46 protein-coding genes and 4 pseudogenes are annotated in these 49833 nt (G+C 68.8%); 29 read left to right on the forward strand and 21 right to left on the reverse strand.

The features are described 5' to 3' along the window. Positions 1–97: 97 nt before the first annotated feature. Positions 98–271, reverse strand: coding sequence for a hypothetical protein (locus ACWDO5_RS17560; RefSeq protein WP_450531183.1), 174 nt, complete (start codon positions 269–271; stop codon positions 98–100). Positions 272–505: 234 nt separating this feature from the next. Here ACWDO5_RS17560 and ACWDO5_RS17565 point away from each other — a divergent pair, with 234 nt between their 5' ends. Next, on the forward strand, positions 506–1180 hold the full coding sequence (locus ACWDO5_RS17565) for a GntR family transcriptional regulator (RefSeq protein ID WP_450531184.1): 675 nt from the start codon (positions 506–508) through the stop codon (positions 1178–1180). A 64-nt stretch (positions 1181–1244) separates the two neighbouring features. Here the strand turns inward: ACWDO5_RS17565 and ACWDO5_RS17570 are convergent, their stop codons facing one another. Further along, complete coding sequence (locus ACWDO5_RS17570; RefSeq protein ID WP_450531185.1) at positions 1245–3083, reverse strand: sigma-54-dependent Fis family transcriptional regulator; 1839 nt, start codon at positions 3081–3083, stop codon at positions 1245–1247. Between the two features lie 212 nt (positions 3084–3295). Here ACWDO5_RS17570 and ACWDO5_RS17575 point away from each other — a divergent pair, with 212 nt between their 5' ends. From ACWDO5_RS17575 to ACWDO5_RS17615, 9 genes are all read left to right on the forward strand, one after another. Next, a complete protein-coding gene (locus ACWDO5_RS17575) occupies positions 3296–5221 on the forward strand; it encodes a hydantoinase/oxoprolinase family protein (protein WP_450531186.1) in 1926 nt (641 codons plus the stop codon). A gap of 47 nt (positions 5222–5268) precedes the next feature. After that, the gene (locus tag ACWDO5_RS17580; protein WP_450531187.1) at positions 5269–5676 is read left to right on the forward strand and encodes an acetone carboxylase subunit gamma; all 408 of its coding nucleotides are present in this window, start codon (positions 5269–5271) and stop codon (positions 5674–5676) included. A gap of 24 nt (positions 5677–5700) precedes the next feature. Then, the gene (locus ACWDO5_RS17585) at positions 5701–7827 is read left to right on the forward strand and encodes a hydantoinase/oxoprolinase family protein (protein ID WP_450531188.1); all 2127 of its coding nucleotides are present in this window, start codon (positions 5701–5703) and stop codon (positions 7825–7827) included. A gap of 28 nt (positions 7828–7855) precedes the next feature. Next, the gene (locus ACWDO5_RS17590) at positions 7856–10159 is read left to right on the forward strand and encodes a hydantoinase B/oxoprolinase family protein (protein WP_450531190.1); all 2304 of its coding nucleotides are present in this window, start codon (positions 7856–7858) and stop codon (positions 10157–10159) included. 221 nt (positions 10160–10380) lie between these two features. Beyond that, positions 10381–11181, forward strand: coding sequence for a hypothetical protein (locus ACWDO5_RS17595; protein WP_450531192.1), 801 nt, complete (start codon positions 10381–10383; stop codon positions 11179–11181). 12 nt (positions 11182–11193) lie between these two features. Next, positions 11194–11973, forward strand: a complete 780-nt coding sequence (locus tag ACWDO5_RS17600; protein WP_450531194.1) for a CoA transferase subunit A — start codon at positions 11194–11196, stop codon at positions 11971–11973. Positions 11974–11975: 2 nt separating this feature from the next. After that, positions 11976–12602, forward strand: coding sequence for a CoA transferase subunit B (locus ACWDO5_RS17605; RefSeq protein ID WP_450531195.1), 627 nt, complete (start codon positions 11976–11978; stop codon positions 12600–12602). A gap of 11 nt (positions 12603–12613) precedes the next feature. Then, positions 12614–14215: a class I adenylate-forming enzyme family protein gene (locus ACWDO5_RS17610; RefSeq protein WP_450531197.1), complete on the forward strand. Its 1602-nt coding sequence runs from the start codon at positions 12614–12616 to the stop codon at positions 14213–14215. Between the two features lie 13 nt (positions 14216–14228). After that, the gene (locus tag ACWDO5_RS17615; RefSeq protein ID WP_450531198.1) at positions 14229–15449 is read left to right on the forward strand and encodes an acetyl-CoA acetyltransferase; all 1221 of its coding nucleotides are present in this window, start codon (positions 14229–14231) and stop codon (positions 15447–15449) included. 115 nt (positions 15450–15564) lie between these two features. On the opposite strand, the gene hypE is transcribed toward ACWDO5_RS17615, so the two are convergent. From hypE to hypA, 6 genes are read right to left on the reverse strand one after another with little or no spacing between them, the layout of a single operon-like run. After that, entirely contained in the window at positions 15565–16620 is a 1056-nt protein-coding gene (gene hypE / locus ACWDO5_RS17620; RefSeq protein WP_450531247.1) for a hydrogenase expression/formation protein HypE, read from the reverse strand. Between the two features lie 16 nt (positions 16621–16636). After that, a complete protein-coding gene (gene hypD, locus ACWDO5_RS17625) occupies positions 16637–17773 on the reverse strand; it encodes a hydrogenase formation protein HypD (RefSeq protein WP_450531200.1) in 1137 nt (378 codons plus the stop codon). Beyond that, positions 17770–18111, reverse strand: coding sequence for a HypC/HybG/HupF family hydrogenase formation chaperone (locus tag ACWDO5_RS17630; protein WP_450531201.1), 342 nt, complete (start codon positions 18109–18111; stop codon positions 17770–17772). Before ACWDO5_RS17630 ends, hypD begins: the two co-directional genes overlap by 4 nt. Before the next feature lie 34 nt (positions 18112–18145). Further along, positions 18146–20515: a carbamoyltransferase HypF gene (hypF, locus tag ACWDO5_RS17635; protein ID WP_450531203.1), complete on the reverse strand. Its 2370-nt coding sequence runs from the start codon at positions 20513–20515 to the stop codon at positions 18146–18148. Further along, positions 20512–21306, reverse strand: coding sequence for a hydrogenase nickel incorporation protein HypB (gene hypB, locus ACWDO5_RS17640; RefSeq protein ID WP_450531204.1), 795 nt, complete (start codon positions 21304–21306; stop codon positions 20512–20514). The genes hypF and hypB overlap by 4 nt, the downstream gene beginning before the upstream one ends. Next, complete coding sequence (gene hypA / locus ACWDO5_RS17645) at positions 21306–21719, reverse strand: hydrogenase maturation nickel metallochaperone HypA (protein ID WP_450531205.1); 414 nt, start codon at positions 21717–21719, stop codon at positions 21306–21308. The genes hypB and hypA overlap by 1 nt, the downstream gene beginning before the upstream one ends. A 213-nt stretch (positions 21720–21932) precedes the next feature. On the opposite strand from hypA, the gene ACWDO5_RS17650 reads away from it, so the two are divergent. From ACWDO5_RS17650 to ACWDO5_RS17695, 10 genes are read left to right on the forward strand one after another with little or no spacing between them, the layout of a single operon-like run. Further along, the gene (locus tag ACWDO5_RS17650; RefSeq protein WP_450531207.1) at positions 21933–23636 is read left to right on the forward strand and encodes a hydrogenase maturation protein; all 1704 of its coding nucleotides are present in this window, start codon (positions 21933–21935) and stop codon (positions 23634–23636) included. 37 nt (positions 23637–23673) lie between these two features. Further along, positions 23674–24729 (forward strand): NADH-quinone oxidoreductase subunit B family protein, encoded by a 1056-nt coding sequence (locus ACWDO5_RS17655; protein WP_450531208.1) that lies wholly within the window; start codon positions 23674–23676, stop codon positions 24727–24729. Between the two features lie 30 nt (positions 24730–24759). Beyond that, positions 24760–26544 (forward strand): nickel-dependent hydrogenase large subunit, encoded by a 1785-nt coding sequence (locus tag ACWDO5_RS17660; RefSeq protein ID WP_450531210.1) that lies wholly within the window; start codon positions 24760–24762, stop codon positions 26542–26544. Positions 26545–26557: 13 nt separating this feature from the next. Further along, positions 26558–27115: a NifU family protein gene (locus ACWDO5_RS17665; protein ID WP_450531211.1), complete on the forward strand. Its 558-nt coding sequence runs from the start codon at positions 26558–26560 to the stop codon at positions 27113–27115. Continuing rightward, a complete protein-coding gene (locus ACWDO5_RS17670; RefSeq protein WP_450531213.1) occupies positions 27112–27792 on the forward strand; it encodes a DUF5947 family protein in 681 nt (226 codons plus the stop codon). The genes ACWDO5_RS17665 and ACWDO5_RS17670 overlap by 4 nt, the downstream gene beginning before the upstream one ends. Continuing rightward, entirely contained in the window at positions 27777–27983 is a 207-nt protein-coding gene (locus tag ACWDO5_RS17675; protein WP_450531214.1) for a hypothetical protein, read from the forward strand. Before ACWDO5_RS17670 ends, ACWDO5_RS17675 begins: the two co-directional genes overlap by 16 nt. Then, positions 27980–28669 carry a DUF6084 family protein gene (locus ACWDO5_RS17680; protein WP_450531215.1) on the forward strand — a complete coding sequence of 230 codons (690 nt, stop codon included), beginning with the start codon at positions 27980–27982 and terminating at the stop codon, positions 28667–28669. Before ACWDO5_RS17675 ends, ACWDO5_RS17680 begins: the two co-directional genes overlap by 4 nt. Beyond that, complete coding sequence (locus ACWDO5_RS17685) at positions 28666–29760, forward strand: hypothetical protein (RefSeq protein ID WP_450531216.1); 1095 nt, start codon at positions 28666–28668, stop codon at positions 29758–29760. The genes ACWDO5_RS17680 and ACWDO5_RS17685 overlap by 4 nt, the downstream gene beginning before the upstream one ends. After that, positions 29757–30641, forward strand: a complete 885-nt coding sequence (locus ACWDO5_RS17690) for a hydrogenase maturation protease (protein ID WP_450531217.1) — start codon at positions 29757–29759, stop codon at positions 30639–30641. The genes ACWDO5_RS17685 and ACWDO5_RS17690 overlap by 4 nt, the downstream gene beginning before the upstream one ends. After that, entirely contained in the window at positions 30638–30769 is a 132-nt protein-coding gene (locus tag ACWDO5_RS17695; protein WP_450531218.1) for a hypothetical protein, read from the forward strand. Before ACWDO5_RS17690 ends, ACWDO5_RS17695 begins: the two co-directional genes overlap by 4 nt. A 119-nt stretch (positions 30770–30888) precedes the next feature. Here ACWDO5_RS17695 and ACWDO5_RS17700 read toward each other — a convergent pair whose 3' ends face one another. From ACWDO5_RS17700 to ACWDO5_RS17715, 4 genes and pseudogenes are all read right to left on the reverse strand, one after another. Further along, positions 30889–31968: a mechanosensitive ion channel family protein gene (locus ACWDO5_RS17700; RefSeq protein WP_450531219.1), complete on the reverse strand. Its 1080-nt coding sequence runs from the start codon at positions 31966–31968 to the stop codon at positions 30889–30891. A 269-nt stretch (positions 31969–32237) separates the two neighbouring features. Next, positions 32238–32446 (reverse strand): annotated as a pseudogene (locus ACWDO5_RS17705) (Trm112 family protein). A gap of 38 nt (positions 32447–32484) precedes the next feature. Then, positions 32485–32721: pseudogene (locus ACWDO5_RS17710) on the reverse strand (hypothetical protein); the annotation flags it as partial. Positions 32722–32820: 99 nt separating this feature from the next. Next, positions 32821–33216: pseudogene (locus tag ACWDO5_RS17715) on the reverse strand (asparaginase domain-containing protein); the annotation flags it as partial. Positions 33217–33342: 126 nt separating this feature from the next. Here ACWDO5_RS17715 and ACWDO5_RS17720 point away from each other — a divergent pair. The 4 genes and pseudogenes from ACWDO5_RS17720 to ACWDO5_RS17735 all read left to right on the forward strand — a co-directional run. Next, positions 33343–34395, forward strand: coding sequence for a LacI family DNA-binding transcriptional regulator (locus ACWDO5_RS17720; protein ID WP_450531221.1), 1053 nt, complete (start codon positions 33343–33345; stop codon positions 34393–34395). Positions 34396–34497: 102 nt separating this feature from the next. After that, on the forward strand, positions 34498–36138 hold the full coding sequence (pgm, locus tag ACWDO5_RS17725; RefSeq protein ID WP_450531222.1) for a phosphoglucomutase (alpha-D-glucose-1,6-bisphosphate-dependent): 1641 nt from the start codon (positions 34498–34500) through the stop codon (positions 36136–36138). Positions 36139–36269: 131 nt separating this feature from the next. Beyond that, complete coding sequence (locus tag ACWDO5_RS17730; protein WP_450531223.1) at positions 36270–36944, forward strand: GntR family transcriptional regulator; 675 nt, start codon at positions 36270–36272, stop codon at positions 36942–36944. A gap of 27 nt (positions 36945–36971) precedes the next feature. Further along, a pseudogene (locus tag ACWDO5_RS17735) lies at positions 36972–37154 on the forward strand (hypothetical protein); the annotation flags it as partial. A 237-nt stretch (positions 37155–37391) separates the two neighbouring features. On the opposite strand, the gene ACWDO5_RS17740 reads toward ACWDO5_RS17735, so the two are convergent. The 3 genes from ACWDO5_RS17740 to ACWDO5_RS17750 form a co-directional block, all read right to left on the reverse strand. Next, positions 37392–38621: a PP2C family protein-serine/threonine phosphatase gene (locus ACWDO5_RS17740; protein WP_450531225.1), complete on the reverse strand. Its 1230-nt coding sequence runs from the start codon at positions 38619–38621 to the stop codon at positions 37392–37394. A gap of 373 nt (positions 38622–38994) precedes the next feature. After that, positions 38995–39201 carry a DUF2180 family protein gene (locus ACWDO5_RS17745; RefSeq protein ID WP_450531227.1) on the reverse strand — a complete coding sequence of 69 codons (207 nt, stop codon included), beginning with the start codon at positions 39199–39201 and terminating at the stop codon, positions 38995–38997. A 311-nt stretch (positions 39202–39512) separates the two neighbouring features. Further along, complete coding sequence (locus ACWDO5_RS17750; RefSeq protein ID WP_450531228.1) at positions 39513–40373, reverse strand: aldo/keto reductase; 861 nt, start codon at positions 40371–40373, stop codon at positions 39513–39515. Between the two features lie 107 nt (positions 40374–40480). Here ACWDO5_RS17750 and ACWDO5_RS17755 point away from each other — a divergent pair, with 107 nt between their 5' ends. From ACWDO5_RS17755 to ACWDO5_RS17765, 3 genes are all read left to right on the forward strand, one after another. Beyond that, positions 40481–41380: a LysR family transcriptional regulator gene (locus tag ACWDO5_RS17755; RefSeq protein ID WP_450531229.1), complete on the forward strand. Its 900-nt coding sequence runs from the start codon at positions 40481–40483 to the stop codon at positions 41378–41380. A gap of 214 nt (positions 41381–41594) precedes the next feature. After that, positions 41595–41783 (forward strand): hypothetical protein, encoded by a 189-nt coding sequence (locus tag ACWDO5_RS17760; protein ID WP_450531230.1) that lies wholly within the window; start codon positions 41595–41597, stop codon positions 41781–41783. A gap of 155 nt (positions 41784–41938) precedes the next feature. Next, the gene (locus ACWDO5_RS17765; RefSeq protein ID WP_450531232.1) at positions 41939–42280 is read left to right on the forward strand and encodes a hypothetical protein; all 342 of its coding nucleotides are present in this window, start codon (positions 41939–41941) and stop codon (positions 42278–42280) included. A gap of 97 nt (positions 42281–42377) precedes the next feature. Here ACWDO5_RS17765 and ACWDO5_RS17770 read toward each other — a convergent pair whose 3' ends face one another. The 3 genes from ACWDO5_RS17770 to ACWDO5_RS17780 are packed head-to-tail and all read right to left on the reverse strand — an operon-like array spanning position 42378 to position 45813. Next, on the reverse strand, positions 42378–43283 hold the full coding sequence (locus ACWDO5_RS17770) for a polysaccharide deacetylase family protein (RefSeq protein WP_450531234.1): 906 nt from the start codon (positions 43281–43283) through the stop codon (positions 42378–42380). Then, positions 43280–44485 carry an aspartate racemase/maleate isomerase family protein gene (locus ACWDO5_RS17775; RefSeq protein ID WP_450531236.1) on the reverse strand — a complete coding sequence of 402 codons (1206 nt, stop codon included), beginning with the start codon at positions 44483–44485 and terminating at the stop codon, positions 43280–43282. The genes ACWDO5_RS17770 and ACWDO5_RS17775 overlap by 4 nt, the downstream gene beginning before the upstream one ends. A 2-nt stretch (positions 44486–44487) precedes the next feature. Further along, positions 44488–45813: an MFS transporter gene (locus ACWDO5_RS17780; protein ID WP_450531238.1), complete on the reverse strand. Its 1326-nt coding sequence runs from the start codon at positions 45811–45813 to the stop codon at positions 44488–44490. Positions 45814–45995: 182 nt separating this feature from the next. On the opposite strand from ACWDO5_RS17780, the gene ACWDO5_RS17785 reads away from it, so the two are divergent. Next, positions 45996–46667 (forward strand): GntR family transcriptional regulator, encoded by a 672-nt coding sequence (locus ACWDO5_RS17785; RefSeq protein WP_450531240.1) that lies wholly within the window; start codon positions 45996–45998, stop codon positions 46665–46667. 232 nt (positions 46668–46899) lie between these two features. Here ACWDO5_RS17785 and ACWDO5_RS17790 read toward each other — a convergent pair whose 3' ends face one another. The 3 genes from ACWDO5_RS17790 to ACWDO5_RS17800 all read right to left on the reverse strand — a co-directional run bounded on the left by ACWDO5_RS17790 (position 46900) and on the right by ACWDO5_RS17800 (position 49231). Beyond that, a complete protein-coding gene (locus tag ACWDO5_RS17790) occupies positions 46900–47358 on the reverse strand; it encodes a CBS domain-containing protein (RefSeq protein ID WP_450531241.1) in 459 nt (152 codons plus the stop codon). Positions 47359–47519: 161 nt separating this feature from the next. Continuing rightward, positions 47520–47819, reverse strand: coding sequence for an antibiotic biosynthesis monooxygenase (locus tag ACWDO5_RS17795; protein ID WP_450531243.1), 300 nt, complete (start codon positions 47817–47819; stop codon positions 47520–47522). A 182-nt stretch (positions 47820–48001) separates the two neighbouring features. Next, complete coding sequence (locus ACWDO5_RS17800; protein WP_450531244.1) at positions 48002–49231, reverse strand: hypothetical protein; 1230 nt, start codon at positions 49229–49231, stop codon at positions 48002–48004. A gap of 257 nt (positions 49232–49488) precedes the next feature. Between ACWDO5_RS17800 and ACWDO5_RS17805 the strand changes: the two genes are divergently transcribed. Continuing rightward, positions 49489–49740, forward strand: coding sequence for a hypothetical protein (locus ACWDO5_RS17805; protein WP_450531246.1), 252 nt, complete (start codon positions 49489–49491; stop codon positions 49738–49740). Positions 49741–49833: the final 93 nt, after the last annotated feature.

Genomic DNA, 49833 nt, shown 5'->3' on the forward strand with positions numbered 1-49833 from the left:
GCTTCGGGCCCATCGCGAACTCCAGCGTGCCGCCTGCCGCGACGGCTCGACCCTTCCGACCGGCTCGGCGCCACATCGGGTGCGCCGAGCCCGGGCGTCAGTGTGTCCTGTCCGTTCGGCCAATGATCGCCCAGGCCTTCGCCGGGTCGAAGTTCTCGCCGTCGTCGGTGAGCAGGGCGTCGGCCGGCGCATCGGGCAGGCGCGGAATGAGCCGCCGCCGCAGGATCTCACCGGCGCCGTAGCGGCCGTTGGATGAACCCGTACCCGACAAGAGGTGCCCCGTCGCGGACTACGTCGCTGACCACAGCGACGATCGAGCAGTCCATCGCACTGAAGTCGATCCAGGCGTTCCTGATCGAAGAGCGATCGGGACGGTGCCCTCGTGCACGGACACGATCTTCATGACCCCTATAGTTCATATCTTATAAGATCTGTTTCCGGAGGGTACGATGCGGCAAGCGTCGGCACAAGAGGCAGATCACCAGCACGGGAAGGCGGCCGAAGAATGAACGGGCCGAACGTCTACCTCAGTAAGAGCGACGCCGCCTACGCCGAAGTCCGTCGGCAGATTCTGTCAGGCGCCCTGGCGCCGGGTTCCCGCCTGGCGCAGTACGACCTCGCCGAGTCGCTGAACATGAGCATCACGCCACTCCGTGAGGCGCTGCGCCGGCTGCGCGGCGAAGGGCTGATCGACCTCGACACGCACCGGGACGCCCGGGTGGCCCGGCTGGACGCCGTGGAGGCAAGGGAACTCTTCGAGATCCGGCTCTCCCTGGACCCGCTCGCCGTCGAACTGGCCGCCCAGCGCCGCACGGACGCCGACATCACAGCCATGCGCACGACGGTGGAGCTGATGCTGCCGGTGACCAAGCGATGGGGCGAGGAGGGGCTCCTCGCGCACCGGGACTTTCACCAGGCCCTGTACCGGGCCTCGCACAACGACACGCTGATCCGCATGCTCGACGACCTGTGGGACAAGTCCGACCGCTACCGCAGAATGGGCCTCCACCTGCCGCCGGGCGACGAGCCGCGGATGCGCGACTTCGAGGAACATCGCCAGGTGATGGACCTGGTCATCGCCGGTGACGCCGCCGGTGCCACCGCACTGATGCGCTCCCACATCCAGCACAGCCTGACTTCCTCGGCCATCGAAGTGCTCGAGGGCCCGGGCAGGGCCTAGGCGTGGGGTGTGCGGACCACGGCGCAGTTGGCGGCCGTGCCCGACGGGCAGGCTGATGTCCGTGTCAGATTGCTGTGATGCCGAAGGCCTTCAGCTTGCGGTACAGGGAGGAGCGTGCGATCCCGAGGGTTGCAGCGGCCTGGAGGCGGTTGCCGCCGGCGCTGTGGAGCGCCTTGACGATCGCGTCGCGTTCGATGCTCTCCATACCGGTGAGCTGCCGTCGGCCCGCATCGTGGCAGTATCCGGGCAGGTCCTCCGTCTGAATGTCCCCGGCCGGCCGTTTGAGCAGTGCTGAGGACAGTGCATGCTCGAGCTGTGTGATGTTGCGTGGCCACGGGTACCGGGAGATCACCCGCAGGGCGGCCGGGCTGACCCGGGTGCCCCGCCTGCCGGAGATCTTGGCGAGCACCTGGTCGACCACGGCAGGGATGTCCTCGGAGCGGTGACGCAGGGGCGGCACCGTCACGGCCTGCTGGAAGTGCACCAGGAGATCCTGGAACGGCAGGTCCGAGTCGATACTCGCATCGGACAGTGTGGCGGCGATGAAGACAACTCGGTCGCTGCCTGCCAGGGCCGTCAGGAGCGTGCCGAGTCGCTCGGCCCCGTCCGTCGACAACTGATCGATGTTCCGGAAGATGTACAGCGTGGGAAGGGTGGCCGCTTCGAGGGCGACCTCGACGTCGGTCTCATGTGACATGTCCAGCACATCGACGAGCAGACTGCGTCCGCCGGGATTGACCCGGTGATAGATCTCGGCGATGAGTGAGAACTTCCCCGTGCCGGTCTCGCCGATGACCAGCAGCGGGCGATGGAGATGCAGCGCTGACGCGATCTCTTTGCAAGCGCGGGTCCACAGGGGCGACCGGCCGCTGTCGTGCAGCGAGGCGGGAGTAAGGAGCCCCACGGCCGTATTGGCCCCGGCGCCCGGGGGCAGCGCGGGCACGGCGTGCTCCGCGGCCGGCAGGCTCGGCTGGGGGAGGTTGTCCTCCGAGACGAGGACGATCTCGACGACCGTGCCGACCACCCCGGTCCCGACCATGACGTGGTTGCCCCGGACGCGGATGACCTTGCCGGTGCTCAGCTCGAGCTGGTCCACGACACCGTCCCGCCGGCCCATGAGGTAGCGCGCGTAGTCCTGAACGGTCTGTTGCTCCGCGGGGGAGATCAGTGTCTGGGCGACGACGTTGGACATCACCACTGTGCCCCCGACAGCCATGACGGCAGCGCGGGAGCGGGCGTCGATCCGGACGAAGGTCTCGAACAGGGCCTGCTGGGAATGGCTGCGGTCGAGCAGCAGGTTGCGCGCGATGTCTTGGGCGGCCGACCGGACCAGCGAGTGGAACAGCGGACTGGAGTGCTCCGCCAGGCAACTGATGTCGAGGACCCCCTCGATGCGACCGCTGAGCGGGTCCCGAATGGGGGCTCCGGCGCAAGCGAACGGCTGAAGACGCTCGTGGAAGTGCTCCGGCCCCACGATGTGGATGGGCTGGCCGGACTCGAAGACGGTCCCGACGCCGTTGGTTCCGATACAGCCTTCGGCGTAGTCGAAGCCGGGTGCGAACGACACATTGTCGAGGAGCAGCCCGATCGTGAGCGATGTGTCGACTCGGGTCAGGACCCGGGCCTTGCCGTCTGTCACGGCGATGCTCAGCGGAATGTCCGCGGTCTCCTGGCTCAGCCGGTCGATGATCGGCCGGGCGCAGCGGACCAGCCGCGAAGAGGTGTCCAGGTCGTCGTAGTAGACCGCCCGTGAGCTCGCCGCGTCCACCCCGGCGCTGCGCGAGCGCCGCCACGAAGCTGCGACCACGTCGGTGACCGCGTCCTCCACGGCGGAGTTCGAGGTCAGAAAGCCGGCACGGGCTGCAGCGATCCTGAGGCTTCGGTCGGCGACGTCCATGTCCATTTGGCGGCCTTTCTCTGCGGCGGACCAAATCGTCTCCCCAAGACCTGCGGGCTGGCAAGACACGCGACGTGATCTAGGGGCCGCTCGCAGTGTCCGAATGTGGGACACCCGCACCCGATGAGAAGCGGCCCACAGTGGTCCCCACGAAATCCTGAAACACACGGGAAATGTGAATGACCCAAATAATCCTCGGAAAACGTTAGGGAACATTCATGGAACGTCTGATCAACATCGATAATGGTGGGACGCTCACCGATATCTGTGTCTGGGACGGGCAGGGCTTCACCTACACCAAGACCCTGACCACCCCGTTCGACCTGTCCAAGTGCCTCTTCGACGGCATGGCCAAGGCATCCGTGAGTGAGTTCGGCGAACCGAACCTGGAGGCGCTGCTTCACAGCACCAAGCACATCCGGTACTCCACCACGCAAGGAACCAACGCCCTGGTGGAGCGCAGGGGACCTCGTATCGGACTGATCACGGACGACCCGGCCGTAGCCGACGAGATGAGGGCGACAGAGGGGGAGGCCGGTCTCTTCGACGACCTCGTCGGCTCGCGCGTCGCTGTCATCGATCCGAATTCCGACCAGGAAAGCCTCGACTTCGACCTCGTGCAGCGGGTGAACAGACTGACGACTGATGGTGCGGCCCGCATCGTCGTCGCGCTGGGTGAGGAGAACGGTGACGACGAGCGCCGGATGCGCAGCATTCTGCTCCGCAAGTTCCCGCGCCACCTCCTCGGGTCGGTGCCGATCCTCTACTCGTGGGAACTCACGGCGGACCGCGTGCGGACCCGGCGGATCTGGTCCGGAGTAATCAACGCCTTCCTGCACCCGACGATGGAGCGATTCCTCTACCACACCGAGGACCGCCTGCGGTCACACAGGGTCCGCAACCCGCTGCTCATCTACCGCAATGACGGGGCCTCCTCGCGGGTGGCGAAGTCGGTCGCGCTCAAGACCTACTCCTCGGGTCCCCGCGGCGGGCTCGAGGGAACCCGGGCGCTGGCCGAGGCCTACGGCCTCAGTCATGTGCTGATGATCGACGTCGGCGGGACCACCACCGACGTCGGATCGGTCAAGGACTTCCAGATCGAGGTGCGGCGTCGCGGCTCGATCAAGGGTGCCCCGATCTCCTTCCCGATGAGCGACGTCTACTCCAGTGGCGTGGGCGGCAGCTCGATCATCGCTGTCGAGGGTGGCGAAATCGTCGTCGGCCCGGAGAGCGTCGGCGCCGCACCCGGCCCCGCCTGCTTCGGCTTCGGCGGCAAGAGCGCCACCATCACCGACGTCAACCTCCTGCTGGGCGTGCTCGACCCTGCGACCTACCTCGACGGCGGGTTCACGCTCGACGCGGAGCGGTCGAAGGCCGTCATAACGACCACGGTCGCCGAGCCGCTGGGCATCGGCCTGGAGGAGGCCCTCATCCGGATGGAGGCGGCCTACTTCGCAACGATCGCCGCCGCTTTCGCCGACAGCATCGAGGACGCCACGGACACCACGGTCGCGGCCTTCGGCGGTGCGGGTCCCATGAGCGCCTGCGGTGCGGCCCGGCTCAACGGCGTCAAGACCGTCCTCGTCCCCAAGCTCGCCGCAGTCTTCTCCGCGTTCGGGATCAGCTTCTCCGACATCGGACAGAACTACGAGGTCGCACTTCCCGATTCCTCGGCCGAGGGCGCCCGGGCGGTGTACGACGGACTCCTCGAACGTGCCGAGCGCGACATGTTCCAGGAGGGGCACGACCTGGCCTCGTGTGCTTTGACGTGGAGCGTGGCGGCGGAGGAGGACGGCACGCTGGTGTCGGAGACTGCCTACGTCCCCGGTGCCGCGCCGGTCGTGGGCCCCGGTCAGCACGGGTCGATGAGGCTCAAAGTCACTGCCGCACTGCCGCACACCGAACTCGCCGACGACGAGTGGCTCACGCCCCGGCCGGCCGTGGCCTCGGGAACACGCCGGGTGCGTTCGAGCGCGAGCCAGGTCGACGACGTCCCCGTTTACTCGCTGCTCGACCAGGCGCCGGGTGCCAAAGCTCAGGGTCCGGCGATCGTCGAGGGCCCGTTCTTCACCGCTCGTGTCCTGTCGGGCTGGCAGCTCGACGTCACGGCCGGTGGCGACCTGATGCTCACCGATCTCCACTGACCGTGGATCCCTCAGCTCACGAAAGGCCAGGCACCATGCGAATCCCGATGACGGAGTACCTGCTCATCGACCTGGACACCGAGCGGTGGGTGTGTCGGGTCTGCGAACACGACCTTGGTGACGCCAACGGTAACTACAAGGAGGGGACGCTCGTCTACGACCGCGACCCCCGGGAGATCCACCAGCCGATCATCGACCCGGAGCGGTACGAGTTCACGTTCTCCCCGGACCCGTCCTACTGCCGCATCCTCGAGTTCTACTGCCCGGGCTGCGCCACCCAGTTGGAGACCGAGTACGTGCCGCCGGGCCACCCGCCGACCGTCGACATGCTCTGGGACATCGACTCCCTTCGCGCCCAGTGGCAGGCGCGCGGCACCGACCCCATGACCGCCGTCACCTACGGCCCCGGCGAGGACGTCGAAAGGCACTTGCACTCGGCCACGGACTCCCACTGACAGCTGAGCAGGAAAGGACGTCAGATGAAGCGCATATCCGTCGACATCGGCGGCACGTTCACCGACTGTTTCTTCGTCTGGGACGAAAAGTATATCGAGGCCAAGGCCTTGACGACGCACCACAATCTGGCACTTGGCTTCAACGAGGCGCTCGACCTCGCGTGCGGCCGGGCCGGGCTGGACCGCGACCTGGTGCTGTCCGAAGTCGACTCTGTCCGCTACGCGACGACGCTGGGCACCAACGCGCTCATCGAGCGCAAGGGACCCAAGGTCGGCGCCATCGTTACCCACGGGTTCGAGGACACGATCCCGTTGTCCCGCGGCCGCGGTTACGGTGAGGGTCTCGACCCGTCGATGCAGCAGAACCTGCCGGCGGCCGAGCGACCCGTGCCGCTGGTTCCGCGGGAGCTCATCCGCTCGGTCAAGGAGCGGGTCAACTCCGCCGGCCGGATCGTCATCCCGCTGCACGAGACGGATGTGCGCACCATGGTGCGCGAACTCGTCGACGCGGGAGCCGAGGCGCTGGTCGTGTCGCTCACCAATGCCACTGAGAACCCCGAGCACGAGCTACGCATCCAGGAGATCATCCTGGATGCCTACCCGCCGCACGAACTCGGCGCCATCCCGGTCCTGCTGGGACACCAGGTGTCCGGCCGTAAGGGCGAGTACGTGCGCGCCACCTCCACCATCGTGGACGGCTTCCTGCACGAGATCATGTTCCACGCCCTGAGCCAGCTGGCGAACAACCTGCGCGACTCCGGCTACGACAAGCCCATGCTGGTCATCCACAACTCCGGCGGCATGGCGCAGATGAACTCGACGGACGCCCTGCAGACCATTCACTCCGGTCCCATCGCCGGCGTCGGCGCGGCCGAGCACCTGTCCAGTGAGACCGGGATCGGCCATGTCATCTCCACCGACATGGGCGGCACTTCCTTCGACATCGGTCTGGTCCCCGAGGGCGGTGTCAAGCACTACGACTTCCAGCCGACGATCGACCGCTGGCTGGTGTCGGTGCCGATGATCCACCTGCTGACCCTGGGAGCCGGTGGCGGCTCCATCGCCTCGTACGACCGGATCCACAAGGGCGTCAAACTCGGTCCCGAGTCGGCGGGGTCCGATCCCGGCCCGGCATGTTACGACCGCGGCGGTCTGCGGGCCACCGTTACCGACGCCGACCTGCTGCTCGGTTATCTCGACCCGGACAACTACGCCAACGGATTCATCAAGCTCAACCCCAAGCGGTCCGTCTTCGCGATCGAGGAGACGCTCTGCGACGAGCTCGACATGGACGTCATCCAGGCGGCCAAGGAGATCAAGCGCGGCGTCGACGAGCAGATGGCCATCGGCATCGCCAAGGAGCTGCGGGTACGGGGCTACCTCCCCGAGGACTTCACGATGCTCGCCTACGGCGGCAACGGTCCGCTGCACGCCTGCGGAATCGCCGACCAAGCCGGGATCAAGAAGATCCTCGCGCCGCCCTTCGCCTCGGTGTTCTCCGCCCTGGGTGCCGGCAACATGAAGCAGCTGCACATCCACGAGCGCGGCGCCCACGTGGTGATGTACAACGCCACGACACGCGCGCTGTATGACCGGTACGACGAGTTCAACACCATCGTCGAGCAGCTCGAGGCGAAAGGCCGGGAGGACCTGGTGCGCCAGGGCTTCGACCCGGCGGACGTGCGCTACCGGCTCGAGATGGACATGCGCTACGGCAACCAACTCGTCACCACCGCCGTGGTGTTCGACATCAACCGGATCCACGGAGTCGGCGACGTCCTGCAGATGATCCGGACCTTCTCCGACATCTACGGCCAGCGCTACGGCGAGGGCTCCGAGGCACCCGAGGCCGGCATCCGCGTCCAGACCATCCGCGTCGCCTCGTTCGTCGACGGCGACGTCGTGAAGTTCGACTCCCTCGAGTACGCGGGCGAACGCACGGTGCCGACCCCGGTGAGCCGCCGCGAGGTCCATTTCACCGGCACGGACGAACCGGTCAGCACGCCGATCTACGACGCCGCCGCGCTGACCCACCAGCACCTGATTCCCGGCCCGGCCATCGTCACCACCGCGAACACCACCTACCTCGTCGAGCCCGGCTGGCGCCTGGAACCCACACCCCAAGGTGCCGTGTGGTTCCTGCGCGACTGAGCCCCCCCACACTTCAAGGAGTAGCGAAATGACTGCCATTCACGAGTCTCCGGCCTCCGGGCTGACGACCCAGGAGCAGCAGTGGGTCGACCAGTTCATGGACGAGACCACCCTCTTCCTGGGCCCCGACCGGGACATCATGCGCTCCCACCACATCGCGCCCCGCTCGGTCCTGGAGGATGAGTACATAGCCAAGGGCATCGATCCGCTGCAGATCGACCGCATCCGCAAGCGGCTCGCCGGCGCCCTCGACGAGGGCTACGAGATGTGCGAGGCCATGGGTGCGGCACCCGGTGCGAAGTGGGGCGATCTCACCACTGCCGTCTACACGGCCGCCGGTGACGTCACCTACCTGTCCTGCCACGGCGTGATCGCCTTCTCGGCGATCCTGCACCACCCGATCCGGTACATCATGAAGTACTGGAAGGACGAACCGACGGTGGGCATCCACCCGGGCGACGGGTTCATCCACAACGACGCCCGTTACGGCAACGTTCACAACACCGACCAGTCGATGATCATGCCGGTCATCCGCAACGGCGAGGTCATCGCCTGGGTCGCCGCCACCATTCACGAGGGCGAGAACGGTGCCTGCGAGCCCGGGGGTATGCCCTCCGGCTCGGAGACCCCGTTCGACGACGGTCTGCGCATGAGCCCCTTCAAGATCGTCGAGCGGGGTGAGCTGCGCCGGGACCTGCTGACCTTCCTGCAGCACTCCGTGCGTGACCCCAAGCTGCAATTGGCCGACCTGAAGGTCAAGATCGGCGCCGTGCAGCGCATCATGGAGCGCATCGACCTGCTGATCGACGAGGTCGGCGTCGAGACCTTTGTGGCCGCCCTGCGCGTCACCGTCGAGGACGTCGAGGAGGAGGTCCGCCGCAGGATCAAGGAACTGCCGGACGGCACGGTCCGGTTCAACCAGTTCATGGACTCCACGCTCAAGGAGAACATCCTCATCAAGCTCGCCTGCAAGGTGACCGTCAAGGGCGACAAGATGACGGTCGACCTTCGCGGGACCGGGCCGGAGATCCTCAACCGTGCCATCAACTCCCCCCTGTGCTCGGTGAAGTCGATGTTCATGCAGGCGATCTTGGCCTTCTGGTGGCCGGATCTGCCCCGATGCACCTCGGCCATGAGCCCGATCGAGATAATCTCCGACGAGCACACGTGGGCGGACGCCGGCTACGACGCGCCGATGGGGCAGTCGCTGCAGGCATCCTTCCGGGGATTCTCCGCCCTGCAGTCGTCCTGGGCGAAGCTGCAGTTCGCCAACCCGGAGAAGTTCTCCAACGTCATCGCTCCCTGGTTCAACCAGATCAACACCTTCCTGTGGGGCGGTGTCACCCAGCACGGCGACCAGGTCGGCAACCTGTGCGCGGACCTGAACGGCATGCCGGGCGGGGCGAAGCCCTTCCTGGACGGCGAGGACGCCGTCTCGCCCCTGTTCTGCGCCATGGCCGACACGGCCGAGCAGGAGGTCATGGAGGAGGAGGTGCCCTTCATGCAACTGGTCTCCAAGCGCCTGGTCCGCGACAACATGGGCTTCGGCAAGCACACCGGCGGCATGGGCTACGAGATGATCGTCGCCAGCGAGGGCACGCCGCTGTGGGGATTCATGACCGTGACCTCCGGTGCCAAGTTCTCCTCGGTCTACGGCATGTTCGGCGGCTACGGCTGCGGCACCTACCCTCTGGCCCGGGTCAAGGGCATCAATGTCTACGACGTCCTGCGCAAGGACCCTGCCCGCTTCGACCTGTCGATCGAGAAGGTCATGAACGAACAGCCCTTCGAGGGCGGCCAGTACATGACCGACCACATGGGGCTGCAGTTCGACGTCGCCAAGGACGGCGAGCTGTACATGATGAGCCAGGGAGCCGGCGGCGGTTACGGTGACGTCCTGGAGCGCGACCCGTTTGCCGTGGTCAAGGATGTCGAACTGAAGCGGATCAGCGACAAGGTTGCCCGGGACATCTTCGCCGTGGCCTTCGACCCGGACACGTTCATCCTGGACGTCGAGGGCACGAAGGAGCTGCGGGTCCAGGCCCGTCAGGACCGGCTCCGGCGCGGCAAGCCGTACGCCGAGTTCGTCGAGGAGTTCGTCACCGACGAGCCCGCCGAGGGACTGCTGTACTACGGCTCCTGGGGCGACGACACCGAGGAGCTGACCGCCACGGTGTTCGGTATCGACGGACCCCAGCGGGTCACCGCCCCGATCGCCGAGATGCCGATCGTCATGCTTCCGGACCGCCGGGACCTCAAGGTCGCCGCTCTCGAGGCCCGGGTGCGCGAGCTTGAGGACAAGCACGGCGAGGAGGTCAACCGCAAGTCCTGACCGTCCGCGCCGGGCGGCGTTCGGTGTCGCCCCGGCAGAGCACCGGCCGGGGCGATACCCAGGGGCGACGCCCCGGAGTGTCGCCCCGGCACGGATGTCGCGCCCGTGACTGAACGCTCGCTCGTCCGATCCGGCGACTCCGTCGATGTCAGCACCGTCGGCTGTCCCAACTCCCGCTGTACTCCGCGCCCACTTCTCGACGCCGGGATCACCAAATGGCCATGGATTTCACCTCGATCGTCTCCGCACCGCCCTCGGGCCGCCGTACCGCGTTGGTCATCGACCATCACTGGTACGCGCAGGCCGTCATCCTGCAAGGACGGCCGGTTCCCTGGACGGATCCGGTTGCCTACGCGCAGTACACCGGGCAGGCCCAAGGCCTGCTCAGACCGGACACTACGCTGCTGGACCTGGGCGCGTTCTACGACTGCGTCCTCGCGGAGAACGACGCCCTCCGGTCGTCCCTGTCAGCCCGGACGCGCACCGGATATGCCCTCAAGACCTTGCTGGCCCACGAGGGGACCGCCGGCCTGGCCGTCGAACTGGCCGGTGTCGTGTCGCAGACCTCCAAGGCCCCACTGGTCGTTCAGGTCCCCTCCCCGATGCACTGGCTGGCTCGGACCCACGAGGCAAGCGGTGCCGGGGCAGTGGCCGACCTGAGTGCCGACCATGCGGAGAATGCCGCCATGTACCTCGCCGGCTGGCTGCGGCGGCTGTCGGCCCTGCCGGTTTCCATGCTGCTTCTCGACGAGCGGTGGAACGGGACGGTGCAATTGCCGCCCATCGACGAGTCGGCCAACGAGCCGGTCTCGAACACCGCCGAGCACTACCGCTGGGCGCTTGGCCGGCGTGACAACGACGGCGTCACGGTGGGGGGAACGCCGGTGACCGGTGTTGCGGTGCCGCCGGACTACTGGCGGTCGGAAGGCGCCACGGCGCCGGTCGGTGACTTCCTCATCGCGGACATCCCTGCGGACGCGGTCCCGGAAACCGTACTGGCCCAGCTCGCACAACTGACCTGAGGGGCAAAGAGGATGGACAAGATCGTAGCAAGCGCGGCCGAGGCGGTAGCGGACATCCCCTCCGGGGCCAGGATCGCATCCGGTGGGTTCGGCGTCTCGGGGATCCCCGCCGTGATCATCGATGCCCTGGTCGAGCTCGGCGTCACTGATCTGGAGATCTTCTCCAACAACTGCGGAACCGACGGAGTAGGGCTCGGAAGGCTGTTGGAGAACAAGCAGATCCGCCGCATCGTGGCGTCCTATGTCGGTGAGAACAAGGAGTTCGCGCGCCAGTTCCTCGCGGGCGAACTGGAGGTCGAGCTCACGCCGCAGGGAACGCTGGCCGAGCGGCTGCGGGCCGCGGGTGTGGGCGTGCCGGCGTTCTACACGATGACGGGCATGGGAACTCAGGTCGCCCGGGGCGGGTTGCCGTGGCGATACGCCTCGGACGGTTCCATCGCCGTCGCCTCCCCGCCGAAGCCGACAGCGGAGTTCTCGGGGCAGACGTATCTCCTTGAGCGCGCGCTGCCCGCAGACTTCGCTGTCGTGCGCGCCTGGAAGGGCGACCGTCACGGGAACCTGCAGTTCCGCATGGCCGCGCGCAACTTCAACCCCATCTGCGCGATGGCCGGCGCCGTCGCCATCGCCGAGGTGGAGCACCTCGTCGAGCCGGGCGACATCGACCCGGACGCGGTGCACCTGCCCGGTGTCTATATCGACCGGGTGGTGCCTTTGACGGCGGAACAGGCTGCCGACAAGGGAATCGAGATGCTCACCACTCGTCCGCGACAGTCCGCGAAGGACGGTATCTGACAATGGCACTGACGAGAGAGCAGATGGCCGCGCGCGCTGCGCAAGAACTGCGTGACGGCGACTATGTCAACCTCGGGATCGGCTTGCCCACGCTCGTGCCGAACTATGTCGCGGACAGTGTCGAGTTGTTGCTGCAATCCGAGAACGGCATCCTGGGCACCGGCCCCTACCCGTTCGAGGGCGACCAGGACCCCGACCTCATCAACGCCGGCAAGGAGACGGTCACGGTACGGCCCGGCGCCTCCTTCTTCGACTCCGCGACCAGTTTCGGGATGATCCGCTCCGGAAAGATCGACGCCGCCATCCTCGGAGCGATGCAGGTCTCCGCCACCGGAGACATCGCCAACTGGATGATCCCCGGCAAGATGGTCAAGGGTATGGGCGGAGCCATGGACCTCGTCCACGGCGCCAAGAAGGTCATCGTCCTCATGGAGCATGTCGCCAAGGACGGGGCATTCAAGATCCTGAACACGTGCTCCCTTCCCCTGACAGGGGAGCGCGTCGTCCAGCGCATCATCACCGACCTCGCCGTCATCGACGTCACGGATGCCGGCCTGAAGCTCGTGGAGTGTGCTCCCGGCGTCACCGAGTCCCAGGTGCGCGATGCGACCGAACCGACGCTGTTCTAGGGGCATCTGGCGTGAACATTGCCCGTCTGCTGGATCGAGCCGCTCAGGACGCGCCGGACCGTACGGCGGTCTATGTCGGCACGCGGCCAGTGAGTACCTATCTGCAGTTGCGGGACCGTGTCGCGGCACTCGCCGGGGCGTTGCGCCGACGCGGCTGCGTGCCCGGCGACCGCTTCGCGTTGTTCATGGGCAACCGGCCCGAGTACCTGGAACTGCTCTTCGCCGCCTGGTGGGCCGGCCTGGTCGTGGTGCCCGTCAACGCCAAGCTGCACCCGCAGGAGGTCGCCTACATCCTGGCGGACGCTCAGGCGCGACTCCTTGTGACGGACCGGCAGCATGTCGACGGGGTCCGCACCGTCCTCGACGGCGACATGGCGGGGATCGATCTGCTCGTCGCGGACTCACCGGACTACGACGCGCTGATCGACAACCCGCCGACACCCCTGGAGCCGTGCGCGAGCACGGCAGTGACCGACATCGCGTGGCTGTTCTATACGTCGGGGACGACCGGCCGTCCCAAGGGCGTGATGCTCGCCCATCGACAGCTGCTGGCGATGATCATGAGCTACCACGCACAGGTGGACGCGGTGGGGCCGCAGGACAAGACCCTGTACGCCGCCCCGATGTCGCACGGCGCGGGGCTCTACAGCGGAGTCTTTATGGTGAATGGGTCCGGGCATGTCTTCCCGCCCAGCGGCGGCTTCAACGCGCTCGAGGTCTGCTCCATCGCCCAGGACCTGGGGCGGGTGTCGCTCTTCGCCGCCCCCACGATCGTCAACCGTCTGGTGCGGCATGTCGAGCGGGCCGAGGTCTCGGTCAAGGAGTCCGGAGCATTCAGAACCATCACGTACGGGGGCGGACCGATGTACGTCGATGACTTCATCCGGGCACGTCGGGCGTTGGGGGACTGCTTCGTACAGATCTATGGTCAGGGCGAGTCCCCGATGACCATCACCACCCTGAGCCGTGGCGCCATCGCTGACGACGGGCACCCGCGGTGGCTGGAGCGGATCCGCAGTGCAGGCAGGGCATTTGCGATGTGCGAGGTCGCGGTCGTCGACGCGGACGGACAACCGTTTCCCCCTGGCGTGACCGGCGAGATCACCGTGCGCGGCGACAGTGTGATGCTCGGCTACTGGCGAAATCCCGAGGCCACCGCCACGGCCGTCCGCGACGGCTGGCTGTGGACGGGAGACATAGGCAGTCTCGACGAGGGCGGTTACCTCACCCTCAAGGACCGATCCAAGGACCTGATCATTTCCGGCGGCACGAACATCTACCCCCGAGAGGTGGAGGAGGTCCTGCTTCGGCACGAGGGAGTCGCTGAGGTCTCGGTGATCGGTCGACCCGACTCGGAGTGGGGCGAAGCGGTGATGGCCTGCGTCGTGCTGTGCGACCCGGCGGTCGGTGCCCAGGACCTCGACGAGTTCTGCCGCCGGCACATGGCCCGCTTCAAGCGGCCCAAGGAATACCGCTTCCTCGATGCCCTCCCGAAGAACAGCTACGGCAAGGTGCTCAAGACGCAGCTGCGGGAGGCGTATGCCCAGGACCGTGCGCAGACCTCCTACGGGGTGTCCGGCCCGGGCCCACAGACCCCACAAGCCCACCAGTGAAGGACTGACGACGATGACGGTGCCCGTGTGGATTCTCGGCGGCTACCAGAGCGACTTCGCCCGCAATTTCACCAAAGAGGGACTTGAGATCAGCGACCTCGTGAAGGAGACCACGGCAGGAACGCTCGAGGCTGCCGGCGTCGGCGCCGACCAGGTCGAGGTTGTGCACTTCGCCAATGCGATGGGTGAGTTCTACGTCAAGCAGGGACACCTGGGCTCGATGGTCGCCACCGTGGTGCCTGAGCTGACAGGGATCCCCGCCTCCCGCCACGAGGCCGCCTGCGCCTCGGGCAGTGTGGCCGTCATGGCGGCCATGGCCGACCTGGAGTCCGGGCGGTACGACGTCGCCCTCGTGGTCGGCGCCGAGATCGAGCGCAATGTGCCGGGCAAGGTCGGTGCCGGGTATCTGGCGAGCGCGTCGTGGGTCGGCCACGAGGGGGAGGGCCAGGACTTCGTGTGGCCGTTCACCTTCTCGGAGATCGCGGAGGAGTACGACCGGCGATTCGGTCTCGATGCCAACCACCTGCGGGCGATCGGGCGGCAGAACATCGCCAATGCCAAGGCCAACCCCAAGGCCCAGACGCGCGGCTGGGAGACGCCGGCGGAATGCTTCACCGAGGACGACGACGCCAACCCGCAGGTTGTGGGTCGCGTGCGACGCTACGACTGCAGCCAGGTCACCGACGGCGGCGCAGGCCTGGTGCTGGTGTCCGATCGCTGGCTGAGAGAGAAGGGCGGCGCCGTGCACGCCCCAGTCGCGCGCATCGCGGGGTGGGGGCACCGGAGCGCGTCCTTGCACCTCCAGAACAAGCTGGACTCCAGCAAGGGCAGCGACTTTGTGTTCCCGCACGTCCGGGACACCATCTCCGACGCCTTTGCGCGCGCCGGGATCGGCGATGTGTCCGATCTCGACGGCATCGAGACCCATGACTGCTTCACGGTGTCGCAGTACCTGGCCATCGACCACTTCGGCATCACTGAGCCCGGCGGCAGCGGCAACGCCGTCGTCAACGGCGACACGGCCAGGGACGGACGCATCCCGATCAATCCGAGCGGTGGACTCATCGGTGGCGGACACCCCGTGGGAGCCACCGGCGTGCGGATGTTGCTCGACGGCTACTTGCAGGTCACCGGTCAGGCGGGCGGCTACCAGGTTGTGGATGCGCGCCGGTTTGCGACGCTGAACTTCGGAGGCAGTACGGCGACCGTCGTCTGCACGGTCATCGAGCGCTGACGGCGCACGGATCCGGCCAGCCGCCCTCCTCCGCCGCGGCACGGAATCCGGCCTCGTCTCGGGACCGGACGGACGTGTCGGGCGCGGAGGGCCTGGTCAGCAAGGGCTGATGAGGTCAGCAAATCCTCGGTAGTTGTTCCCCGAGGGGCAGGTCGACGACGCGTGTACCGCCCAGCCCGGTGCGGGCCACCACCATGCCCGGATGCTCGGCCACGCACTCGCCGATCACGGTGGCGCCCGCTCCCTGGGGGTGCGCGTGCATGGCGGCGAGGACGGCGTCCGCGTCCGTGCGCGGCACGAATGCCACCAGACGGCCCTCGTTGGCGACGTACAGAGGATCCAGCCCCAGGAACCCACAGGCGTTGGCCACGGCATCCGGTACCGGGATGTCCCGCTCGGTGAGGACGACGCCGGTGTCCGAGGCGACGGCGATCTCGTTGAGCGCCGTGCCGAGACCGCCGCGGGTGGGGTCGCGCAGGACGTGCAGTTCATGGGTGACGGCCAGCATCGCCTCGACCAGGCCGCCCAGCGGCGCGGTGTCGCTCACCACCTCCACCCCGAACTCCAGGCCCTCACGCACGCTCATGATGGCGATGCCGTGCATGCCGATGGGGCCGCTGACGATAACGACGTCCCCGGGAGCCGCCCGCTGGGGGCGGATGTCCACGCCGTCCGGGACGAGACCGATCCCCGATGTGTTGAGGTAGATACCGTCGCCGTGTCCCGCCTCGACGACCTTGGTGTCGCCCGTGACGACGGAGATGCCCGCCGCCGCGGCAGCCGCCCCGATCGCGTCCGCCACCCGTCCCACGACGGGGAGGCCGACACCCTCCTCCAGGATGAAGGCGCAGGAGAGGAACGAGGCATGGGCGCCGCTCATCGCCAGGTCGTTGACCGTTCCGTTGACGGCCAGGTCGCCGATGCTGCCGCCGGGGAAGAACAGCGGCCGCACAACGTACGAGTCGGTGGAGAACGCCAGCCGGGATCCGCCCACGGGGAGCACGGCGGAATCGCCCAGGCCGGCCAGTGTCTCGTTGCCGTACGCCGGAGTGAAGAGGTGACGCGTGAGTTCGGCGGACAGGGCTCCACCGCCGCCGTGTCCCATGACGATCACCGGGTGGTCGCGCAGCGGGGCAGGGCAGGACCAGGTGGCCGGGTCGACCGGAGCCATCGTCTCTGTCGTGGTTTCAGCCAACGGTCGTCGCCTCCTGGACTTGCACGGGCCGCGCCGGGGCTTCCAGGCGGCGGTAGAGGTAGTAGGCGGCGCACGCGCCCTCGCTGGAGACCATCGTGGCGCCGAGCGGGGTACGGGGTGTGCACGTGGTTCCGAAGGCCTCGCACTCGCGGGGCTTGATCAGCCCCTGGAGCACCTCGCCGCTGCGGCAGTCCTCTGGCTCATCGGTGTGCAGGCCGCTCACGTCGAAGCGCCGCTCCGCGTCGAAGTCCCTGAACGCGTCGGTCAGCCGCCAGCCGCTGCGGGGAATGACGCCGATGCCGCGCCACGCGCGGTCGGTCACCTCGAAGACCTCTTCGATCATGTGCAGAGCCGCCGGGTTCCCGTCCGCGCGGACCGCCCGCTCGTAGGCGTTCTCGACCCGGTGCTCGCCTCGTTCGAGCTGGTGCACGGTGCGGCGGATGCCTTCGAGGATGTCCAGTGGTTCGAAACCCGTCACCACGATCGGGACCTCGAACCGTTCCGCGAGGTCCGGATACTCACCGGTGCCCATCACACTGCACACATGTCCCGCCGCCAGGAACGCCTGCACCCGGCAGTCCGGGGAGTTCATGATGGCCTCGACGGCCGGGGGGACGCGTACATGTGAGACGAGCAGACTGAAGTTGCCGATGCCGAGGCGGCGCGCTTCGTGGACGGTCATCGCATTGGCGGGTGCGGTGGTCTCGAAGCCGATGCCGAAGAACACCACCTGGCGGTCCGGGTGACGGCGCGCGATGTCGAGGGCGTCCATCGGGGAGTACACGACCCGGACGTCGCCGCCCGCGCTGCGTACGCGGAACAGGTCGCGGCCGGTGCCCGGCACACGCAGCATGTCACCGAACGAACAGAAGATCACGTCGGGGCGGGAGGCGACCTCCAGAGCTTTGTCGATCATCTCCAGAGGCGTTACGCACACGGGGCATCCGGGGCCGTGGATCAGCTCGACCGAGTCCGGCAGGAGTTGGTCGATGCCGTGCCGGATGATCGAGTGGGTCTGGCCGCCGCAGACCTCCATCAGCGCCCAAGGCCCGCCGGTGGCTGTGGCGTGGATGTCGTCCAGCAGCCTTCGGGCGAGATCCGGGTTGTTGAACTCGTCGATGTACTTCATCGTGGCTCCTTCCGTGCCTCTGTCACCGCGGGGATGCCGACCTTGGTCACGGCGGCCTCGGTCAGGCCCGCCTCGGCTGCCGCTCGGCCCCAGGGGTCGCCGAACTCCTCTTCCAACAGGCCCAGTTCCTCGAAGAGGCGCAGTGAGGCCATGGCCGACTCCTCGTCCAGGCGCTGGAGGGCGAAGCCGACATGGACGATCACGTACTCGCCGACCTCTGCCTCCGGTACATAGGCGAGGCAGACTTCCTTGACGACGCCGCCGAAGTCGACGCTGGCCATAGGCGTGCCGTCCCGATTTCCGATCCCGACCACCTTGCCGGGCACTGCCAGGCACATGGTGTTCTCCGTTCGTCGCTGGTTCGTTGGCTGACTACCGGTCGTGTTTCTGAGCGGCCACGACGAGCTGGCCGAGGGCGAGTCCGCCGTCTCCCGGGGGCACCTGCCGGTGGCGCAGCACCATGAGGCCGGCGGCCGTCAGGCGCTCGGTGCACTCCTCGTCGAGGAGCGCGTTGGCGAACACGCCTCCGGTCAGGCCGACCGTGCCGATTCCGGTTTCGCGCCGCGCGATCAGGCAGGCGTCCGTGACCGCTGCCGCGACCGCCACGTGGAACCAGGCGGCGACGACCGGAACCGGGACACCGGTCCGCAGGTCACGGACGACCGCGCGCAGGACGGGTGCCGGATCGATCCGGGTGGTCCCGTCGCCGTGTGTGTTGCGCAGCCCGAAACGGTAAGTGCTCCTGTCGCCCCGGTCCCAGGCGAGGGCGGCGGCGGCCTCCAGTTCGACGGCGGCCTGGGCCTCGTACCCCGCTCGATGGCAGATGCCCAGCAGAGAGGAGACCGCATCGAACAGCCGTCCCATGCTGGAGGTGGGCACGCAGGCGATGTTCCGTTCCAGCTGCCGGGCGAGAAGCCGGAGTTCCTCGGGCGAGCAGGCGGCCACGCACGGCAGATCCGCCGCCCAAGGCAGGCCCGCGGTGCGCAGCCGTGCCAGTGCCGTCCGGCAGGGGTTGCCGACACCCGCGTCGCCGCCGGGCAGCGGGGCGTACATGAGATGCGCGAGCCGCCGGTATCCGCGGTAGTCGGCGAGGAGCACCTCGCCGCCCCAGACCGCTCCGTCGTTGCCGTACCCGGTGCCGTCGAAGGCGACGCCGATGACGGGAGTGCTGCCGTCGAGTCCGTGCTCCGCCATGAGGGAGGCGATATGGGCGTGGTGATGCTGGACCAGCCGCAGGGGGGTGCCAGTTTCGGCCGCGCAGCGCGCTGCTCGGCGGGAGGAGTGGTAGCCCGGGTGCCGGTCGGCTGCGAGCAGCCGGGGCGTGATTCCGGTCAGTGCCGTGAGGCGCTGTGCCGCTTGTTCGGACGCCGTCACGGTGGCGAGGTCACCCATGTCGCCGATGTGCGGGGAGAACCAGGCCTCACGGCCGGCTCCCAGACACAGCGTGTTCTTCAGGTCTCCGCCGACGGCCAGCGTCGGCGGCACCCGGACCGGTAGGGGCACCGGCGCGGGGGCGTAGCCGCGAGAGCGGCGCAGCAGCAGTTCGGAGCCGTCGGGGCGCAGCCGGACCACGGAGTCGTCGCAGGGCGCGGCGATGGCCCGGTCGTGCCACAGCCAGGCATCGGCGATCCCGGCGAGCCGGGAGAGCGCTTCGTCGTCGTCGGTGACGATCGGCTCACCGGAGCGGTTGCCGCTGGTCATGACGAGGACGCGGGGGCCCGGCGGATCGCCGCGCAGACCGAACAGGAGCTGATGCAGGGGGGTGTAGGGCAGCATCACGCCCACCTGCGGATTGCCAGGGCACACGGCGTCGGCGAGTCCGCCCGCTCCGTCGCCGACGCGTCGGCGCAGCAGCACGATGGGACGCCGGTGTCCGGTCAGCATCGCCCTCTCCGCCGGGTCGACGCGGGCGATCCGCTCGGCGGCGGCGAGATCCGCGCACATCACCGCGAACGGTTTGCCGCCGCGTTCCTTGCGGTCGCGGAGCGTGGCCACCGCGCTGGGGTCGTCGGCGGCGCAGGCGAGGTGGTACCCGCCGAGGCCCTTGACCGCGAGGACCGCTCCCCGCGCGAGCAGTTCGCGGGCGCGGACAAGGGCACCCGCACCGTCTGCCGGGCCCGGCTCCGTGCCGGTTGCCGGGGTGAGACGGAGCTGCGGCCCGCACGACGGGCAGGCGACCGGCTGGGCGTGGAAACGGCGGTCCGCCGGATCGTCGTACTCCCTCGCACACAGGGGGCACAGGGGGAACACCCCCATGGTGGTGGTGGACCGGTCGTAGGGGAGACCGGTCGCGATGGTGAGGCGAGGCCCGCAGTGGGTGCAGGCGATGAGGGGGTGGCGGTAGCGGCGGTCACCGGGGTCGGCGAGCTCGCGCAGGCAGTCCGCGCAGGTCGCGGTGTCGGGCGGGATCGCCGCCGCGCCGTTGCCCTCGGTGCGCGAGCGCCGAATGCTGAAACCGCCCCCGCCGAGTGGCGTCACGGTCTCGTAGCCGATGTCGCGTACGTCGGCCAGCGGAGGCGGCTGTTCCCGCAGCCGGTGGCAGAACTCCTCAACGGCCGCCGGCGTGCCTTCCACTTCCGTGACGACTCCGTCCGTGCCGTTGAGTACGAAACCGGACAGGTCCAGTTCGGACGCCAGCCGGTGGACGAAGGGGCGAAAGCCCACGCCCTGCACCGTTCCGCGCACGGTGACCTTGCGGCGCAGGGCCCCCTGTTCCGGAGTGCCGGGGAGCGTGCTCGTCATACGGTGGAACGGGTGCCGACAGCCCCGTGGTCGTGAGCGTGACTCGCCTGGCCGATGTGCTCGTGCGGTTCCTCGCCGTGGGTGTGGCCGTGGGCGCGGACGTGTTCCGCGGCGAGCAGCGGGGTGTGCGGTACGGCGCCGTCGCACACGGCCAGCACCCGGTCCAGCAGATCGTCGACGCCCCGCGCACGGCGGGCGCTGGTGCGCAGTACCTCCACTCCTGGGTTGATCCGTTCGACGTTCGCCGTGAACTCCGCCTCGTCGAACTCGGCGGCTTCCGCCAGGTCGGTCTTGGTGAGCACCACCAGGTGCGCCGACCCGAACGCGGTGGGGTACTTGACCGGCTTGTCCTCGCCCTCGGTCACGGACATCAGCGCCACCCGGAGCGTCTCCCCGAGATCGTAGGAGGCGGGGCAGACCAGGTTGCCCACGTTCTCGACGAAGAGCGCCCGGGCGCCGTCCGGCAGCCACCCTTCGAGATGGGCGCGCAGCTGGGCGGCTTCCAGGTGGCACAGCCCGCCGGTGAGCACCTGCTTCACCGGCGCTCCCGATCTGGCGAGCCTGCGGGCGTCGTTCTCGGTCGCGAGGTCGGCGGTGAGCGCGGCCACCCGCACTCCTCGTTCGGTGGCACGGCGCAGCACGGGTTCCAGCAAGGCGGTCTTTCCGCTGCCGGGGCTGGACAGCATGTTGACGACGGTCACCCCTCTGGTCATGAGTTCGGCCCGCAAGGCAGCCGCCAGGCTGTCGTTCTTGGCCAGTACCGCCTGGCGCACAGTGACGCTCCGGCACATCAGATGTCCTCTCCTGGGCCCTGTCCGAGCCCTGCTCGGCGTGGGGCGGCGGCCGGGCAGGGCTCCGTGTCCGGCAGCCGCACTTCGGCCAGTTCCAGCTCGCGTCCGGTGAGCAATTGCGCGGCGGGGCGATCGCATCCCGGGCACCACAGGTGGGGCGGTGACCCGACGGCGAACTCCTTGCCGCAGTCGCCGCACCGGGCCCTGGCGGGCACGTCCTCGATGATCAGCTCGGCGCCGGCGACCACGGTGCCCTCGGCGACGAGCTCGAACGAGAACCGCAGGGCGTCGCCGACCACGCCCGCCAGCTCACCGACGCGCAAGCGCACCGCCTCCACCGAAGTCGCTCCATGTGCGCGGGCGGTGTGCCCGGCCTTCTCGACGACGGCCGCCGCGATCGACAGTTCGTGCATGGGGCCCCACGCTAGGCAGCCGCGGCGGGTGGCTCCCGGATGCCGGAGGCGGGGCGGTCCCCGATTCCCCCCAGTGGCCCAAGCACGGCGCGTCCGGCCGGGCTGCGGCGGCGCGGGAGCGAACATCAGGGTGGCGCGTGCCCACCGGGACCTCTGCTCCGGACCCCGGCGCAAGCGCTCCGACTCACTCACCGGCTCGGAGGAGGCGACGTCATGCGCGTGCTGCTGGTCGCGAGCGTGTTCAACAGTCTGTCGCAGCGGGTCATGTGCGAGTTGCGGGACCGGGGGCATACCGTCGCGGTCGAAGTGGGCGCCCGTGACGCCCCTGGCCCGGAGACGGTCATCCGTCACGCGCCGGATCTCGTCATCGCGCCGATGCTCACCACCGCGATCCCCAAGGAGGTGTGGTCGGCCCACACCTGTCTGATCGTGCATCCGGGTCCGCCGGGCGACCGGGGACCGTCTTCGCTCGACCGGGCCGTGCAGGAGGGCGCCGGGCGGTGGGGGGTGACGGTTCTTCAGGCTGTCGAGGAGATGGACGCCGGTCTCGTCTGGGCGTCGGAGGACTTCGACGTTCCGGCCGTCGGCAAGAGCGATCTGTATCGGGGCGAGGTGACCGATGCCGCCGTGAAAGCCGTTCTGCAGGCGGTCGAGCGCTTCGCCTCGGGCACGTTCCAACCACGGCCACAGGGCTCGGAGGGCTCGTTCCGCCCGTATCTGCGCCAGGAGGAGCGCCGGATCGACTGGTGCTCGGAGCCGACCGCCGTGGTGCTGCGGAAGCTGCGTGCCGCCGACTCCCATCCAGGCGTGCTGGACACCTTCCTGGGAGGGGAGTGGTACCTGTGCGGCGGGCACGAGGAGGACGCGCTGACGGGCGCACCGGGCGAAGTCCTGGCCACCCGGCACGGCGCCGTGTGCCGGGCCACCGTCGACGGGGCCGTGTGGATCCCCCAACTGCGTCCGCGCGGACGGGCGGGCGGCCCCCCGACGTACAAGCTCCCGGCGGTCCTGGCGCTCGGTGACCGGCTGCCCGAGGTGCCGGAGCTTCCCGCTCCGCTCCGGCCTGCGGCCGGGCGGCGCACCTGGACGGACATCCGGTACGAGGAGGCGGGGACCGTCGGCTTCCTGCGCTTCTCGTTCCCTGGGGGTGCGATGAGCACCGATCAGTGCCGCCGGCTGCTCGACGCGTACCGCTTCGCCGCCTCCCGGCCGGTCGACATGCTGGTGCTCGGCGGGGCCAGGGACTTCTTCTCGAACGGCATCCATCTCGGCGTCATCGAGGCCGCCGGCGATCCCGCCGCCGAGTCCTGGGCGTGCATCCAGGCGATGGACGACCTGGTTGAGGCCGTGCTGACGACCACGGACCGGCTGGTCGTCGCGGCGCTCGCAGGCAACGCGGCGGCGGGCGGGGCGATGCTGGCCCTGGCAGCGGACGAGGTGTGGTGCAGGTCCGGGACCGTGCTCAACCCCCACTACCGGCTGATGGGGCTTTACGGGTCGGAGTACTGGACGTACACCCTCACGCGCCGGGTCGGCGCCGAGGAGGCGGAGCGGCTGATGTCTCAGGCGGCGCCGGTGAGCGCCGCGACCGCGCTGCGTCTGGGGCTGGCCGACCGCGTGCTGGACTGCGGGCCTGAGGAGTTCGCCGGAGAAACCACCCGTTCGGCTCAGCGCCTCGCCGCCTCCGCCCGGCTCCGCGCACTGGTCGGCCGGAAGAAGGCGGAGCGGGAGCGCGACGAGGCCGTCAGGCCGCTGAGCGCCTACCGGGCCGCGGAACTGGCGCGAATGCGGGAGATCTTCTTCGAGCCGGAATCGCCGTACCACGCTCTGAGATCGGCGTTCGTGCGCAAACAGCCACGGCCTGATCCGCCCCCCTCACGGGCGTGTCCGAATTGTGAACAATATCAGCCCGTGTGAGCCTGCTCCGGAAGCCTTCGGCAGAAAGGAACGCGTCATGAGTACCGAAACCGAGGCTCCTTCGAGCGCCGTCGATGAGGTCCACATCCTCTGGACCTCGGAGGGGATGAGCTGCGACGGGGACACGATTTCGGTCACGGCCGCCTCGCTGCCGAGTCTGGAGGACGTCGTCCTGGGCGCCATTCCCGGCCTCCCCAAGGTCGTCCTGCACAACAAGGTGCTGTCCTACGAGTCCGGCGACGACTTCATGCAGGCCTTCCACCAGGGCGCCCGGGACGAACTGGGAACGTTCGTCCTCGTCGTGGAAGGGTCCGTGCCCAACGAGCGCATCAACGGGGACGGGTACTGGACCTCGATGGGCAACGACCCGGAGACCGGTGAGCCCATCACCTTCAACGAGTGGATCGACCGGCTCGCCCCCAAGGCGTTCGCCGTCATCGCGATCGGCACCTGCGCCACCTACGGCGGTATCCATGCCATGGCCGGCAACCCCACCGGCTCCATGGGCCTCGCCGACTATCTCGGCTGGGACTTCCGCTCGGCCGGCGGTATGCCGATCGTCAATGTGCCCGGCTGCCCGGTCCAGCCCGACAACTTCATGGAGACCGTGACCTGGCTGCTGTACCAGGCAGCCGGGCTCGCCCCGCCCATCCCGCTCGACGAACAGCTGCGCCCGACCTGGCTGTTCGGCAAGACGGTGCACGAGGGCTGCGACCGGGCGGCGTACTACGAACAGGGCGACTTCGCCAAGGACTACAACTCTCCCAAGTGCCAGGTGAAGATCGGCTGCTGGGGGCCCGTCGTCAACTGCAATGTCACCAAGCGCGGCTGGATGGACGGCGTCGGCGGCTGCCCCAATGTCGGAGGCATCTGCATCGGCTGCACCATGCCGGGCTTCCCCGACAAGTTCATGCCGTTCATGGACGAACCCCCTGGCGGCAGCGTTTCCTCCGCGATCCTCAGCTCCACCTACGGCCCGCTCATCCGATCCCTGCGCGCGATCACCAACAGGGCGGCGAACCGCGAACCCAAGTGGCGCCACCGCAGCGCGAAACTGACCTCCGGCTACGCCCCGCGCTGGCCCCGCTCCTGACCACCGCCGACGCCCCGAAAGGACTGTGCCTTGTCGAGCGAGACCGTTCCGCCCGAGCAGCGCGAACTCACCGATGTCGCCTTCGATCCCATCACCCGGATCGTCGGCAACCTCGGCATCTACACAAAGATCGACTTTCCTCGCCGTGAGGTGGTCGAGTGCCGCAGCACCTCCTCGATCTTCCGCGGCTACAGCGTCTTCATGAAGGGCAAGGACCCGAGGGACGCGCACTTCATCACCAGCCGGATCTGCGGCATCTGCGGTGACAACCACGCCGTGTGCTCCGTGTACGCGCAGAACATGGCGTACGGGGTCAAGCCGCCGCCGCTCGCGGACTGGATCATCAACCTCGGCGAGGCCGCCGAGTACATGTTCGACCACACGATCTTCCAGGACAACATGGTCTTCGTCGACTACTGCGAACGCATGGTCAAGGAGACCAACCCCGGAGTGTGGGAACGCGCCGAGCGCACTCCGGCCCCGAACGCCGAGCAGCACGGCCATCGCACCATCGGCGACATCATGAGCTCGTACAACCCCTTCGAGGGGGCGACGTACAAGGAAGCGCTCGTGATGAGCCGCCTCACCAGGGAGATGATCTGCCTGATGGAGGGCCGGCACGTCCACCCCTCCACCCTCTACCCGGGCGGGGTCGGTACCGTCGCCACGCCGCAGCTCTTCACCGACTACCTGGTGCGGCTCACCCGCTGTCTCGACTTCATCAAGCGGGCCGTCGCTATGAACGACGACGTGTTCGACTTCTTCTACGAGGCCCTGCCCGGCTACGAGGAGGTCGGTCGCCGCAGAACACTGCTCGGATGCTGGGGCGCCTTCCAGGACCCCGAGGTCGTCGACTACGACTACCGGACGATGAACACCTGGGGCAACGCCATGTTCGTCACCCCCGGCATCATCGTCGACAATCAACTGGTCACCACGGACCTGGTCGACATCAACCTCGGGATGCGCATCCTGCTCGGCAGCTCCTACTACGAGGACTGGACGGGCGAGGAGACCTTCGTCGACAAGGACCCGCTGGGCAACCCCGTCGACAAGCGCCATCCGTGGAATCAGACCACGCTTCCGGCGCCGCAGAAACGGGACCTCGACGGCGGCAACTACAGCTGGGTCATGAGCCCCCGCTGGTACGACAAGCGCACCGGCGACCATCTGGCCCTCGACACCGGCGGCGGCCCCATCGCCCGGCTGTGGGCGACCGCCCTCGCCAACAAGGTCCACACCCCCTACGTCCGCTCCACCGGGCACAGCGTCGAGATCGACCTGCCGAAGACGCCCAGCAGCCCCGAGGTGCGGCTGGAGTGGAAGCCGCCCCCATTCCCCAACACCATCGAGCGCAACCGCGCCCGTATGTACTTCGTCGCCTACGCCGCCGCGATGGCGCTGCACTTCGTGGACAAGGGCCTGGCGGAGGTACGGGCCGGGCGCACCAAGGTCTTCCAGGACTTCACGGTCCCCGACGAGGCGATCGGCGTCGGTTTCCACGAGGCCGTCCGCGGTGTCCTCTCCCACCATATGGTGATCCGCGACAAGAAGATCGCCAACTATCACCCGTACCCGCCCACCCCGTGGAACGCCAGCCCGCGGGACATGTACGGCACGCCCGGGCCGTACGAGGACGCTGTGCAGGGCTGCCCGATCTTCGAGGAGAACGGCCCCGAGAACTTCAAGGGCATCGACATCATGCGCACCGTGCGCAGCTTCGACCCGTGTCTGCCGTGCGGCGTACACATGTACCTGGGCGGCGGACGCACCCTGACGCAGTCCCACTCGCCGACCTTTGGCGCACTCTCCTGAGAGGAGGCGGGGCATGCCCTGGGACGACGAAGAAGCCCGCCGCCATGTGCTGAGGCTCGAAGAAATGCTCGCCGCGCTGGGCGGCCTGCCGGACCACGCGGCGGCGGCCCGCGCGAACGACGCCGTTCAAACGCTCGTGGATCTGTACGGGGAGTGCCTCCGGCGGATCATGGGCCATCTCGCGGACGAGGACGGGGCCGTGCGGCGGCTCGCCGCCGACGAACTGGTCGGCCATCTGCTCCTCGTACACGATCTCCACCCGGACCCGGTGGCGGCCCGTGTCGAGGCGGCCATCGCCGAACTGCGGCCCGTACTGCGGGGTAAGGGTGGTGACATCGAGCTACTGGCCCTGGACGGGTCCGTCGTGCGCGTACGGCTGACGGAGGGAAGCGGCGGCTGCGGCTGTTCGGCCGAGCCGCCGGACGCCGCCGTGCGGGACACGGTCATGGGTCGCGCTCCCGAGATCGAACAGGTCGACATCGAGACTGTGCCGGCATCCAAACCCCAGGCGCTGATCTCGGTGGACTCGCTCTTCCGGAGCCCCGTCACGGCCGGCCGGGAGACGGGATGACAACGCCGACGTTCGCCGCCCGCCGACTGCGCCGACTGGCTCAGGGAGGAGCCCGGCACACCGCCTCGGAGGGCGGCGAGGACGAGCGGTGCGACCTGTGCGCCGAACCGATCCTGCCGGACCACCGGCATCTGCTCGACCCGGGCACGGGCACGGTCTCCTGCGCGTGTCCTGCCTGCTCGCTGCTCTTCGATGGCGGGCAGGCAGGAGGCGCACGATATCTGCGGCTGCCGACCGCCCGGCGACGGCTCGAGGGCTGCGGCATCGACGACATGGTGTGGGCGGGGCTCGGCGTTCCCGTCGACCTCGCGTTCTTCACTCGGTCCGCGACGTCTCCGCAGGTGAACGCCGCTTACCCCAGCCCTCTGGGGTTGATGCGGTCCGTCGTCGACCTCGCCGACTGGTCCCGAGTGGAGGCCGCCGATCCCGCCCTGTCCGCCATGGCTCCCGAGGTCGAGGCGCTGCTGGTCCACCGTGCCCACGGCGGCGGCTCCCATGAACCGCAGTACTGGCTGGTGCCGCTCGACGACTGCTACCGCCTCGCCGCCCTAGTGCGCGCACACTGGAAGGGGCTGGGCGGGGGACCCGAAGTTTGGCGGCAGGTCGACGGATTCTTCCGGGCATTTTCCACCCCCCCTTCCCCCCACACCGAGGAGGCATCATGGGCATCATCGTAGGCAAGCCGGATGTCCGGCCCGACAGGGCCGCGCACGTCCCGGGGGTGCGCCGCGGCAATCACCGCGGCCTCATCAAGCGCCAGCCGGGCCACCGGCCCGACGACACATCGACCGCGCGGCGCTCCACCGGCATCAACCCCAGGCAACACGACCCGATCATGCCGGATATGCCGAATCTCTCCCCGGCATGACCGCATCGCAGCAGGATGCCGTGGTCACCCGGGCCTGTCCCGACCTGACCTTCGCGGTCACCGCCGCGGAGGCGGAACCCTTCGCGGCGGTACCGACCCTCCGGTTCACGCTGGAGATCGTCCGGGAGGGTGGCGGACCGGTCCGGGGCATGGCTCTCACGACCACGGTCCGGATCGACGTGACCCGGCGGGCGTACGAGCCGGACGCGCACCGGGGGTTGACCGAGGTCTTCGGACTTCCCGGGGAGTGGAGCCGCACCATGCGGCCACTTCAGTGGGCCCGGACCACCGTGCAGGTGCCGCCCTTCGACGACCGCACGTCCCTGCCGCTGCTCGTGCCGTGCGGCACGGAGACCGAGTTGGCTGTGACGAAGTATCTGCGCGCAGTCAAGGACGGTGACGTGCCTCTCGGGTTCCTGTTCAACGGCATGATCTTCTACCAGGCTGCCGGTCCGTCGCCGGGCGGCATGTTGCGGACCGCCCCCGTTCCCTCGACCGCGGAGGCCTTCTGCCGTCTGCCCGCCGGCCTCTGGCACGAGCTCATCGAGCGCTACCACGGCACCACCCCGTGGTTACGGCTGCCCCAGGAGATCTACGACCGGCTCGACCACTACCGCGCACGGCACACACTGGGCAGCGTCGGCGACGCCGTACGCGCTCTGCTCGACCGCTCAGGAGCACCATGAACACCACCGCCACCGCTGTCTCCGCCGCCACCGCCGCTCCGACAGCCGTCGACACGATCGCCCGCACCTGCCTGTACGAGGGTTATCTGCTGTGGCCCTATCGCAGATCCGCGCTCAAGAACACCAAACGCTGGACCTTCGGCGGAGTCTTTCCCGGGGGCGAGTGCGCCGAGGTGCTCGCTGAGCCCGCGTCCATCACGACCGAGGTGCTGCTGGAGCACGGCGGCACGCCGCGAGAGGTGGCCGTGCGACTGCGGTTCCTCCAGGTCGTGGACCGGCAGGTGGTGCGCGAAGGCCCGCACGGGCCGGAACCCGTGGACGAACTCACCGTCGACGGTGAACGGCATCTCGCCTGGCAGGAGGCCACCGAACGGGAAGTCCTGATCACGGTCACCGTCCCCGGCGGGCCGCGGCACACCGCCGTCGACATCCCCGAGGGCTCGGGGACCGAGCACTTGACCGATTCCTCCGGGCGCCTTGTCGGCAGCATCATCCGGAGCTGGCGGCGGCTGACCGGGGTCCTGACCTTTGAGTCGCAGCCGACGGCGCACGGCGTGGACAGGCTCACCGTGCGAGTGGAGAACACCACCGCCTGCCCGGTGCCCGAGCCCGCCGACCGGCACGCCCGCGAGCGGGCCGCCTCATACGCCTTCGCGTCCACCCATGTGATCCTGCACAGCGACGAAGGCCGGTTCGTCTCGCTCCTGGACCCGCCGGAGGGGCTGCGCGAGGCCGCCGCGAGCTGCGCCAACCGGGGCGTGTGGCCGGTCCTCGCCGGGGAGGGGAACGGGCACACCGCGCACACCGTGCTGGCTTCCCCCATCACCCTGTACGACTTCCCCACGGTGGCTCCGGAAAGCCCCGGCGATCTCTTCGACGGTACGGAGATCGACCAGCTCCTCGTCCTCAGCGTGCTCAGCTTGACCGAGGAGGAGCAGGCCGAGGCCAGAGCTTGCGATCCCCGAGCCCGGGAGATTCTGGACCGCTGCGCCGGGCTCGACCCCGACGCGATGGCGGCGCTGCACGGCGCGATTCGCGAATTCCGCCCGTCAGCCGCACCGCCGGCCTTTCCCTCCCTGGAGGACGCATGAATCAACGACCTCAGCCGGTCTCGGCTGATGAGGCCGTGCCGGCGACCGTCCTGGTGGACGGTGTGACGGTGGGGCGCGGGACCCGGGTGCGACTCAAGCCCTCTCGCAAGGCCGACATCCTCGACCTGGCGCTCGTCGGCCGTGAGGCCGAAGTCGACGCCGTCGAGGAGGACTTCGAAGGCCGGCTCCACCTCGCCGTGCTGGTGCAGGACGACCCCGGGCGGGATCTGGGAGCGAGCGGGAAGATCGGCCATCGCTTCTTCTTCACTCCCGAGGAGGTGGAACCTCTGAGTCCCGACCACGAGAGCGCGTCGCATCGCTCCCGAGTGCTGGTCGCCGGCATCGGCAACATGTTCCTCGCCGACGACGGGTTCGGCCCCGAGGTGATCGCCGCCCTGCGGGAGTGGCCGGTTCCGGTGGGCGTACACGTCGTCGATTTCGGCATCCGGGGCATGGATCTGGCCTATCGGCTGCTCGACGGCTACGACGCCGCCCTGCTGGTCGACGCGGCGCCCCGGGGCGAAGCACCGGGCACCCTCACCATCATCGAACCGGACCTCCCCCCGGAGGCAGGTCTGCCCGAGGCACACGCCATGGATCCCGTAAAGGTGCTCGCTCTGGCACGGTGGCTGGGCGACGGGCGCCTCCCGCGGGTTCTCGTCCTGGGCTGCGAGCCACAAGTACGCATGACGGGCGAAGAACCGGATGTCGTGGTGGGACTCAGCGAGCCGGTGAGGGAGGCCGTCGCGCGTGCTGTGCCGCTTGTCGCGTCCGTCGTCGACACCCTGCTGAAAGAGCCCGTCCTAGGGTTCGGCGGCCCACCTCCTGAAGGAGCGACGGTCCGAACCAAGAACGAGTCGAGAAAAGGTGAGTCGCTGTGAAGAACGGTATTTTCATTCCGGCCGGCGTGGTTCGCGTCGCCGTGGGCGCTCTGGCCGTCGCGGTGACCGCGATTGTCCTTTCTGAACTGCCCGAGGCATGGCGCTACTACAAGATCAAGACCATGTGAGCCGATGAAAAAGCGCTGCCGGGCGGTCCGGCCGACCAGGGTCGGCCGGACCGAGCACCTGGGCCTGCCCTGACGTCACTCCTACTGCCACCGGGTACCGGGTCGCCGCCCGGCCGGCGCTACGGCACAAACTCCGTCGCCTCGCGTTGATGCGGGAACGCAACAGGCGCATCGCTCTGCTGCAGCGTCACGGTTCGCTTCGGAGCGGGAACCGTGATGCCCTCGTCCCGATATCGCCGGTGCAGCCGCTTGATGAACTCGTGCTTGATCCGGTACTGGTCGCTGAATTCGCCGACGCCGAGGATTACCGTGAAGTTGATCCTGGAATCCCCGAACGTGTGGAAACGGACGGCGGGTTCATGGTCGGGAACGGCACCGGTGATATCGGCCATCACGTTCTCGACGACTTCGGTCGTCACCCGCTCGACGTGCTCGAGGTCGCTGTCGTAGCCCACTCCCACCTGAACCATGATCGACAGCTGCTGCTCCGGCCTGCTGTAGTTGGTCATGTTGGTGCTGGCGAGCTCGGCGTTCGGGATGATCACCAGATTGTTCGACAGCTGACGCACCACGGTGTTGCGCCAGTTGATGTCGACGACATAGCCCTCCTCGCCGCTGCTGAGCCGGATGTAGTCGCCGGGCTGCACCGTCTTCGAGGCGAGGATGTGCACGCCTGCGAACAGATTGGCCAGGGTGTCCTGCAATGCCAGAGCGACCGCCAGACCGCCCACTCCCAACGCGGTGAGCAGCGGCGCGATGGAGATGCCCAGGGTCTGCAGAACGACGAGGAAGCCCATCGCCAGAATCACGACGCGCGTGATGTTGACGAATATGGTGGCCGATCCGGCCACCCCCGACCTGGACTGTGCCAGGGACCGCACCAGACCGGCGATCACCCGGGCCGCCGTGAGAGTTGCGGCCAGGATGAGCAGCGCCGTCAGCGTCATATTGACGTTGTGTCCGACTCTGGCGGTCAGCGGGAGCGCCGTGGCCGCCATCGCCGCGCCCCCGGTTATCGCCGCGCAGGGGACCAGGGTCCGCAAGGCGTCGACGACGAAGTCGTCTCCGCTCCATCGCGTTCTGCGCGCCCGTTCTCCCAGCCATCGCAGGGTCGCGCGCAGCAGCAGGCCTGCCGCGATGCCGACGGCCAACGCGATCCCGGCGACGAGCAGGTCGTGCAGCGTGAGGGCCCGATTCATCGGCTCGCTCCCGTTGTACGGGGGAGAGGGCCGACGGTGGCATTCGGCGCAGAGCGCCGGATGTGATGTTTCGTCACCTTGTTATCTGCTCGATTCTCGGGTGTGCGGTCACGTCGAGATATGCGGACTGGTCCGACGATCGCCCATCCTGCCGTATGTGGTCACCCGCGCCGCGGCTGACCCCACCTCGGCTCACCTCCGAGACGCGGCAGCCGTCCCGGATCAGCCGCCATGGCATCTGCCGACCTTGTAGTGATCGACGGCGAGTGTCACGAACCGATCCGCCTGAGGATCCGCTCGTGCTCATCGTCGGGTACCCGCGCCCCGGAGCAGGGAGCAGTTGTGGGATCCCGTCGATGATCGGATAGCGGCGGTGCAGCCGCGGGTTGTAGAGGAACTCCTCCGGCAGGAGCAGCGTGAGGTGCCCCTTGTCGATCGGGCAAGCGATGATCCGGAGCAGGGGGTCGTCGTGCTTCATGGGCCAATTCCTTTGCCGGGGCGGGGGGTTCGTCATAAAATGCCCTGCGCGGCTGCGACGGGAAGGGTGCGGTAGACGGCGAGCTGTGCCGCGAAGCCGGCGGCGAGCGCGAGCGAACCGCCGAGCCACAACGGGCTGCCGATGAGCAACCGTACGACTTGGGCCGGTTGTCCCGAGCTCAGTGGCGGCAGGCTGGACAGCGCCCGCTTCTCGAGTACGAAGCCGGTGCTGTAGAAGACGTTGGCCAGCAGGGCCGGTGCCACCCCCCACCACACGGCGCTACACCCGCCTGGTGCACCAGGAGGACGATCATCAGGCAGGTGGCGACGAGGAGTTGGTCGTTGACGGTGTAGCCGGCCCCTGCCGGTCAGCACGATCGGCCGGTCGTCCGCGTGAACGAGGGCGAGTGCGAAGGCGGTCTCCTCCATCGAATCCGTACCGTGCGTGACGACCACGGCGTCCGCCCCGTCGCGCAGGCTCTCGCCCACGGCCGCGGCGAGTCGGGCGAGGTCCCGCAGGCCGAGCGCGAAGCTGCCTTGCAGGCCCATTTCACGGCAGGTGACCTCGGCCGACTCCGGTACCGGGAAGGCCCGAGCCGTATCCAGGAGCTCTTTCACCCCGACGGAGGCGACCCGCCCGGCGGGCGTCGAGCGGCTGGCTATGGTGCCACCCGGTACCGATGAGACACAGCTGCATGCAATGCTCCACAATCGATTGCGAGAACGATTGCGGAAACTGTGCTCCACGCTGCCCGCTGAGGGCAACCCCACGTAATCGGATCTTCATGGAAGATGATGGTTCTGGAAAATCGGCCCAGTGGACCCCTGGACCCCGCTGGGCCTGCCCGCTTCCACAGGACCAGTGCCGAAGCAGGATCAGGAAGGAGGACGACGGCCGTGAGACGACCGACCGAGGGCTCCCGCCGCTCCGGTGAGGAGCGCTCCCGCGACTCCGGTGAGAACGGGGTGACCCTGGCCGATGTGGCGGCCGACGCAGGTGTTCACCAGTCCACCGCCTCCCGGGCGCTGCGCGACGACGCCGGGGTGGGCGCAGCCACCGCCGACCGGGTGCGGGAGTCGGCCAGGCGTCTGGGCTATGTCGTGAACCCCGCCGCCTCCAGCCTGCGCACAGGCCGCTCCCGGCTGCTGGGGGTGCTGGTCCCCCGGCTGACGGACATCGTGCTGGCCACGGTCTACGAGGGCATCGAGGCCAGCGCCGCGGCGGCCGGCTATCAGGCCGTGGTCTCCAACACCGGCGACGACCCGGCGGTCCAGCGCGCCAAGGTCGAGCGATTGCTGGCGCTAAGGGTCGACGGACTGCTCCTGGGTGACGCGCGTAGCGATACCACGCTCGCCTCCGAACTGGTCGCCCGCGGGGTCCAGGTCGTGCTGGTCTCCCGGCGGCTGCGCGGAGTCACCTCCTTCACCTGCGACGACATCGTCGGCGGGCGTCTGGTGGCGGAGCATCTGCTGGCCCTGGGGCACCGCCGGGTGGGCGTCGTCGCCGGTGAACCGTACGCCTCCACCGGCGTCGAGCGGACCAAGGGCTTCATCGATGCCTTTGCGAAGGCCGGCAAACCAGTGGACCCCGCGTTGATCGTCGACGCGCCGTTCGACGTGCACGGCGGGGAGCGGGCCGCGCACCGGCTGCTGGCCGCCGAGCCCCGTCCCACGGCGGTCTTCGCGGTCAACGACTTCGCGGCGATCGGTGTGATGGGCGCGCTACGCGCCTCCGGCCTGGTGCCGGGCCGGGACGTCGCCGTGGCGGGCTTCAACGACGTACCGCTCTCCGCCCAACTGCCCATCCCGCTCACCTCCGTTCGCTCACCGATGCGTGACATGGGTGAGCGGGCGGCGACCGCGCTGGTGGGCATGATCGAGGGCCGCGCGGCCCGCTCCCGCCGGTTCGCCCCGGAGCTCAAGATCCGCGCATCCACGACCGACCAGTGACCTGAAGTGCACCGTGCGGCGGGGCATCCGCCGACCGCGCCGACGACCCGGGAAGATGAACCGACGAGCCGATCGCACCAACCGATGTGGAGGAGTGGGCAGATGCCGCACGAACGAGCGGGACAGCCGGCGGGGCCGCAGGACCTCATCGATGTCGCCCGGCTGGTGACCGCGTACTACGCCCTGCACCCCGACCCGAAAGAGCCGGGCCAGCGCGTGGCGTTCGGGACTTCCGGGCACCGCGGGTCGTCTCTCGCCACCGCGTTCAACGAGGACCATATCGCCGCGACCAGCCAGGCGATCTGTGAGTACCGGACCCGGCAGGGCACCGACGGGCCGCTCTTCCTCGGCGCCGACACCCATGCGCTGTCCGAACCCGCCCGGGTGACAGCCATCGAGGTGTTCGCCGCGAACGACGTGACGGTGCTCATCGACACCGCCGACGGCTACACCCCCACGCCCGCCGTGTCGCACGCCATCCTCACCCACAACCGCGGCCGCACCTCGGGCCTGGCCGACGGTGTGGTCGTCACCCCGTCCCACAACCCGCCCGCCGACGGCGGGTTCAAGTACAACCCGCCCAGCGGCGGTCCGGCCGGCTCCGACGCGACCAACTGGATCCAGGACCGGGCCAACGAGATCATCGCGGGCGGTCTGAAGGACGTACGACGGCTGCCCTACACCCGTGCGCTGGCCGCGCCGGCCACCGGGCGGTACGACTTCCTCGGCACGTACGTGGCGGATCTGCCGGCCGTGCTCGACCTGGAGGCGGTGCGCACCGCCGGTGTACGCATCGGCGCCGACCCCCTGGGCGGCGCGTCGGTCGCGTACTGGGGCCGCATCGCCGAGCAGCACCGGCTCGATCTGACGGTGGTCAATCCGCTGACCGACCCCACCTGGCGGTTCATGACGCTTGACTGGGACGGCAAGATCCGGATGGACTGCTCCTCGCCGTATGCCATGGCCTCGCTGATCGACCGGCGTGACGAGTACCAGATCGCCACCGGCAATGACGCCGACGCCGACCGGCACGGCATCGTCACCCCGGACGCCGGGCTGATGAACCCCAACCACTATCTGGCCACCGCCATCGCCTATCTGTACACCCACCGCGAGCGGTGGCCCGCCGGCGTCGGCGTCGGCAAGACGCTGGTCTCGTCCGGGATGATCGACCGGGTCGCCGCCGATCTCGGCCGTGAGCTGGTCGAGGTGCCCGTCGGCTTCAAGTGGTTCGTGGACGGGCTGGCCGGCGGCTCGCTCGGCTTCGGCGGGGAGGAGTCGGCCGGGGCGTCCTTCCTGCGCCACGACGGATCGGTGTGGACCACCGACAAGGACGGCATCATCCTGGCCCTCCTCGCCTCCGAGATCCTCGCGGTCACCGGCAAGACCCCCTCCGAGCAGTACGCGACGCTCACCGCCCGCTTTGGCGAGCCCGCCTATGCCCGTATCGACGCCCCTGCCTCGCCGGCCGAGAAGGCGATCCTGGCCCGGCTCTCGCCCGAGCAGATCACCGCCGACACCCTCGCCGGGGAGCGGGTCACCGCGGTGCTCACCGAGGCACCGGGCAACGGCGCGCCCATCGGCGGCATCAAGGTAACCACCGAGAACGCCTGGTTCGCCGCCCGCCCCTCGGGCACCGAGGACGTCTACAAGATCTACGCGGAGTCCTTCCTGGGACCCGACCACCTCGGCCGCGTCCAGGACGAGGCCAAGACCGTCGTCGCCGCGGCCCTGGGCGGCTGACGCCCCGTCGGACAGAGGCTGCGCAACGAACCGGGCCGCAGGCCGCCGGTCCGGCCTCCGGTCTGACCGCAATTGGTCGGCGGGAGCGTACGCCGACCAAGGGAGTCCCGTATATGAGATATGTTTCTGTCATGTCAATCATCGAACTTCAGCCGATTATGGCAAAGTCGGAGAGCATCACCGAGATGGTGTTCGAGGCCATCAGGGACGGCATCGTTTCGAAGGTGCTGGCACCCGGAAGCCGGATCAGCGAAGCTCGCCTGGCCACCCAGCTCAAGGTGAGCAAGACGCCGGTGCGCGAGGCTCTGCTCCAGATGCGCCAACTCGGGCTGGTGGAGCCCATCGGACGGAGTCTGCGGGTCATCCGCCCATCGGCCGGCGCCATCAGGGACGCCTACGAGATGCGTGCCGGTCTGGAGCGCACCGCTGCCGAGTGCGCGGCCGCCCGGGCGACCGCGGTCGAGCGGGACGACATCGTGGTGGCGGCGGAAGCGTCGCTGAACAGCGCGCTGAGCGGCGACAGCCTGGGATTTCGCAGGTACGACCGCGACTTTCACACGGCGATCGCCACAGCGAGCCAGAACCTTTCGCTCTCACGCGCCGTCAGCGACTCCCTGGTACTCGCCTCGGCCCTGCGTCAACGGGATGTCTCGTCCTCCGGCGATTCGGTGGTCTGCGCCGAGGAGCACGTCCAGGTGGCACGGGCGCTGCGGACCGGCAACGTCAAGGAAGCCGGCGCCGCCCTCCACGCGCACATCCACCACGTCATGACGCTGGTCCTGAGGGAACTGCCGGAGTCGTCGTGATCCGGCCAAGTTCAGCGACGGACATCGCCGGGCCGGGCCCGAACCAGGCGCCCCGCCCGGCACTCGGCGTCCGAGCATGTGCGGATCGCTGAAGCGCTGGAGCGCAGCGACACCGAAGAGGCCGCGCAGCAGATGGCAGCGCATATCCGTCATGTGATGTCCATCGTGCTGACCGCCGCCGCGGGGCGGCAGCCGTCCCCGGTCGACTGAGCCAACCTTTCTCGAGGTCGAGGACCTCGGCGACCTGTCGGAGAGCGTGCCCACCGAGCCCGCCCGGCGGCCGCACCGGGACCGGGCTGCCCCGGCAGGCAGCTATCCCTGCATGCGCGGGGAGCAGCCGAAGGCCAGGCACGCCGAGCGGCTGTTCTGGGGACCATCCCCGCATGCGCGGGGATGGTCCCTGCCCTCACCCGGAAGGGCCCGGCCTCTTGCTACGACGGGGCCAGGTCACAGGCGGATGATGACCAGGGCGGTGTCGTCGGTGTTGCCGCCCGCGGGGATCAGTTCGGCCAGCAGGGTATCGGCGAGTGTGTCGGCGTCGGCCGACTTGTGGCGGGCGAGGCAGTCGGCGAGCCGATGAAGGCCGGTGTCGATGTCTTCGTGGCGGCGTTCGATCAGTCCGTCGGTGTAGAGGACGAGGGTGGCTCCTTCGGTGAAGGCGGTTTCGGCCTGGGGTCTGGGGGTGTGTTCGGGGCGGGCACCGAGTGGGGGGTCGGTGGCCTGGTCGAAGAACTCGACGGTGCCGTCGGCATGAAGCAGGGCGGGCGGGGGGTGGCCGGCGCTGCTGTACGTGAGGGTGTGGCTCTTGCAGTCGACGACTACCTGTACCGCGGTGGTGGACTCGGCGCCGTCGACGGACCGGGCGTACAGGCCGAGCGCGTCGAGGGCGGCCGCGGGCCCCTCAGCCACCCGTACGGCGGCGCTGAGTGCGCTGCGCAGCTGTCCCATGACTCCGGCCGCGTGAAGGCCGTGGCCGACGACGTCGCCTACGGCCACCGCGAGGCGGTCCTCGGGCAGTTCGGCCAGGTCGTACCAGTCGCCGCACACGTTCAGGGCACCGACGGCAGGCCGGTAGCGCACGGCTGCCCGGTGGTGGGCGACCGGACTGGGGGCGGGCAGCATCGCGGCCTGCAAGGTCAGTGCGACTTCACGTTCGCGGGCGTGGGCCTGCCGCAGCCGCTCGTTGACCTCCTGCAGTTCCCGGGCCCGGGTGTACAGCTCGGCCTCGAGCACCCTGGCCCGGTCCCCGCCATTTCGGCCGCCGCGGGCGCGGATCAGCTCGGTGACCTCCTCCACCCGGTGCAGCAGCAGCACCACGCGCCCGTCCGGGCCGAAGACCGGTGCGTTGACCGGGCTCCAGTACCGTTCTTCCCACTCGCCGGGCCGGTCGGGGTACTCGACGTCGTAACGCTGCAACGCCATGGCGTCGCGCTCTCCGGTAGCCGCCACCCGCCGCAGCGACACCTCCAGGTTGCGCATGCCGGTCGCGGTGGGGTCGTTGGGGTTATCGGGGAAGACATCGAACAGGTATCGGCCGACCACCTGCTCACGGGTGCGCCCCGACATCTGCAGAAACGCCTCATTGACATCCGCGTACGCCAGGTCAGTGGTGAGCAGTGCCACCGCCCCCGGCAGAGCCTGGAACACCGCCTCGTGGTCGATCCCGGAGTGCCTCACGACGCGTCCCGCCTCCGTGTGTGTGCCTCTCGAACGCGGCGAAGGGCGCCGTGGGGGCCGTCCCGCGTCCACAGCCTGGGGTCGGCGAAGAGCTTGTCCCATTCTGCGAATGGGGAGTCGGTGGCCCCCGCGGTCGCCCTGTAACAGACGACCACAGGGTGACCCAGTCAAACAGTCCAAACGTTCCATTACGCCATGAGCGGCATGTCACAGGTCGTCAGACCGGGTGGCTCTCCATCTCGTTGCTGGAAGGGGGGCTGGTGGGGGTCGCTGTCGCAAGAGGCCGGCCCTGGCAGGCGCCGCGGGTGGGGCGAGCGGGTCTGCGCCCCCGCGGGGACCCGGTCCAGGACCCCGCTAACACCGACCCGCCTCGCTAGTTCTGCGCTTCGGCTCTGGCGCAGGTGAAGCAGGTGATGCGACGGGCCGCACGGGGCAGCGTGGCCACGCCCATCCCGTTGACCCGGTGGACGGTCTGCGGTGTGCTGCGCGCATGGTCGGCGCACAGGGCAGCCCCACAGCTTCCGCAGATCGCGACAGCGGTCACGCTACGGTCAGCCGCATGGCAGTCATAGCAGTTCATGGAGCGGTTCCTCTCTCCCGTCAGCCGCATGCGGCGGCGGACGGCGTGGACCATGCACAGGGTTGGGAATTTGGCCGGAGAAGCGAGAGCGGCAACATCGCCAAGGGGGTTCGGGCCTGCTCCGGCCCGGGCGGCTGCGTTACCTGAAGCAGCGTTCCGAACCGGTCAACGAACACGCGGGCAGACGCTGTTCTCAAGGGCACCCGAACTGCAGGGACTGGTCGTGCCGGGCCAGGGTGGCTCGCCCGGTATCGGCCAATTCGAATCGGACGATGTCTGAGGGAATGCCGCCCCCGTTCCTCGTCAGCTCATCACGCGGCGTCGAGGCGGGCCAGCTCCTCGGCGGACAGTTTCAGCTCCACCGCGGCAACCGAATCGCGGATGGTCTCGGGGCGCGAGGAGCCCGGAATCGGGATCGTCACTGGTGCCTTGGCGAGAATCCACGCCAGGCACACCTGCTGCGGGCTCACCCCGTGCGCCTGCGCCACGTCCGCGAAAACGGCGAACCGCGAGCCCAGCTCGCCGGCGCGCGCAATCCCGCCCAGCGGGCTCCACGTCAGGAACGCAATGCCCAGTTCCGCGCACAGCTCCAGCTCCGGCTCGCTGGAGCGGAATGCGGGCGAGAACTGATTCTGCACGCTCACCAGTCGGCCGCCGAGGATCTCGTTGGCCTGCCGGATCTGATCGGGATCGGCGTTGGAGATGCCGGCGAAACGGATCTTGCCCGCGTCCAGCAGATCGCGGATCGCCCCGACCGACTCCGCGTAGGGGACGGTCGGGTCCGGCCGGTGAAACTGGTAGAGCCCGATGGCCTCGACGCCGAGCCGCTTGAGCGATGCATCGCAGGCGGCCTTCAGGTACTCCGGCGAGCCGTTCTTGGTCCACGAGCCGTCGCCCGGACGCAGGTGACCGCCCTTCGTCGCGATCAGCACGTCCGATGTGTCGCCACCGTAGCTCGCCACTGCGCGAGCGATCAGGGATTCATTGTGGCCGACCTCGTTGGCGTCCCGGTGATAGGCGTCCGCGGTGTCGATCAGAGTCACGCCCGCCTCCAGCGCGGCGTGGATCGTCGCGACCGAACGCTGTTCGTCGGGGCGCCCCTCGATGGACATCGGCATACCGCCCAGGCCGATCGAGCTGACCTGGACGTCTCCGATGGTGCGTGTCTGCATGGAGGTTCCTCCTGGATTTTTATTCGGTATGCCTCAGCCTCCACCCGTGACGTTTAAGCTGTCCAACATAAGAATCTGATCCCTTTGAGCGGTACTGGTGATGAATCATGGAACTCCGGCAACTTGAGTACTTCGTCGCCGTCGCGGAGGAATGCCACTTCACACGGGCGGCCAAGCGTCTGCATGTCGCGCAGTCCGGGCTATCGGCCTCGGTCCGCTCCCTCGAGCGCGAGCTGGGTGCCTCGCTGTTCCTGCGCAGTACCCGGCAGGTCGAGCTGACCGCCGCCGGGCGGGCACTACTGGTCGAGGCTCGGCGGGCTCTCTCGGCGACTGACGCCGCCAAGGACGCCGTCGCGGCAGTGCAGGGTCTACTGCGCGGCAGCCTGGCGATCGGCTCCCTGCAGTGCCTGAACGCAGTGCACCTTCCGACCGTGCTCGCACGCTTCCGAGCCGCGTATCCCGGCCTGGAGATCGAGTTGCGTCAGGGAGGATCCGGCGAGCTGATCGACCGCGTGCGCGCGGGGCGGCTGGACCTGGCGTTCGTCTCCCGCCCGGCCCGGTGCCCGGACGATGTCGTGATGGAGCCGCTGGCCGGTGAGCCACTCGTCCTCGCCTGCGCGCCCGAGCATCCGTACGCCGCCCGGGCACAGGTCGGGTTGGCTGAGTTGCGCGAAGAGCAGTTCGTGGACTTCCACCCGGACTGGGGCACCCGAGACATGGTCGACAACGTGCTCGCCGCGGCAGACGTCGAACGACGTGTCTCGCTGGAGGTGACCGATACGCACTCCCTGCTCGATCTGGTCGCTTGCGGGCTTGGCGTGGCGCTCGTGCCGCAGTCCTTCGCGGTCAAGACCGATCGAGTGCACTTTGTCGGGCTGGCAGGGGCCGTACCGGCGTGGGAGACCGTCACCGTGATGGGCAATCCGACAAGCGCGGCCGCGGCCGCACTGCTGCGCGAGGTCCACGTTGCGAAGAGCGGCCGCAGGTCCGCCGCCATCATCGGCTGACGGACACCGGCCGACACCGGCGGCGACGCTGGATGAAGCCCCGACGGTGACCGTGCTGCGCCGCCTCGCGCATGTCCCGCCGCATGCTGGACCATGCAGGGACCGTCCGTTCACGCGCCGCCTTCGCCGCGCAGTTCGCGTGTGACGTCAACGAGGCCGTGTGGCGTACGCACCTGTGAGCGAGACGGCTCGAGCCACCGGGCAGGACGACAGGATGGACCCGGCTGATGTCGAGCGAATGTGGTCGTCAACCTCGGCGCTCCCGAAGGAAGTGCTGGAGATGCTGCGCACGCCAAAAGCGTTCGGTCCGGGCGTGAAGGTCTTCGGCCCGGAGGTGTCGGTCCCCGAGGATGCCCCGCTGCAGGACCGGCTGCTCGGTCTCATCGGGCGCGACCCTCGCTGAGCCGGACAGAACTTCGCGACGGGGCATGTGCTCTCGTGACGGTGGTCGGCCGCGGCGGCGCTGTAGCCCGGCCGGCCGCTCAGCGGATGCCGCCCCGCCGGGAACCCGGCAGGGTGGCCTCCACCAGGACTTCTCCGCACAGACGAGGACTGCCCATGTCCGTGACCGATCACCGGCGCCTCCGCGTTGCCGCTGGGGCGGCACTCCTGACCATCGCCGTTACGGGCTGCGCCGACCTCGGCCGCACCGCGGTGGGCACCATCTCCTACAAAACCGAGGGAGAGCGCGTTGCGGAGGTGTCCAACCCCTCGGTCAAAGGCTGCCACCGGCTCGAGCCCACAGGCGCGACTGAGGTCACCAACAACACCCTGGTCGACATCGTCCTGTATCCCCGCCAGGACTGTTCCGGGGATGAGACGACGTATGTGGCGACGGAATCGTCCGACCGGATCGCGCCCCGCGCCCCGTCGTGGCGCAGCTACACCATCGTCCACTAGAAGTTCGGGCTCCGGCACGGCACGTGCTTGTGTCCGAGACCGAAACCGGGGCCGCCGCCCGGGGACGGACGGGCCGCGGCCTTGCCGGACGGTCGGGTCAGCGCATGTCGGCGGGCCGCTCGGCGCCCTCGAAGGGGAAGCGGCGGCGGAAGTCGTCGGCCGCGTCCTCCAGGGTGCAGAAGCTGACTCCGTCGTGCCCGGACACGTACGCGATGAACCGCTCCAGCATCAGCAGCACCTGTGGCCGGCCGCTGACGTCGGGGTGCAGGGTGACGGGCAGGACCGCGTAGTCCAACTCGCGGTGGACCCAGTCGAACTGGTCGCGCCAGTCCTGCTCCAGGGAGCGCGGGCTGACATAGCCGTGGCTGTTGTGGGAGTGCTTGTTGAACATCATGGGCGGCAGGTCGTCGACGTACCAGTTGCCGCAGAACTCGACCAGGTCGACCTCATGGCCGTGGACGAGCGGCTTCATCCATTCCTTCGCCTCCTTGGTGTAGTCGATCTTCGTCCAGCTGTCGCCGACGCGAGCGTAGAAGGGGGTGAAGTCGCGGTAGTTCTGGCTGTGGTCGTAAGAGAAGCCGTACTTGTGGAGCAGGGCGGCGGTGTGCGGCGACATCTCCCACCAGGGCGCCACATAGCCGCGCGGCCTGCGGCCGGTGTACTCCTCGATCAGGTCCACCGAGCGGGCGAGAACGTCCTCCTCCTGCTGCGGGCTCATGGCGACGGGGTTCTCGTGCGAGTAGCCGTGCGCGCCGACCTCGTGCCCCGCCTCGACGACCATACGGGTCTGCTCGGGGAAGGTCTCGATCGAGTGGCCGGGAATGAACCAGCTGGTGCGTATCCCGTACCGCTCGAACAGCTTGAGCAGGCGCGGGGTGCCGATCTCACCGGCGAAGACGCCGCGCTGGATGTCGTTCGGGGAGTCCTCGCCACCGTACGAGCCGAGCCAGCCGGCCACGGCGTCGACGTCCACCCCAAGAGCGATCTTGATGTCCTTGGTCATGCCGTTGCTGCCTTTCCCTGGGTGTCGAGGAGGTTGTGTACGCGCTCGGTGGCGGCGGCGAGTGCGGTGGTGTCGTGTTCCGTCCACTCCCGTTCGCCGACGCTGTGCACGGAGATCCAGCCGGTCATCTCGCCCGCCCGGACGACCGGCGACAGCATCTGGGCGTGGACGCCGTAGACGTCGACGAGCGCCTGCGGCGGGTGTGGGGCCGCGTGGAAATGCGGCTGGACGAGCGGGGTGCGGTGGCGTTCCAGCCATTCCACGGTGTTCAGCCGGCGCTGGTCGAGGGAGGCGTCACGGCGGATGGACCGTACGCCCTCACCGAGGGCCTCGGCAGCCGTCAGGTCGACGTGCAGTCCGTGGGCGGGCAGGTCGAGCCGGAGCGTGGTGCGGTCGGCGCCGGTCGTCCGGAGCAGGTCCTCCAGTACGTCCTGGAAGCGGGCGCGCAGACTGCCGGAGCGCAGCAGTTCGCCGGCGCCTTCGAGAGCCGGCTCGGCACCCGCGAGATACATGGCCTTCCACAGAGTGGCGGCGACGCTGTCGAACACCGGCATGCCCACGTCCGGTTCGAGTGCGGCCCCGGCGAAGGCGCCGTGCACATTGGTGCAGAGGACGGTGACGGCGTGGGCGTCCTCGGCCGCGGCCTCGATCTGCCCGGCGACGTCCTTCTCGGATATCCGGCCGAACGACTGGTTGTCGGTGAGGCCGAACGGTTCGGCGAGCACGCACTCCACGCCCTGGGCGGCGTAGGTGGCGATGATCTGGTCGGCGACGTCCTGGGTGTACGGCAGGGCCAGTCCGAGGCGGGTCACTCCGTACGCGGCGCAGGCGTCGAGTATCGCGAGGGTGGAGGTGGTGGCGGGAATCCCGGTGGCCTCGGTGATCGCGGCGCACAGGGCGCGGTCGCGGTCAGGTCCGAGCCAGGAGCCCGATGTCCCGTTCCACACGATGACGTCGACATGGGCGTCGGCGAGCTGCCGCGCGGCGGCGAGCATGGGCTCGAGCTCGAACTGTGCGTTGGAACCCTCGTCGAGCGCGATCCGGGTGACGGTGACCCGCGCGAAATGGACGGTCACGTTGTCTGTGCCGGCCAGCAAGCGGTAGGTCACCGGCTCCAGGCAGGTGTTGGACGACGGGGTGAGCATGCCCAGCCGGAAGGTGCCGGTGGACGTGGATGCCCCGGCGGTTCGGGGTGTGGTCATGGTCATAGGACGGCCAGCCTCTTGCTGTAGTCGATCATCAGGGAGGACGCGGTGAACAGGACGCCCGCGCCGACGAAGTAGAGCAGCGCCCAGGTGTAGGAGCCGGTGCCGCCCACGATGTAGCCGACCACGATCGGGGTCACGATGCCCGCGATGTTGCCGGAGAGGTTCATGGCACCGCCGGCGACTCCGGCGTTGGCGCGCCCGGCCAGGATGGACGGCAGCGACCAGTACAGGCCCGCCCAGCGCAGGAAGAACAGCACCAGGGAGAGCAGCGCGACCGCAGTGATCGGGTCGGGGACCAGGACCACGCCGAGGAGTCCGGCGACGACGGCCACACCGGCCACGCCCAGCAGAGTGCGCATGGCCTTGTTGGCGCCGGTGCCGCTCGCCTTCCAGCGGTCCGACAGCCAGCCGCCGGTGATCTCGCCGACGAAGCCGGAGCCGAAGATGACGAGGGTCGACCAGCCGATGGTCTTGATGTCGAAGCCCTTGGTCTCCGAGAGGTAGAGCGGGCCCCAGGTGAGCAGTCCGTAGAACACGCCGTTGAAGCCCATCCACCCCAGGCACATGCCCCAGAAGGAGCGGTACTTGAGGTACGGCCGGAGCCCGGTGCGCACGTCGGCCGGGCCCTCGGCGTCCTCTTCGGCGTGTGCCTGCTTGATGTACGCGGCCTCGGCCGCGTTGACTCCGGGGTGCTCGGAGGGCAGGTTGCGCATGTACCAGCCGGCGTAGAGTCCGACGGCCACGGTGAGGACGCCGGCGATGACGAAGCTGAGCCGCCAGCTGCCGGTCCAGGCGATGAGCGCGGAGATGATGATGCCGCCGAGTGCCGCGCCGAGGGGCGCCCCGCCGTCGAGCAGCGCGGCACCGCGTCCGCGTTCCTTCGCGGGCAGCCACTGGGCGTTGAGCTTGCCCCCGGCCGGATAGACCGGGGCTTCGACGGCGCCGAGCAGCAGCCGGTAGCCGAGCAGCGATCCGGCGCCGGTCGAGGCGGCGGTGAGCGCTTGGGCGATCCCCCATCCGACACAGGATCCGGCGACCATCCGGCGGGCGCCGAAGCGGTCGGCGAGCCAGCCGCTCGGTATCTGCAACAGCGCGTACGTCCAGAAGAAGGCGCTCAGGACGAAACCGGTCGTCTCCTTTGACAGACCGAGGTCCTTGGTGATCAGCGGGAGGGCCACGGAGACGGAGCCGCGGTCGATGTAATTGAGTGAGACGACGCCGAGCAGCAGGACGAAGATCTTCCAGCGCACGCGGGTGGGGCGGTTTGCGGGTGAGGAGGCGGAGCGTTCTCTGACGGTCTTGCCGACCGCTGGTGTACTCATGGCAACCTTCGATTCGCCGAGCGGACACGGTGAGGCGTGAGGAGGCGGAGCGGGTGAGGTGGATGGGTAGCGGTCAGGGCGGACGGGGCCGTTCCGTGCTTTGGTATACCAAAGGGTGAGGGTGCGCTCAGCGGACGTCAAGCGTTTGGTATACCGTAATGGCTTCGATACGAGGGGGACATATGACCGGGGCTCAGGCATCGGCCGACGCGACGACGAGCGGCGGCGGCACCGGATGGCTGCGTGACCAGGTCTGCGAGGGGTTGCGCGATCGCATCATCACCGGACGGCTCAAGCCCGGAGACCGGCTCGTCGAGCGCGATCTCGCGGAAGAGTTCGGTGTATCCCGGGTCCCGGTGCGCGAAGCCATCCGCATTCTGCTCGGCGAAGGGTTGCTCCAGGCGCTCTCCCCGCGCCGGATCGTCGTCAAGGAGATGTCCCGGCACGACGTGGAGAATCTCTTCGATCTGCGCGAGGCTCTGGAGGTGCTCGCGGCCCGCCGCGCCGCGGAACGCCGTACCGACGACCAGTTGCGGGAGCTGACAGAACTCCTGGAGGCCGCGCGCAGAGCCACCATGTCCGGCAAGGCCGAGCTCATCTCACGCGCCAACGCTGCCTTCCACCATCACATCGTGGAGCTGTCCGGAAATGAACTGCTCGCCACCACGCTGGAACCACTGGAGGGCCGGCTGCGCTGGCTGTTCCAGCAGATCGACGACCCCGGGTTGCTGTGGGGCGAACACCGGGAGCTGTACGAGGCGATCGCCGCGGCGGATGCGGACGCGGCCGCGCACTGCTCGCTGTGGCACGTGCGGCACTACCGGGAGGTCGCACTCCAGCTGCTCTTCGACTGAGGCAGGAGCCGACGGCCGGCGACAGCGAACCAGACGACGGAACACGGACAGACGCACAGGCACGTGGGGGCGGGGTCGTCGCGTGTCGCTGCGGCTGCGTCCGGGTTGCACGGGTTCCGCATAGCCGTCAAGGGCCCCCGGGTCTGGCGGAGTTCTCGCCGGACCGGGCGTTGTATACGGCGCGGGCGAAGAGAGAGTGTTGACGCAGATCCCCGAGGTTCGATGAGGCGCCTCAACCTTGGGACTGACCAGGCATCCGAGCAGTCGCGTACACGCGGCTCGCGAACTCCGCGATCTGTTCGTCGCTCAGGTTCTTCGCGAGATTGGCCTCCGTGATCATGCCGACCAGACGGTGGCCGCTCTGGACGTCGATCACCGGCAACCGCTTGATCTGGTGTTCCTCCATGGTCGTCAGGACCTCGGTGGCGTCCGCTTCGGCATCGATCCAGTGCACCTTGGCATTGAGGGATCCCGCCTGCACCATCGCCGGATCGACGCCTTCGGCGCAGCACTTGACGACGATGTCACGGTCGGTGATCAAGCCTGTGAGCCTGTTGTTGTCGCCACAGATAGGCAGGCAACCGACGTCCAGATCGCGCATCATCTTCGCCGCCTCGAACAGCGACTGGTGCGCACCGACACACTGCACGCCACCGGACATGATGTCTCGGGCTCTCAGCTTCTCAGCCATGATTTCCTCCCGCCCTTCAGAGCGTTGCGTCCTTCGCCATCGATCACAACACGAATGGCTCAACACCGCTCCCCGGGCGACGACGTCCAGGGTCCGGGACACGCGACGGTGGAGGCGCACGGTCGTCCAGCTGCGCACGAGAGTGGGTGGGGTCTGCGAGATCATGCCTCCAGGTGACTGAATCCCACCTCGAAGCGTTCGACCGAGACAACCCGTTGTCCTTCCCGCTGTGCGACTTCCTCGCGGAGCCGGGTGGCCCGGTCCTCGCTGGCCTGCATGGCCTGCTGGTCATCCCACAAGGTCAGCGACGTGGCCTTTCCGGAAGTTCGGTCAACGAGGTAGTACACGCCCCGGAAGCCGGGAACCTCTTGGACCTGCTTGACAATCGCTTCCCAGTTCGCGGTCAGGTCTCCCTCCGCAGGAACTGGTGATCCCTGATAGGTGCTCAGCCTCGCGAACATCGCTGCCAACCCTTTCCTGCACGGCTGCCGGCCGGGGGGACAGGCAGCTCCAGGAACAAGGGTGCTCCGGCAGGCCGCACGTCGCATGCCGAGCAAACGTTCCACTCATCCACCGGCCCGGTGGGGCGCATGGTCTGCACGCCGCGGGCGGTGGCGATGGATCCCGGACGCGTCCTGCCCAGCTAGGCCGGGCGGCCGGAGTGCAGGCTTTCCAGCCGCCGTTGCAGCACCTGCAGCGCCCCGCGCTGACGCCCGGGTACGCCGCGGCGCAGCCTGACGAGACTCGGCGCGAGCGCCCGCGCCCGCGGCAGGTCCCGGATCTGCTCCCACTGGTGATGGGCGCGGTCGACCGCGCCTTCGACGTCCGGGTTGTCCGGGGCCTGCCGACGCAGCCGGGCTTCGGCGGCGGCCATCCACAGCTCGCAGCTGAGGCCCGGATCCTGGGCGAGCCGGGCGAGATCGGCGCGTACTTCCAGCCAGTGGATCGCCTGCACCGAACCGGTCCCGTGGGTCCGCAACTCCTGTTGCTCCCAGGCGGCGGCAGCGGCAGCGGCCTCGCTGTGACGCCCGGCCTGCGCGGCGGCGAGGATCGCCGGATGCGGGTCGTCAGGCGACGGCAGGGCTTGTGCGTTCGTGACGTGCGGGGGCGTGGCCTGCGGCGTGGCCGCGACCTGCATCGCCGGGCTCGGGGCGGTCGAGACCTGCGGAGGTGCGACCTGCGTAGCCGGTCTCCAGGTGGCCGCGACCCGCTGTTCGGCCGGGGGAGCGCCGGCCGTCAGCAGCAGCGCCTCATCGCCGCCGACCCGCGCAGCGGCCTGATCGTGCAGCGCGGCCAGGTCAGGCCGTGCTCCACTGCGCCAGATCGCGGCGCACGCCTTCAGATAGTCGGGCGCCGCCGCGCCCCGCCGCTGTGGCGCCGGGGCGACACGCCCGTACAGACGGATGCCCTGCCCCAGAGCGAGGCCCTGCGACGCCACGTGCCGCCACGCCCCGGCGTCGGCGACCAGGTCAACGACCACGGTCGTGGTGCCGGGGGGCCGGATCGCCGTTTCGGCGGCCAGCCAGTGCCAGGGAAGTGCCGTGTAACGCATCGTCGTCGGCGTGGTGCGGGCGAGCCCGAGATGCAGCAGCCGCTGCTTACGGTCGAGTTGGAGCTGCCCCGCGATGTACAGGAACAGCGGTCCTTCCGCGGCCGCCGTCGCCCGGATCCGGGTCAGGACGGCCTGCGGATCGAGGGGATCGGCGAGCTCGATCACCGTCGCGGCCGACGTGCCGGTCAGCGCGCTGGGCGGGACGGCCGCGAGCGCGGGCAGCACGGAACTCGCGTCGATCAGACGCCCCTTGCCGACCGGCGCGGCTGCGATCAGCAGCGCGGTCCCCGGCGCCGCTGAGTCCCCTCCGGTGATCACCACACCCAGCACCGTAGCCGACGCCGCAGACAGAGAGCGCTCCGTACGGTGTGGTCCTCGCCCCCGCCACGCCTGCCCGGAGCGGCGTTCACTCCTCAGCACCACGGCGGCATGGCGCGCCCGGTCACACCGCCGCTGCCGATCATTCTTGTCATGGCCCTTGCAGGGCGGGGCGGACGCTGCTATTTCATCCGGTTAGGAAGGTTTCCTTCCAGTCCTTGAGCGAGTCCGGCCCACCAGCCCAGGCAACGGAGACCCCCATGAGACCGGCCCGGTTCTGGTTACGCTCGCTCGGCGGCGTCGGCACGCTCAGTGCCGCCCTGCTCCCCGGCCTCACCGCGGCACCCACCGCCCCGGCCGCCCCCACAGCGTCCGAGGCCCCGGCGGCAGCCCCCGCCGCCGCCACCCACGAGGCCGAGAACGCGGTCATCTCGCAAGGAGTCGTGGAGTCCAACCACACCGGCTTCACCGGCACCGGCTTCGTCAACTACAACAACGACACCGGAAGTTAGGCTCTGGGCCACTTTCTGTGGTTGCGTACGCAGGGTGACTGTTGATCTTCGTGTGATGCCGGTTGAGTTCGCCCGAAAATCGCCCGGCTGGAA

The organism is Streptomyces sp. NPDC000880 (assembly GCF_053599675.1).

Excerpts from the sequence above, each read along its gene's own strand:
- ACWDO5_RS17565 (WP_450531184.1), top strand. The coding sequence starts at position 506 with ATGAACGGGCCGAACGTCTACCTCAGTAAGAGCGACGCCGCCTACGCC.
- ACWDO5_RS17770 (WP_450531234.1), bottom strand. The coding sequence starts at position 43,283 with ATGACCAAGGACATCAAGATCGCTCTTGGGGTGGACGTCGACGCCGTG.
- ACWDO5_RS17690 (WP_450531217.1), top strand. The coding sequence starts at position 29,757 with ATGAATCAACGACCTCAGCCGGTCTCGGCTGATGAGGCCGTGCCGGCG.
- ACWDO5_RS17760 (WP_450531230.1), top strand. The coding sequence starts at position 41,595 with ATGGACCCGGCTGATGTCGAGCGAATGTGGTCGTCAACCTCGGCGCTC.
- ACWDO5_RS17655 (WP_450531208.1), top strand. The coding sequence starts at position 23,674 with ATGAGTACCGAAACCGAGGCTCCTTCGAGCGCCGTCGATGAGGTCCAC.
- ACWDO5_RS17790 (WP_450531241.1), bottom strand. The coding sequence starts at position 47,358 with ATGGCTGAGAAGCTGAGAGCCCGAGACATCATGTCCGGTGGCGTGCAG.
- ACWDO5_RS17590 (WP_450531190.1), top strand. The coding sequence starts at position 7,856 with ATGACTGCCATTCACGAGTCTCCGGCCTCCGGGCTGACGACCCAGGAG.
- ACWDO5_RS17595 (WP_450531192.1), top strand. The coding sequence starts at position 10,381 with ATGGATTTCACCTCGATCGTCTCCGCACCGCCCTCGGGCCGCCGTACC.
- pgm (WP_450531222.1), top strand. The coding sequence starts at position 34,498 with ATGCCGCACGAACGAGCGGGACAGCCGGCGGGGCCGCAGGACCTCATC.
- ACWDO5_RS17615 (WP_450531198.1), top strand. The coding sequence starts at position 14,229 with ATGACGGTGCCCGTGTGGATTCTCGGCGGCTACCAGAGCGACTTCGCC.
- ACWDO5_RS17580 (WP_450531187.1), top strand. The coding sequence starts at position 5,269 with ATGACGGAGTACCTGCTCATCGACCTGGACACCGAGCGGTGGGTGTGT.
- ACWDO5_RS17670 (WP_450531213.1), top strand. The coding sequence starts at position 27,112 with ATGACAACGCCGACGTTCGCCGCCCGCCGACTGCGCCGACTGGCTCAG.
- ACWDO5_RS17745 (WP_450531227.1), bottom strand. The coding sequence starts at position 39,201 with ATGAACTGCTATGACTGCCATGCGGCTGACCGTAGCGTGACCGCTGTC.
- hypF (WP_450531203.1), bottom strand. The coding sequence starts at position 20,515 with ATGACGAGCACGCTCCCCGGCACTCCGGAACAGGGGGCCCTGCGCCGC.
- ACWDO5_RS17685 (WP_450531216.1), top strand. The coding sequence starts at position 28,666 with ATGAACACCACCGCCACCGCTGTCTCCGCCGCCACCGCCGCTCCGACA.
- ACWDO5_RS17600 (WP_450531194.1), top strand. The coding sequence starts at position 11,194 with ATGGACAAGATCGTAGCAAGCGCGGCCGAGGCGGTAGCGGACATCCCC.
- ACWDO5_RS17765 (WP_450531232.1), top strand. The coding sequence starts at position 41,939 with ATGTCCGTGACCGATCACCGGCGCCTCCGCGTTGCCGCTGGGGCGGCA.
- ACWDO5_RS17805 (WP_450531246.1), top strand. The coding sequence starts at position 49,489 with ATGAGACCGGCCCGGTTCTGGTTACGCTCGCTCGGCGGCGTCGGCACG.
- hypA (WP_450531205.1), bottom strand. The coding sequence starts at position 21,719 with ATGCACGAACTGTCGATCGCGGCGGCCGTCGTCGAGAAGGCCGGGCAC.
- ACWDO5_RS17575 (WP_450531186.1), top strand. The coding sequence starts at position 3,296 with ATGGAACGTCTGATCAACATCGATAATGGTGGGACGCTCACCGATATC.
- hypD (WP_450531200.1), bottom strand. The coding sequence starts at position 17,773 with ATGAAGTACATCGACGAGTTCAACAACCCGGATCTCGCCCGAAGGCTG.
- ACWDO5_RS17630 (WP_450531201.1), bottom strand. The coding sequence starts at position 18,111 with ATGTGCCTGGCAGTGCCCGGCAAGGTGGTCGGGATCGGAAATCGGGAC.
- ACWDO5_RS17780 (WP_450531238.1), bottom strand. The coding sequence starts at position 45,813 with ATGAGTACACCAGCGGTCGGCAAGACCGTCAGAGAACGCTCCGCCTCC.
- ACWDO5_RS17730 (WP_450531223.1), top strand. The coding sequence starts at position 36,270 with ATGTCAATCATCGAACTTCAGCCGATTATGGCAAAGTCGGAGAGCATC.
- ACWDO5_RS17750 (WP_450531228.1), bottom strand. The coding sequence starts at position 40,373 with ATGCAGACACGCACCATCGGAGACGTCCAGGTCAGCTCGATCGGCCTG.
- ACWDO5_RS17650 (WP_450531207.1), top strand. The coding sequence starts at position 21,933 with ATGCGCGTGCTGCTGGTCGCGAGCGTGTTCAACAGTCTGTCGCAGCGG.
- ACWDO5_RS17665 (WP_450531211.1), top strand. The coding sequence starts at position 26,558 with ATGCCCTGGGACGACGAAGAAGCCCGCCGCCATGTGCTGAGGCTCGAA.
- ACWDO5_RS17700 (WP_450531219.1), bottom strand. The coding sequence starts at position 31,968 with ATGAATCGGGCCCTCACGCTGCACGACCTGCTCGTCGCCGGGATCGCG.
- ACWDO5_RS17795 (WP_450531243.1), bottom strand. The coding sequence starts at position 47,819 with ATGTTCGCGAGGCTGAGCACCTATCAGGGATCACCAGTTCCTGCGGAG.
- ACWDO5_RS17675 (WP_450531214.1), top strand. The coding sequence starts at position 27,777 with ATGGGCATCATCGTAGGCAAGCCGGATGTCCGGCCCGACAGGGCCGCG.
- hypB (WP_450531204.1), bottom strand. The coding sequence starts at position 21,306 with ATGTGCCGGAGCGTCACTGTGCGCCAGGCGGTACTGGCCAAGAACGAC.
- hypE (WP_450531247.1), bottom strand. The coding sequence starts at position 16,620 with ATGGCTCCGGTCGACCCGGCCACCTGGTCCTGCCCTGCCCCGCTGCGC.
- ACWDO5_RS17785 (WP_450531240.1), top strand. The coding sequence starts at position 45,996 with ATGACCGGGGCTCAGGCATCGGCCGACGCGACGACGAGCGGCGGCGGC.
- ACWDO5_RS17680 (WP_450531215.1), top strand. The coding sequence starts at position 27,980 with ATGACCGCATCGCAGCAGGATGCCGTGGTCACCCGGGCCTGTCCCGAC.
- ACWDO5_RS17570 (WP_450531185.1), bottom strand. The coding sequence starts at position 3,083 with ATGGACATGGACGTCGCCGACCGAAGCCTCAGGATCGCTGCAGCCCGT.
- ACWDO5_RS17755 (WP_450531229.1), top strand. The coding sequence starts at position 40,481 with ATGGAACTCCGGCAACTTGAGTACTTCGTCGCCGTCGCGGAGGAATGC.
- ACWDO5_RS17585 (WP_450531188.1), top strand. The coding sequence starts at position 5,701 with ATGAAGCGCATATCCGTCGACATCGGCGGCACGTTCACCGACTGTTTC.
- ACWDO5_RS17605 (WP_450531195.1), top strand. The coding sequence starts at position 11,976 with ATGGCACTGACGAGAGAGCAGATGGCCGCGCGCGCTGCGCAAGAACTG.
- ACWDO5_RS17775 (WP_450531236.1), bottom strand. The coding sequence starts at position 44,485 with ATGACCACACCCCGAACCGCCGGGGCATCCACGTCCACCGGCACCTTC.